Origin of the sequence: Maribacter sp. Hel_I_7, assembly GCF_000688315.1 — a bacterium.
In the GTDB taxonomy this organism is placed as follows: domain Bacteria; phylum Bacteroidota; class Bacteroidia; order Flavobacteriales; family Flavobacteriaceae; genus Maribacter; species Maribacter stanieri.
This window is the reverse complement of sequence record NZ_JHZW01000002.1, coordinates 54,482-112,152: the sequence shown is the minus strand read 5'-3', so window position 1 is coordinate 112,152 and position 57,671 is coordinate 54,482. Positions and strand designations below refer to the sequence as shown.

Genomic DNA, 57,671 nt, shown 5'->3' with positions numbered 1-57,671 from the left:
TATTTAGGTTATAATCACATATAGTTTCATGCGCATATCATTTTTATTCTTACTAATTATTTCATCACTATTATTTTCTTGTCAATCTAAATTTAATGAAACTATAGTTTCTTTAGATTCTTATAAAATTGAAGACGGATTTAATTTAGAAGTGATAGCCGCAGAGCCTCTTTTAAAAGCGCCGGTAGCTATAGATTTTGATGCAAAAGGTCGAGTTTGGGTGGCACAGATGCCGGGTTACATGAATGATTTACAAGGGTCTGGTGAAGAAAATCCTTCTGGTAGTATTGTTATTCTTGAAGATTTGGATAATGACGGTATTGCTGATCATTCAAAAGTTTTTATGGATAGCCTAGTGATGCCCCGTGCATTGGCACATGTCTATGGCGGATTGTTGTATGCAGAACCGCCCTATTTATGGTTTGTTGATATTAAAGATGATAAGCCTGTAAATAAGGTGATGGTAGATTCTATATATGCTGTTGAGGGAAATCCAGAGCATCAACCAAACGGACTAGAATTAAATATTGATAATTGGATTTATAATGCGAAATCTAATTTTAGATATAGAAGAAAAGCTGGGAAATGGGAAAAAGAACCTACGACTTTTAGGGGACAATGGGGTATTACCCATGATAATTTTGGGAGGTTATATTACAATGATAATTCTAGAATATTACTAGGGGATTATGCTCTGCCAAATACATTTATCAATAATAAATTTTTTACTCCAAAATCTAGTTTTGATAAGCTTCTGACTAATGATCAAAGGGTATATCCTGTATTTGCCGGTTCGGTTAATAGGGGGTATGCAAAAGGTGTTTTAAATGCTGATAGCATTTTAGTGAATGCAACCGCTGCATGCAGTCCTTTAGTGTATAGGGGAGGTGAGTTTACAGAATCTTATGACGAAAATGTTTTTATCTGTATACCAGAAGGTAATTTAGTCAAGCGAGCACTATTGACTTTTACGGGAGATTCTGTTTTTGCAAAACAAGCTTGGCAAGAAAAGGAATTTATAACTTCTACCGATGAAGGTTTTAGACCTGTAAGTTTAAAAAATGGTCCAGAAGGTAAAATGTATATAGTGGATATGCATAGAGGGATGATAGGTCATCATGCGTACATGAGTCCGTATCTAAGAGATAAGGCAAAGGCTAAGGAATTGGACACTATTATAAACTTTGGAAGGATACTAAAAGTTGCTCACGAGAATTCTACAGCTGATAAAATACCTGACTTTAATGCCTTGAACGGAAGTGAATTGGTGAAATTACTATCTAACGATAATGGTTGGATTCGAGACCGTGCACAGCATTTTCTAATTTTTAAAGAAGTTAAAGATGTAATTGATGAAGTAAAAGAAGTAGCACTTAATTCTGAAAATCAGTGGAGTCAAATTCATGCATTGTATGTGCTGGAGGGCTTGAATGCCTTATCGTTTGATTTCTTGATAACCATAATAGATAAGAGTAATAGTCAAGTAGCTTCTCATGGCATGGTCCTATTAAAGGAATTTGCATCCACAGCGCATATAGAAAAGGCGCTAGTTTTATTTAATAATGTGATAAAACGTAACGAAATAGAATTAGATCTGTACTTAGGGAATGGGTTAGGAACTTGGATGAATTTAGATGAAAGTAAATTCACGCCTATTATGATGAAAATCTTAGCAAGAAAACCGGACAATAACACTTTAGCAGATGCTGTTATTGGTGGTTTGTCTACTGTAGATACAGAGGTCTATAACAATACCGTTATCATGGATAGTTTAAAGCATACGCCGTTTGTAAATAAGTTAGCAAGAACTATTTCAGATAAGAATGCAGGTAAAATGAATGCTATTTTTACCAAAGAGAAAACTACGGAAGATACCCGAACTAGTGGTGCAAGAATGTTTTTTCAAATTTGTGCATCTTGTCATGGAGCCGGAGGAAAAGGCATAGAAGGTTTGGCACCTCCTTTAATGAATTCTGAACATGTGAAAAACACAGAGAGATTGGCCCTTATAATATTACATGGTCTTGAAGGACCTGTACACGTTAATGGTGAACTTTATAATATAAATTTGGCAATGCCTGGTCTTATTAGAAATGACAATATCACCGATAAAGACATTGCCAATATTATATCATATGTAACCAATGCTTTTTCTGATAAACCAAAAAGATTGAGCACTACACGTATACAGGAACTAAGAAATGTAAAGTCTTCTACAGGTATGGAATTTACAGAGAAAGAACTTCAAGCACTTGATAAATAATTACCAAGCTATTTCATACTTTTTCTAATGCCCATTTCTAGACCTCGTAGCTCAGCTAAACCTCTTAGTCTACCTATGCCAGAGTAACCTGGGTTTGTTTTTTTTCTTAAATCATCTAACATTTTATGGCCATGATCTGGGCGTAATGGCATTCTGGTATCTGTTCTGCCAGAGGCTTTTCTCTTTTCTTGTTCTTTTATCAATGCCTGCATTACCGAAAACATATCTACATCTCCTTCTAAATGATTTGCTTCATGAAAATTACCATCGGCATCACGCTGTGTACTACGTAAATGAATAAAATGAATACGATCACCTAAGCGCTCTATCATTCTTGGTAAGTTATTATCTGGTCTAACACCAAATGAACCTGTGCAAAATGTAAGTCCGTTGTTTGGGCTATCAACAGCATTGTAAAGGTCAATGATATCTTGCTCTGTACTTACAACTCTTGGAAGTCCTAAAATTGGAAATGGAGGATCATCAGGATGTATACACATACGCACACCAGCCTTTTCAGCTACCGGAATAATATTAGATAAAAATTCGAATAAATTATCCTTAAGTTCTTTTGGTCCAATAGCGTCATAGGTAGCTAAAATTGTATTGAACTCTTCTAGTGAATATCCTTCTTCTGCACCAGGTAAACCTGCTATAATATTGCTTATTAATTTGGTTTTATCTTCTTCAGAAAGCGTCTTTAAGTATTCTTTGGCGGCAGTTTTTTGGGCTTCAGAATAGGTATCTTCAGATCCTGGTCTTTTTAATAGATACAATTCAAAAGCAGCGAAGGCAGCAGCTTCAAAACGTAATGCGGTAGAACCATCTTCTATTTCATAATCTAGATTGGTCCGTGTCCAATCTAATACAGGCATGAAGTTGTAACAGACCGTATCTATACCACATTGACCTAGGTTAGCAATGGTTTGTTTATAGTTCTCGTAATAGACTTTATAATCCCCTTTTTGGGTTTTTATTTGCTCATGAATGGGAACGCTCTCTACAACAGACCATGTTAAGCCAGCGGCTTCTATTATATTTTTACGCTCAATAATTTCCTCTACCGGCCATACCACGCCATTAGGAATATGATGCAAAGCACTAACTACACCTGTTGCACCTGCTTGTCTAATATCTGATAATGATACGGGGTCATTTGGACCGTACCAACGCCATGTTTGTTCCATTTTTCTAAATTATATTTTATTAAACTCCACTAAAAGCACTAAAACCTCCGTCAATTGGGACTACTACGCCAGTTACAAATTTTGATGCCTCTGCGCATAGGTAATGAATAGTACCATTTAATTCGTCCGTCTCACCAAATCTTTTCATGGGTGTATTTCTAATAATGGTATCACCTCTGTCAGTAAAATTACCGGTTTCTTGGTCAATTAAAAGATTTCTATTTTGATTTCCGATAAAAAAACCGGGAGCAATAGCATTAACACGTAAACCTTCTCCAAATTTTGTAGCTAATTCTACAGACAACCATTTCGTGAAATTATCTATAGCTGCTTTTGATGCAGAATAGCCTACCACTCGAGTGATTGCACTTTGTGCAGTCATTGATGATATATTAATAATAACACCTTGTTTATTCTTCACCATTTCTTTGCCGAAAACCATTGCGGGTAGAATGCTGCCAAATAAATTAAGGTCTACCACTTTTTTAAAGTGATCAATATTTACATCAAAAATAGTTTGGTCAACACCTATAGTTGCACCAGGCATATTACCACCTGCAGCATTTATTAGAATATCTATTTTACCATGTTGCGCTATAATTTCATCTGAAACTTTAATTAGACTTTCTTCTTCTAAGGCATTACACACAAAACCGGATACATTATCGCCAATGGTTTTAAGTTTTTCAACGGCTGCGTTTACAATGTCATCTTTGTAATCTAAAATAACGATTGTAGCGCCATTTGAAAGTAAATAATTAGCCATTTCACCGCCAAGTACTCCGCCACCTCCGGTAATTAATATTACTTTGTTTTCTATACTAAATAAGTTCATTTTGTACTATTTATTGTTTCAATTCAATGGTATGAACCCCACTTTTTAAATGAACAGGATTATGGGTTGATTTTAACTTTTTACCATTATGTTTAATTTTTGAAAAAATTGGAGGAACTGTAAATTCTGCGGTCATTTCCTTAGGAATTTCAATGGTATAATGGTCTGTATTCTTGTCTTTTTTAAAGCTAGCGGTTATGATGCCGTTTTTGGTAGGTACTTTAATATTAGAAAAAGTTAAGTCTGCCAGTTGAGGTTTAATTTCAGCTACTTTAAAACCGGCTGTTTTTGGTTTTATACCCCAAATGTAACGAGTTGTAATGTTCAAAGGTGCTGTACCCCAAGCATGATTCCAATCAGAATTTGGTTTGTGCTTTACATCCCAAGCTTCTAAAGTCATGGTTGCACCTATTTCAATCATATTCCACCAACTTCTATCGCTTTCTGTTTCTGTGATTAGGTCTAATGCGTACTGTGCCTCGCCACTTTTATATAATCCTTCTAATAAGTATTGAGACCCATAAACACTACAAGCCATTCCTCTGGTTTTTATAAAATCTGTAACGGATTTAATATGTTCTTTAGGTACTAGACCAAAAGCTAGTGGCATCATATTGGCATGTAAAGAAGAATGAGTAGAATTTTCTCCATCTAAGTAATACCCTTTTTTAGTATCCAATAATTTAGTGTTAATAACGCTCTTGATGGTTGCTGCCTTATTTTGAAAAAACTTTACATCTTCGTCTTTATCAAGAAATTCAGCAATTTCTGTCATTAAGACAAGGTTGTAGTAGTAAAAAGAATTGACGACTGTATTTACTGGTACTATTTCATAACCATCTCTTTCGCCTTCTGCGGTAGCCAATTCCCAACCAGTATCTTTTTGTGCCGGTGGCCAATCTATAATGTCTTTAATTTTTGTATCAGGTTTCTTAAAACCTAATTTTGAAATTAACTCCTCGTTCATTTGCGGAGAAGAAGAGCTAATGAGTCCATCTTCACGTTCTAAATCCATTAAAGTCTTTAACTTTAGATTCTCATAATGCTCCTTCAGTGGTTCCAAATCGCCCGTATACATGTAATCTGCATAAAACATGGGTACGGTATGTAGCAACCATTCTGTAGGCCAAGTTGGGTTTTTTATAAAGTAGGCATTGGTTCTTCTTCCCATAGCATAAAGACTATCTACGCTATAGTGACTTAGTTGATTTATATAGGCATCTGCTTCATACGGTATTCTTTCACGGTCACCATCTATATAATAACCCGTAAAACTGGTAGCTTTAATAGTATGCTTACAAAGTTTCCATATAGAGTCTAATATTGCATTTGATGAGGAGAAACTACTTGCTTCTTCATTGAAATTATTATGTGTGGCTTTTTGAAGTACTTCTATATTTTCAATAGGTATTTTTAGATTCTCAATTTCACAATACCTAAAAGGCATAATTATGCCTATACTATCAGGTAATAATATGGCTGCACCAGATGTATTTCTTTTGTTAGGGACAAGTTCAATATTGGTAATCGTATTTGCTTGTAGATTACGCAATACAATTCTTTGATATCTAATAGACCCACCTGGATTTCTGTCTATTCTATTTTGTGCGTCTAATTTTTCACCAAGGTGAATGACTAACGAATCGTTTTGAGTTGTCGTACTTTTCAATTCAACTGTACCAAAATAGGCTTTACCAAAATCTAATAAATACGTGTCTGTTGATACTTCACTTATTTCAGCAGGACTGTTGAAAGTAGTTCTCAAATCGATATCACTAGTACTATTTTGAGCTTGACAATAAAAAATAGAAAGGGTGATAAGACATATGCAAATATGCTTTTTCATAGGTTTTACGGTAAGTTAATTTATGATAAGTAGTACTAGATACTATGTTGTTTAAAACATAGTATCTAGTTTATTTACTTTTAGATTGTACTACACCTTTATCATTCTAGATACTTTCCAAACTCTATAGAAAAGTAGATGCAGTAGTGTTTTTAATCTTATTAATATGAAGAGATTATACAGGTTTAATTTCCCAACCTGGCTCATAGGATCTAGACCATAATTTCATAGCCTCTCTATTAAATATACGACCAGTTGTTTCATCTATTTCAAAAGAGTCATCTATTCTTGAAGCTATATTTGCGTAATGCGTAAGCATTTGGCTAATAGCACCTTCATCTATTGGTGAAGTTAATTCAGCTTTACCTCTTATTGCATCAAAAAAGTTAACCGTGTGCAATGTTGACATATCGCCACCACCACCAAGTGCTGTACCTGCTTCTTCGTTCGCTGTAATATTTTCTTTGATAAGACCTCCTTTTTGGTCGAATAATTTATATCCGCCACGATCAATGTAAGCTGTACCTTCAGAACCAGCTACTATTGTACCTCTACCATATTTGTTGCCGTATTTATGATATCCGGTTCTACTGTTACCGTCCCATTTTATGGTTTTATTGCCAGCAAACTTAAATGTAGCTTCCATAGTATCATACATTTCCCAGCCATCATCTTTGTAGTGATATTTACCTGCATCAACAGATACCTTTTCAGGATATTTTACACCTAATGCCCATCGTGCAATATCTAATTCATGGGTAGCATTGTTACCCATTTCTGCGGTACCATAATCCCAACCATACCAGTGCCAGTTATAATCCCAAGTGTTATCTGTATATGCTCTTCTTGGAGCAGGACCTTGAAATAAATCCCAATCTAAACCTTCTGGCGGATTTGCTTTTGTTTGGTGTGGTACACGACCTCTGGCACTAACATAAAAAGCAGTTGCTTTATATACATCACCAATAATACCATTATGAATTTCTTTTATTATTTCTTGAGACTCGGGTGCCGAACGTTGTTGGTTACCCATTTGCACCACTTTGTTGAATTTCTTTTGATAAGCAACAACCAATTCTCCCTCACGAGGATTATGGCTACACGGCTTTTCTAAAAAAACATGTTTACCGGCTTGCATAGCCATACATGCACCAGGAGCATGCCAGTGATCTGGAGTTGACATAAATATAGCGTCAACCTCTTTATCATCTAGAATTTTACGAATGTCATTTTCTAATTGTGGCTTATAATTAATTTTAGAAGCCAATTCGGTAGCAGCTTTATCTCGCTGACTTTTCATGACATCACATAAATATTTAAGCTCTACGTTATTTTTTTCATGGGCTATTGCTGGTATATATGCACCATATCTTCTTCCCAAACCTTGTATTGCAACATTAATTCTGTCGTTTGCACCTATTATTTTAGAGTAACTCTTAGCTGTTATAGCATTTGCGCTAGATCCAACTAAAGTAGCCCCAACGGCTCCAATTGCAGTTTTCTTTATAAAATCTCTTCTATTTGAACTCATGTTGTTTATTCTTTAGTATTACTAATTGAGCGAATCTTTACATTTTTGAAAGAAACCAAATCACCGTGGTCTTGAAGTAAAATTTGACCTTTGTCCAATTCTCCAAAATTGGGCCACTTAGCATATTTACTTTCAGAAACTAACTTTCTGTATGCATCGCTCTTTCGTTCGTATTCTAAAACCTTTGTACCATTTAACCAATGTTCTACGTGATTATCTTTTGATATAATGTAAGCTGTATTCCATTCACCAATTGGGTTAATAGGTTTATTTACATCAGCCTGAATTAAATCGTATAATGAACTTACCGTTCTACTACCTTCATGATTTCCTAGTTTAGCATCTGGATGTAGGTTGTCATCTAATATTTGATATTCTAGTCCTATAGAAGAACCCTCACCTTTATTAATATTGGTATCTACATAATATTTGATACCACTATTAGCACCAGGTGTCAGTTTAAAATCTACCTTTAATTCAAAATCTCCATAAAGTTCTTTGGTAACAATATCACCACCGGCAGAAGATTCTGCGCCTCCTGAAGAAAGAACACTTAAAATTCCATCTTCAATTTTCCAACCCTGTTCTGGGAACTCTTCTAGCTTGGCACCTCTCCACCCATTGGTAGTTTCTCCATCCCAAAGTAATTTCCATCCATCTTTTTTCTCATCAATAGTTAATTGATTTTTGGTGATGATAGGAGTAAGTGGCGATTTTCTAGAATATTTAGAAACGCTATCGGTAACTATTTTTACATTTTTCCAAATAATATCCGTTCCAGCTTTTTGGTCATCATGTATACTGTGTACTTGCAAACAGATAAATCCTTTTGCAGTTTTATCATCAATTAAGTAAGCTGCAGGAACATCATTTACCCAGGTTTTAATAGTGTCGCCAATTGCTTCTATACGATAATGGTTCCAGTCGTTTTGCTTAAACGCTTTTTGTGCAGCCGGGTTGTCTGTCATTGGGTTTAACCATCCACGTCTAGACTCATCATATATACCACCGCTCCATGCTCTTTCAGATGGATCAATTTCAACTTGGTATCCATGTACTCTACCATCTCTATAGGTAGGTATGCTATTACTTCTAATCTGTATACCAGAATTCATAGTCGAATCAACTTTATAGTCTAATTCTAAAATGAAATCATCATACATTTTATCTGTGGTCAAAAATGTATTCGGTGTATCATGGGTGGTAGTGCCTACAATTGCACCGTCTTTTACATTATAGGTAGCATCGCCGCCTAGTTTATGCCAACCGTTTAAAGTTGTGCCGTCAAATAAATCTACCCAAGGGGTTTCATCTTTAGTGTTTTCGGTACAGCTAACTATTAATGCTAGTGCTGTTACCATCAGTAATTTACTGGTTGAAAGGTAATTTTTCATTATTAATTTATTGGTTTTGGAGTGGCTCTACAAAGTACAGCGATTGTGGTTTTAAGGGATGGACATTTTAATACAAAGCATGGATTTAGCATTCTAAACGTTAAATGGTGTTATGTATTGAAAAATGAAAATATGTAATTTTTTGTCTAATAGCTATATGAAATATTTAAAAATTAAGGAGATTATTTGATGATTTAGCAAGATAAAAATAATCCATTTTTTTATGGCTGTCCATATTTCCGATGAATATGTCCATTCGTTAACATGGTCTTAACAATACATTAGTAGTCAATTAACTTAACAATAACAAAAATGAAAAAACTAAAACTATTAATGGTATTCCTTTTATTGGGCATGTCATCAGTACTATGGGCGCAGAGTAGCGTAACGGGTACGGTGGCAGATGACCAGGGTATGCCTATTCCAGGAGCATCTATTGTAGTAAAAGGAACATCAAATGGTACAGTAACGGATTTTGATGGAAATTTTAGCATTTCAGTAGAAGAAGGAAATGTATTAAGTGTATCCTATTTAGGTTATAAACCTGTAGAGGTAGCTTATTCCGGTCAATCTAACATATCGGTAACTATGACAGAAGATACCGCACAGTTAGATGAGGTTGTAGTAATAGGATATGGGTCTGTAAAGAAAAGTGACTTGACCGGTGCTGTTGCTTCAGTTGACAGTGAAACACTAACGGAACAGAGAAAGACCGATATTGGTCAAGCAATTCAAGGTCGTATTGCGGGTGTTGATGTTAGAACATTAAACTCTAAGCCTGGTGCGCCTTTATCTATTAAAATACGTGGTAATACGGTTATTACTGCAAATCAAGGTGGTGAGCGTGATGGTGTAAGTGATGATTTAGCAGATGATCCTTCTAAACCGCTATTTGTGGTTGATGGAATATTTTTTGATGATATCAGTGTTTTAAATCCTTCTGATATTGAGCAGATGGATATTTTAAAAGATGCTTCAGCAACCGCTATTTATGGTTCTAGAGGTGCAAACGGTGTTGTTATCATTACAACTAAAAGTGGAATTGAAGGCAAAACTGTTTTTACTTATGATTCTTCTTTTGGTTTGCGTTCGGCAACTAACATACCAGAACTTTACTCGGGTCCTGAATATGTTCAGTTTGTTGATGATGTTTTAAGAGCAAGAGCATGGCAAGGTACAGATAGAACTGTTGCATCTTATAATAGTGTAGTAGTAGATAGGTCTACAGAAATTCAATCTTCTAACGAAGAAGCATCAAATGTTGCAAATGGTAGATATACCGATTGGATGGATACATTTAGAAAATCTGGCTTACAAACAAGCCATACCGTTGGTATGTCTGGTGGTAGTAATGGTTTGGTCTACAATGGATCTATAGGTTATTTACATGACGAAGGTGTTATGGGAATAGAAGAGTATGAAAGGTATAACTTAAGTGCTTCGCTATCTAAAAAGGTATCTGATAAGGTAACTGTAGGTATTAAATCATATTTAGCCCTTTCTGAAAGAGAGCAGGGTAGTAGAGAATTGTTTAGAAGTACGTTACGTTTAGCGCCAACGGTTAATCCTTATGATGAAAACGGAGAGCCTATTCTATTTCCAGATGATCAAGATTTAAGATTTGTTAACCCTATATATGATGCGGAAGGTGCATGGAGGTTAAACAATAGATCTTTAGACGTTATTGCAAATGTGTTTTTCAACTATAAGCCAAATGATTGGATCAACTTTAAAACACAATTTTCACCAAATATTTCTGCACAACGTTTTGGAGAATATCGTGGCTTGTTGACGAAGTCTTCTAGAAATGATCCTTCAAGAATACAGTCTCATTATCAATCAGATTTTAAAACATCTTATACTTGGGATAATATTCTTGATTTCGATTTTGATATTGCTGAAGGTCATAATCTTAAAACAACTTTAATCAATTCTATATATTATTCTAACCCTGAAGGGAGTGATATTCAAGTACGTAATTTTGATACTGATGCTTACTTATTCTTTAATACACAAGGTGGCTCTGATGTACCTAGAGACTATGGTAGTTTTTATGAAAAGGAGACATTAGCTTCTTTTGCAGGTCGTTTAAACTATAATATAAAAGATAGATACCTATTTACTTTTACAGGTAGATACGATGGTTCATCTAAATTAGCAGTAGGTAATAAATGGGCATTCTTTCCATCGGCAGCTTTTGCATGGAGAGCAAGTGAAGAACCATTTTTAAAGGATGTAGACTGGCTTAGTAATTTAAAACTACGTTTAAGCTATGGTGAGTCTGGTAACGATAAAACAGTTAATCCATATAGTTCACTTGCCTTCTTATCTCAAGACAGTTATTTGTTTGGTGATGATTTCAGCATTGGTAAATCTGTTGCAGGTCTTTCTAATGCAGATTTAACTTGGGAAATTTCTAAAGAATATAACTTTGGGTTAGACTTATCGATTCTTAACAGTAGAGTTAATTTTGGTTTTGAATACTACAGTAAAGAAACAGAAGGAAGTATTCTTGCCCGTCAATTATCTTTTGTAACCGGTTTCGGTGATTCTGGTACCATAGGTAATTTTGGTTCTGTAAGAAACAGAGGTGTTGAACTTACTTTAAACACTGTTAACGTACGTACAGATAATTTTACATGGCGTACGAATATTAACTACACTAAAAATGATAATGAAATACTTGCCCTTTATGATGATATAGACCAGATTTTGGTTGGGTCAGATTCTAGATTAAACGGTGTTTTACAAGTAGGCGCACCAATTGATGCTACATTTGATTATGAAGTTGACGGTATTTGGCAAATAGACGAAGCTGCAGAAGCAGAATCTTTTGGACTATTACCTGGGCAATATAAATATGTTGATCAAAATGGTGATGGTGTAATTAATCAAGAAGATAAAAGGGTTATTGGTTCTCAATCTCCAGATTGGATTGCAGGTATGACAAACACGTTCAATTATAAGAATCTTGAAATGAACGTGCAAGTGAATACAAGACAAGGTGTTTTCGGTCATTCAGAATTTCATCAAAATTTTGCGAGTTTCAATGGTGACGGTGCTGTATTCAACAGCTTAAAACAAGATTATTGGACACCTAATAATCCTGATGCTAAATATCCTTCACCAGAATATGGAGAGTCTTCTTATCCTTGGTTTTATGAAGATATGTCCTTTGTAAGAATTGGTAATATTGGTCTTGCCTATTCATTTCCTCAAGACCTTTTAGACAAGTTGAAAATGTCCACGTTACGTTTATCACTTGATGTTCAAAATCCATTCACTTTTACCGATTTTGCTGGTCCAGATCCAGAAACAGGTTTACAGAATTCCTATAACATGGGGTATTCGGTTAAAACAGTTTTATTCGGATTAAAATTATCGTACTAATTTTTAAACTATAAAAAGATGAAACTATTTAAATTTATAAAGATTATAACGGTCTTCTTGGTTATGCTGTCGCTGTCTTATGCATGCGAGGATTATTTAGAAGAAGAAATATACTCAGACATTACTTCTGAGAATTTTATTACTCAAGACAATGCAGATCAATTAGTGATCGGTGTATATAGTAGTCTGCGAAATGTATACAATGAGTATACGTACCAATTTTTGGGCACAGATATTTTTACAAGTAAAAGTGAAATATTCTCTTTTAGCGCAACTAATGACTATTTCAATTTGAATTCTGGCACAGGCTTAGCGGTTTGGTCAAATAACTATAGTGTAATTGGTAAAGCGAATACCGTTATTAATAGGTTTGAAAATCAAATAAGCTGGAGCGATGCTAATTTAGGCGATAGAGATTATGGTATTGCACAAGCAAAAGCACTTAGAGGTTTGGCATATTTTAATTTAGTGCAGCAATATGGTGGTGTAGTTATAGAACTGGAAGAAGCCCAAACTATTCGTACAGATTATGCTAGGTCTTCTGAGGCTGAAACATATGCTCAAATAATTTTAGATTTAGAAGAGGCTATTCCTACATTGATAGATAACCCTAGTACAGGTAGAATGTCTAAAAGAGCGGCACAACATTTATTGGCAGAGGTATATCTTGCAAGAGCGTACACATCTGCAGGTAGTTCTGCCGATTTTGATACTGCTGCAGCATTGGCTGAGCAGGCAATTGGTAATTATGATATTCGTAGTCAATCATATGCTGAGGTTTTTGATTATGAAAATCAAGAAAATGATGAAATATTGTTTGCCGTACAATATGGAAATAGCGGTTTAGCGGCAGATAAGAGTAACAACAAGCATTCGCTTTTTATGAATCAGGTTTTTAATTATCCTGGTGTAAATAGAACTACAACACCATATGGTGTAAGTAGTTTTGGAGCAATGCCTACTCCTTTCTTTTATTCTTTATTTGCTGATAATGATACAAGAGAAGATGCCACAATTCACCGTGCAATTATTGCAGATAGCGATGAGCCAGATGGTCCAGATAATATTGTTGCTGGTGATACGATCGTGTATTATCCAAAGAATGCTTTAGATGCGGAAGAATTGGCAGAGCGTTTAGATCGTTATTGGGTATACCAACCAGATCAATATCTTTTTGGATTACCTGAAGATGTACCGGGAGTTAATTATTTATACTCTTTGAATATTGAACGTACAAATTTCCCAATATTCAAGAAATTTGATGATCAAGATTTTAATGAAGATACCGACGGTGCTAGAGATACATTTGTATACAGAGTAGCAGGTACACATTTAATTGCTGCAGAGGCTTATTTAGGAGCAGGTAATACTGCAGCTGCATTAAATCATTTAAATATAGTTCGTGAGCGCGCTACTGGCGTGGCAAATGAATATACCTCGGTTACTATTGACGATATCTTAAATGAAAGAGCATTAGAGCTTGCAGGTGAAGATAATAGATGGGCCGTGCTTAAAAGAACAGGTAAGTTAGAAGAGCGAATAGATCTTTACAATCCCCATGTTATTGATCATGGTGCTTTTGACGCTAGTATTCATTTATTAAGACCTATACCTGCAAATGAATTGCAGTTGTCTGATGGTTCTTTGGTGCAAAACCCTGGTTATTAATATTTAGTAGTTGTATAAAATAAATAAGAAGTTAGTTTTTATTGAGTGAGTTAATATGGGCAGGTGTAAAACCTGCCTGTATTTTACACTATATCCGATAAAGACTAGATTCTTCTTTCTTAACCAAATAATGTTCATTAATTAATATTCAATTTAAACGGAATTTTGAGATTCGCTTTTCTTTATCAGTTAATTTGAAATTTAGAAATTCGATTTCATTGAATAACTTATCATATTTATTCTATCGCAATATTAAAATCTAAAGTAGTAGTTGCAACTGTATTTTATCTCATATCTAATATGAGCAAATATGTATGTGACTTAAAAGATTCATTGTCCCAAAACCTAAGTAAATAGAAAGACCTAAACGAATGATTAAAAAATATAGATTAACACAATTCTTATTACTTGCCATGTGCATGGTATTTTGCCTGGCATGTAATACTGGTGTTGAACAACCATCAACTGTTTATTTAATAACAGGTGAAAATTCTAATGCTGTAGAAATTTCTACCATAAATGATTTAAAGAACGACTTAGAAAAAGTTTTAAAAGAGGAGGTGCACATTGTAAAAGAAGGTGTGGAAATTCCGAATAAATCTTTGGTTTTTATAGTAGGTACAGCAAATTCCAATTCCATTATTACGGATATGGTGACAAATGGGGAATTGGTTTTAACAGATGAACAACCAGGTCCAAGAGGTGGTATTTGGTCTAAGAATACATACGCCGATTCTGATGTCATTGTAATAGCGGGATTAGATGTACAGGGATTACAATATGCAATTTATGATTATTCAAATGAGGTCTTAGGCGTAGATCCATTAGAATATTGGACAGGTAAAACACCGGTAGCATTAAAAGTTAATGATATTTACAATTTTGAACCAAAAACAATTGAACCACCTAGAGTTCCCAACTTAACATATTTTGAGAATGATGTAGATGAATTGGCAAACTACAGAGGTGAGTTATTAAAATACGATTGGGAGAGTTATACTGAAATGATCAATTCTCTGGTACGCCTTCGATACAATTCAATTCAACTTTTTGATATGTTGGGTAGACCCGAGTTTTTTATTAGACCCGAGTATAAAGCCTTAAAACCAGATTATCAAATAGATATTGATTATGTGGAGAAAATGATAGATTATGCCCATGAGAAAGGAATGAAGATAGCTGTAGATTTTGCTTTAGGTTATCAAATCCATCCTATGGATGCCGAGAAAGCAGATTGCTGGAAAACATATAAAGCAGATTGGTTACAGGCTTGGCGCTATTATTTTGAACATACACCATTGTCAAAAACAGATATTTTTATTTTACGACCACGGCATCAAGTTTGGGATTGGGAATATGAAAGTACTTGTGGAGAAAGCAAAATTGAAGTATTCAATGAGGTTTATGCTGCTTTTGGAGAATTAGTGGATGAATATAAACCAGATTCTCAAAAAGTATTGGTGTGCTATTCTGATGGTATGGAAATGTGGAACGAAGGTTTTAGACCTCCTACAGATTGGACAGTACTTTGGTCTGATCACGGATTTGGTGAATTTGAACATTTACCAAATACTATAGATGGTTATGATTTTGGTACCTATATGCATGCCGGTTATTGGTTGAACCATACCGTTCACAATCCTTATCCAGAGAAGGTGGAATTGGTAATGAAAGAAATGTTTCAGAAATATGAAGCGGACAAGTATTGCTTGGTTAACGGTCAAAATTTCAGGCCATTTTTGTTGAATTTGGTCGCTTATAGTGAAGTATGTAACAATCCAGATACGTTTAATGCAGATGCTTTTTACAAAGAATGGACAGAACAATATTTTACACCTAAAGCAGCTGAACACGCCGTACAATCAATGAAATGGTTAAGTGAAGCTCAAGAAGGTAGAAAAGGGTATGTAGAACATTTATGGGAAATTAGAGAAGCTGTTTCATACCTTTCTAATGCACCGATTGTAAGACCAGGTAAATCCCCTGTACCATTTGATTATAATCGTGTAATTGGAGATGTGGAGAATGTAAAACGAGTGAAAGAAGTTTTAGAGAAATCACTTTCAGAGGCAGAATTAGGATATGAACTATTGAAGAGAAACGATAATTTTTACCATTCTTATATTCTTCTACCTGCTCAACTTTATTCTGATTTAATAGCTTTTGAAACAGAATTACATAACATGGCATTGCTTAAAAAGCAGTTTGAAACTACTAAGGATATAAAGTATTTAAACGAAGCAATTTCTTTGCTGCCAACGGCAAAGAATAAACTTAAAATCGTTTTTGATCATAGAAGTTCTGGCGATATCGATGACAAATGGAAGAATTGGTATTCGATAGCAAATAGAAGACAAAACAATGGTTTTCCGACCTATGAAATGCTAGATGCGATTGAGGCTAATCTTAATAAAATGACACTTTAAATTGAAACTAATGACATTTGCTCACACATTAAAAAATAGCGTTGTCTTACTAAGTATTTCAATCTTGTTTTTAGGCTCTTGTAAACAACAGGTCAATGAAACCAAACCGGTAAGTGCTCCAGAAATTGACTATGCGGCAAAGGTATATCCGCTTTTAGATACAGAAAATTCTAGGTGGTTTTACTTCTCATCGGCAAGTAGGCCTTTTGGTATGGTCAACCTGAGTCCAGATACCCAAATTGGTGGCGCTTGGGGAAGTGGTTACCGATATAAGACAGATACTATAAAAGGTTTTAGCCATATTCATGCATGGCAAATGTCTGGTATTTCAGTGATGCCCGTAACTACCAATGAGAAAACCAAAGATGATATTTTTAAAGATTTTTATTCAAAATTCAATCATGATAATGAGGTTGTTATACCAGGTTATCATAAAGTTGATTTAGACAGATATGCAATAGAGGCTCAACTATCGAGTACTAAAAGAGTTGGTTTTCATCAATACACTTACCCGGATAACGAAGAGGAAAAGGCCATACTTTTTAATTTAAATACGATATTAGGACCAAGTAGTAACATAGATGGAGTTTTGGATCAAAATTCTGAAAATGAACTTTCAGGAAAAGTTACGATGGAGCCTACACATAGGCGTCCAAAACCTATGACCGTTTATTTTAAAGTACAGCTAAATACTCAAATATCTTCTATTGAAAAAGATGAAAGTACAGGAAATTATCTCATCATATTAAATAAAAATAAAAATGATGTTTTAATGAAAGTGGGTATTTCTTACACCTCGGTTGCCAATGCGGAGCTTAATATAACTACAGAATTACCTAACTGGCAATTTGAAAACGTAAGAAGTGAAGCAAAACAAGAATGGAATTGTTTATTAGGCAGAATTGACGTTAAAGGCGGTTCTGACCAAGATCAAAGAAGATTTTATACAGATTTATGGCATGCTTTACAGGGACGCAGAATTATAAATGACGTAAATGGTGCTTATCCTGATAATACTGGCGAAATTTTTAGAATAGGACAATTGCCATTAGATGCTAATGGTACACCTAAATTCAATCATTTTAATTCAGATTCTTTTTGGGGAGCACAATGGACTATAAACACGTTGTGGGGCTTGGTGTATCCAGAAATAATGTATGACTTTTCAAATTCTTTAACGCAGTATTATAAGGATGGCGGACTCATACCACGTGGTCCTTCGGGAGGTAATTATACCTACGTGATGACAGGGGCAAGTGCTACACCTTTTATGGTTACTGCAATACAAAAAGGAATTATTGTAGATGAATTGGAAGACGTTTACCAAGCTTTAAAGAAAAATCATTTAGCTGGCGGAATTATGGAGAAAGCCGGCTATGAGCACACTACTAATGTTGGTGGTGGTTTAAAATATTATATGAATCAAGGTTATGTGCCTTACCCTATTCCAGAAGGTAAATTTGGTAGCCATCAAGATGGTGCTAGTTTAACCATGGAATATGCATACCAAGACTGGACGTTGGCACAATTAGCGAAAAAGATGGGTCACAAAGAAGATTATGATTATTTCTTGGCGAGATCTTCTAATTATAAAAATGTTTTTGATTCAGAAATAGGATGGATGCGTCCCAAAAATGTTGATGGACAATGGAAAGCAGATTATGATCCGTACCAAGCAGAAAATGGCTTTATAGAATCTAATGGAGCACAATCTACATGGTTTGTCCCTCATGATATTAAAGGATTGGCAAGCTTAATGGGAGGCGAAAATGCTGCGATTAAAAAGCTAAATGAACAGTTTGAAACTGCAGAAGATTTAGGTTTTACTGCAGGTACATCACATTCGGCAGAATTACATCCGGAGTATAGTAGAATTCCAATCAATTTTGGTAATCAGCCCTCAATACAAACAGCTTTTATTTTTAGTCAATTAGGTAGACCGGATCTTACGCAACTTTGGTCAAGAAAAGTGGCGAAAACTGTTTTTGGCGGCTTATCACCATCCACCGGATATAATGGAGATGAAGACCAAGGATTAATGGGCAGTTTGGCTGTACTTATTAAAATTGGAATTTTTCAAATGAACGGAGGTACAGAAGCTAATCCTGAATACCAAATAGGCAGCCCTATTTTTGAAGAGGTTACTATTAAATTGAATAAAGATTTTTATAGTGGCGACCTATTTACCATAAAAGCGAACAACAATAGTGATGCTAATTTTTATGTATCAGAGGCCGAGTTTAATGGAATATTAATAAAAGCTAATAGCTTAAGACATGACGATATTGTAAAAGGGGGCGAGCTAATTTTGGAAATGACCAATACAGTAAAATAAAAATATGAGAATCAAGGTATCAGTTCTATTGGCTCTTTTTTACTCTACAATTTATTCACAAATAAATAATAGGGTAGATTTAGAACAGGATTTTATGGATATGGGATTTGGGATATTTGTGCATTGGAGCGTTGATTCCCAATTAGGTAGTGTAATAAGTCACTCATTGGTAGGGGCATCAGATGATTATGTTAATCGGTATTTTAATGAACTTCCTAAAACATTTTATCCAGATAAGTTTAATGCAGACGAATGGGCAAGGTTATTTAAAATAACTGGTGCTGAATACGTTGTGTTTACTACCAAACACCATAACGGATTTTGCATGTGGGATACGGAAACCACTGATTTTAACATCATGAATACTCCTTACAGTAAGGACATTACTGGTGAGCTTTTTACAGCATTACGTAAGCAAGGGCTAAAGGTAGGTGTGTATTTTTCTCCTGAGGATTTTAACTTTTTAAACAAGCAAGGAGAACTCATTTCAAGAAATAGTAGAATGAGTCAGATTACAGAAAATGAAGAACTGCTGGAGTACGATAAAAAACAGGTCAAGGAATTGGTGAGCAATTACGGACCTATTGATGTAATATTTTTTGATGCTTTTAAAACAACACCTATAGTGCAGTATGTACATTCTTTAGACCCAAATATTGTAGTTACAAGAGGAGAAATGGAAACTCCAGAACAGAGTATACCCAATACGGCAATGCAAGGACCATGGGAAACCTGTATGACCATGGGAACCCAGTGGCAGTATAAACCTACTAATGAGTCTTATAAAACTGGAACTGAATTAATTGAAAAACTAATAGAAATAAGAGCAAAAGGAGGTAATTTTTTAATGAATGTTGGTCCTAAGCCTAATGGCGAAATTCCATTGGAACAAGAAGAACGGTTAAGAGAAATTGCCCTTTGGATGTATGTAAATAGTGAAGGGATCAAAAATGTAAGGCCTGTGCCAACTATTATTAAAGATGGCGATATGTGGTTTACTAAAGGTAAAGATGAAAATACGGCATATATTTTTATAACTGGTCAAAAAGATTGGTTTAAAGGTTTTAGAAGAAATTTTCTGCTTAAAAATATGAAGGCAACTAAAAATACGGCTGTTTCTGTTTTAGGGCAGAATGATTTAGTGGTTGAATATTGGCCGGAAAATACACCTACATCTCAATTTGTTCAACATAAAGATTTACTGGAAATCTCAATAAGTAGAGCACAACGGCTCTACAATGATAAGGTTTGGCCTAACCCTATTGTGGTTAAGGTGACTAATGTGGAATTTATTAAATAGTAAGGCCGTCTGAGTAAGTTTATCAAAATACGATTTATGTCGATTAAGAAAATTGTACCATTATTCGCAATATTTATATTGATTCCCTTAACTGGTTTCTCACAAAATCAATGGGAATTTCAAAATCAAGATTTACCGTTAGAAACAAGGGTAGATGATTTAATGACTAGACTATCTATTGAAGAAAAGGTTTCTTTGTTGATATCTACTTCAGAGGCTATTCCAAGATTAGAAATAGAAAATTATTATCATGGTAACGAAGCGTTGCACGGTGTAGTAAAAGGTGGTCGATTTACTGTTTTTCCGCAAGCAGTGGCATTGGCTTCAACATGGAATCCAAATTTAATACAACAAGTTTCAAAGGCAATATCAGATGAGGCTAGGGGTAAATGGAATTTCTATAACCAAGGGAAAGATCAAAAGAATGTGTATAGTGATCTATTGACATTCTGGTCTCCGACCATTAATATGGCTAGAGACCCACGCTGGGGTAGAACTCCTGAAACTTATGGTGAAGACCCATATTTAACGAGTAGAATTGGTGTTTCCTTTGTCAAGGGATTACAAGGTGATGATGATAAATATCTAAAAGTAGTTTCTACACCGAAGCATTTTGTAGCCAATAACCAAGAGGAAAACAGGTTTGCTTATAACGCCAATATTTCAGAAAAATCCTTACGTGAATATTATTTCCCTGCATATAAAGTGGCTGTTCAAGAAGGTAATGCCCAATCTATTATGAGTGCATACAACGCTTTAAATGGGGTGCCTAGTACTGCAAATGGTTGGCTATTGAATACTGTTCTAAGAGATGAATGGGGTTTTGAGGGTTACATAGTAAGTGATTGTGGTGCACCCACCTATATTCAGAAATCGCACAAATATGTGAATACAAAAGAAGAGGCTGCCAAGGTAGCTCTAGAAAGTGGACTTGATTTGGAGTGTGGAGACGATATTTATGCTGAACACCTAATAAAAGCATATGAAAATGGGCTGGTGTCCCAAGAAAATTTAGATAATGCGGTAAAAAGAGTTTTAACCGCTCGTTTTAAATTAGGGATTTTTGATAAAGTTGACGACAACCCATATAGCAAAATCTCCCCAGATGTAATTGGATCTAAAAAGCATCAAGAACTGGCATTGGAAACATCAAGACAATCTATTGTTTTGTTGAAGAATCAATATGATATTTTGCCTTTAAATGTAAAGGATATTAAAAAAATTGCGGTTGTTGGTTTTAATGCTAATCAGGTTGTTTTTGGTGATTATAGTGGTCTTCCCGTAATTAAACCTATATCACCTTTAGAAGGTATTAGAAATAAAGTCGGAGATAAGGCAGAGGTCACTTATGTGAAATGGAAAACGGCTGCTAGAAACTTAAATTTAATTGAAGCTGAAAATTTAGTGAATGACCAAACTGGTGAATCTGGTTTGTACGGAGAATATTATGATGACAAGTTTTTAGAGGGTACGCCACAAACGCGCGTTGATAAAGTGGTGAATTTTGATCCGGTAAATAATCCGCCAGCTCCGTATACTAACTTTCGTCATAAATCTATGCGTTGGTCTGGTTACATAAGCCCAAACTTTTCAGGAGTGTATAAGATTGGGGTCAATTCTGATGATGGTGTTCGTATGTGGTTAAATGGTGAATTGGTAGTGGATGAATGGCACAACCGTGGTATGACCACAGATCAAGTAGAATTAGATATGAATGCGGGTGAAAAATACGCTATTAAATTAGAGTATTTTGATAATGGAGGCGATGCCATTTGTCAGTTGCTTTGGGAAGTACCAGCAACTACAGAAGATTTATATAAGGAGGACAAACAGGTTGCCAAAGAGAGCGATTATGTGATAGCTGTAATGGGTATTAATAAATCTATTGAAAAGGAAGGTCGCGATAGAACTTCGTTAGCGTTGCCAGAAGACCAGATCAATTACTTAAAAGAGATATATGCCGAGAACAAAAATCTAATTGTTGTTTTGGTTGCTGGTAGCTCTTTGGCTATTAATTGGATGGATGTTAATGTACCAGCAATAGTGGATGCATGGTATCCGGGTGAAGCCGGCGGTACTGCCATTGCAGATGTATTGTTTGGAGATTACAATCCTGCAGGTAGATTGCCATTTACCTTTTACAAATCGGTTTCAGATTTACCTGATATGGATGATTACGAGGTGTCTAATGGTAGAACATATATGTATTTTAAGGGAGACGTACTGTATCCTTTCGGATATGGATTAAGTTATACCCAATTTAAATATGATTCTTTAAAAGTAAAGTCTGAATCTGATGCTGTTTTAATATCTGCAACAATTAAAAATACCGGGACATTTAGTGGCGATGAGGTAGTGCAGTTGTATTATACGGTTAATAATTCAGCTGTAAAAAGACCTATTAAAAAATTGATAGGGTTCGAAAGAATCAGCTTAAATGTTGGAGAATCAAAAACTATTGAATTTAAAGTGACTAAAAATGACCTGCAGTATTGGGATGAAAAAGCTAATCAATGGTCGTTCGAAAAAGGCGAATATCAATTTATGATAGGGTCATCTTCTAAAGATATACGACTTCAAAAATCAAAAAAAATAAAATAATGAAACAGACCATTGCTTTGTGTATGTTGTTATTTGCTTTTGCATTCGTAGGCTGTAAGAGCAAACATGTGTCACTAAACGATATTCAAGTAATAGGTAGTCATAATTCATATAAAATTGCGATTGAAAGACCGTTGTACGACTACTTACATACGGTGGAACCAAAGAAAATAGAAAGTTTGCAATACACCCATATTTCTTTAGAGGAACAATTGAATTTAGGTTTACGGAATTTAGAATTGGATGTTTTTTATGATCCAAAAGGAAATCATTTTTCTAACCCTAAAGGATTAGAAATAGTAAGATCTCTTGGTCAAGAACCTTTGGCTTTTGATGTGGAAGAAAAGCTGAAACAACCCGGACTTAAAATGTTTCATGTTCAGGATATTGATTTTAGAAGCCACTATTTATTGTTTTCTGATGGATTAAAAACCTTGAAAAAATGGTCGGATAACAACCCAAATCATACTCCTGTAATTATTCTCATCAATACGAAAGATCAAAAAGTATTACAAACCAGAGAACCTTTGTCATTTGATAAAAGCGCCTTAAATGCGCTTGATGATGAAATAAAAAGTGTGCTTCCTGCAAGTCAATTAATAACTCCTGATAATGTTAGGGGTGATTTTGAATCCCTTGAAAAAGCTGTTTTAACAAAGGGGTGGCCAAGCTTGAATAGTGTAAAAGGGAAGTTCTTATTTGTGTTAGACGAAAAGGAGAAACGAATTAATGAATATCTATTAGGTCATGAATCCTTAAAAGGGAGAGTCTTATTTGTTAATAGTAAAGAGGGCAATGCAGAAGCTGGTTTTAGAATAGTAAACAACCCAGTTAAAGAGTTGGCGTATATAAAAGAACTGGTTTCAAAAGGGTATATGGTTCGCACTAGGGCAGATGCCGGTACCAAAGAAGCAAGAACTAATGATTATGAAAAGTTTGAGAAGGCAAAGGCATCGGGAGCGCAAGTAATCTCTACAGATTATTATGTGCCCTCCACATTATTTGATTCTGATTATAAAGTGATTTTTGAAGATGGAACGTATGAGAAAATTAATAAAAAGTAACTTAATAAAGAAGATAGTTGTAACGCTCATTTGCATTCAAGTGGTAGTATTAGCGGCACAAGAGCAAGCTACTTCTGATTTTACACTTGTAGGGGACAATGTGATTACCTCTATTTTAATAGATAAGAAAGATGCAAAGGTTGAAACTATAGCATCAAACATGTTTGCAACTGACGTTTATAACATCACAGGGAAAAAGCCTATTGTCTCCACTAAAGATAGTAGGTCTGAAACTACAATAATTACTGGTACAATAGGTAAGAATAAATGGATTGATAGCATGATCGCTGCTGGTAAAATTGATGTTTCTGAAATTGAAAATCAATGGGAACGATATAGTATTCAAATAGTTGAAAACCCAACATCCACCATTAAGAAAGCTTTAGTTGTTGTAGGTAGTGATAGAAGAGGAACAGCCTATGGTATTTTAGAACTCTCTAGAAAAATAGGTGTTTCTCCATGGGAATGGTGGGCAGATGTTACTCCGACTAAAAAAGAGTCACTTTCTCTTACTATAGAAAAAGAAGTTTCAAAATCTCCTTCCGTAAAGTACAGAGGAGTTTTTTTAAATGATGAAGATTGGGGATTACAACGTTGGGCAGCTTTAAATTATGAGCCAGAAACTGGTGATATAGGTCCAAAAACTTATGCCAAAGTATTTGAATTGTTATTACGATTAAGGGCAAATACTATTTGGCCTGCCATGCATTCTAGTACTAAACCTTTTTATTCGTATCCAGAAAATAAGTTTGTGGCAGATGATTATGCCATTGTTATTGGTACATCGCATGCGGAACCCATGCTTAGTAATATAAATACCGAATGGAAACATGACGAAATGGGGGAGTATAGATATGATACCAATTCAGAAACCATAAAAAGTTTATTCACCAAAAGAGTAAAAGAAACATCCAAATTAGAAGGTATTTATACTACAGGTATGCGTGGTGAGCATGATTCGCCCATGATCGTTGGTGAGGATGATACTGATGCGCAGGTTAACTTATTGGAACGTGTAATTACCGACCAACGAGCCATTTTAAAAAAGGAGACCAAGAAAGAACCATCAAGTATTCCACAAGCTTTTGTGCCCTATAAAGAGGTGTTGAATTATTACCAAAGCGGACTAAAGTTACCTGAGGATATCACTTTGGTTTGGACCGATGATAACTACGGATACATACGTCAATTAAGTAATCCGCAGGAGCAAAAAAGAGCTGGTGGTGCTGGGGTTTATTATCATACCTCATATTGGGGTAGGCCGCATGATTATTTGTGGTTAAATTCTACCAATCCGGTTTTAATGTGGGAAGAAATGTCGAAAGCATTTGAGCTTCAATCTCGTGATATTTGGATTCTAAACTGCGGTGATATTAAACCACATGAGTATAACATTGAACTGTTTTTAGATATGGCTTGGAATATGGATGACTTTAAAGAAAGTTCGTCTGTAAAACAGCATACTAAAAATTGGGCTTCGCGTGAATTTGGTGAAGCATCTGCAACTAAAATAACAGATGTATTATTTGAAAATAACCGCTTGGCATATATAAGAAGACCGGAGTTTATGGCGTGGAGCCAGGTAGAACCGGTAACTAAAGAAGGAGAAACAGAATTAACACAGTTTCATTATGGTGATGAGGTTTCAGCACGCATAGAAAGCTATCAAGGTTTAATTGATGCTACTGAAAATTTATATACTGAAATACCAGGCTATAGAAAAGATGCTTTTTATCAATTGGTGTATTATCCGGTTATTGGCGCTTCAAAATTAAATCAGAAATGGTTGTATAGTTTTAAGAACAAGTTTACCGCAAAGCAAGGCAGACAAAGTGCTAATGCTTTTGGGGCTTTATCTGAAGAAGCTTATAATAGAATCAGTAAAGAAACCGATTACTACAATACAGTGCTTAAAAATGGTAAATGGAATCATATTATGACGATGGCTCCACGTTTTCTTCCCGTTTTTACACAGCCCGCATCATCAACTATTACTAGCAACGAGAAAACTAGCTTGGGTTTAGCCTTGGAAGGGTATCAGATGGAGGTTAATGATAAGGTAATTAATAGCTTTGCAGATGTACTTCCTGTTTTTAATAGCTATACTAAAAGTACTTATTTTATTGATGTTTTTGCAAATGGTAAGGGTACGGTTAATTGGGAAGCAAAACCCAAGGCAGATTGGATTCGTTTATCACAAAGTAAAGGGACCTTAACTTCCGATAATTTAGAAAAACGTATTTGGGTCAGTATCGATTGGAGTAAAGTTCCCCAAGGCGAGAATAAAAAAGAAGCTCCACTAGGGCACGACTTTCAATTGATTCCGCCGAGTTATAAGGTGAATAGTGCTATTGAATTTATTTCAGAAGGTAAAATTACTACCATTGGTGTATCTGTCTATAATCCTAAATTTGAGGCATTAAATAACTACAATGGTTTTGTTGAGGATAAGGGTTATGTATCTATTCATGCCGAAAACTTCACCAGAATGAAAGATGGTAAAGAGGCAAATTGGACGTTGTTTGAAGGTATGGGGTATACGAATAAAGTTATTACGGCGCTACCTAGAACTGCGACGCCTTTAGTGGACATGGAAGAAATTAAAGCGAATAGTCCGGTTTTAGAATATGATTTTTATACTTTTAATTTTGGTGAAGTGGACGTGAATATACAAGCGGTGCCCACTCATGCCCCATATGCTGGAATAGGTGTTCGTTGTGCAATTTCTATTGATGATGCTACACCGGTATTTGTAGATTTTGAAACTACAGGTCGTAGTGAGGAATGGAAAGAAAATGTACTTAAAAATGCATCGGTACAAATGGCAAAACAAATTGTAAATAAGGCAGGAAAACATACATTGAAAATATGGATGGTAGATCCTGGAGTACTAATAGATCAAGTGTTGATAGATTTAGGTGGATGGAAAAAGAGCTATGCGTTTCCGAAAGAAACGGTCAAAAAATAAATCAAAATAGCATAAGACGACACTATAGATTTTTATGTGTTGCTGTGTTATTTTTGATATTTTCTTGTGATAATAAAAGAGAAGAGGAATTTAAAGAAACGAAAATTGCATTCATTGCAGATGCACATTTTCAAGATATCTATGCACATTTCGCAGATGCCGATTACAAAGGAATAGAAAACCCACAAACGGGCGACTTTGTGAACATTCGTACCATGAATGCGCAATTACAGTCTACCAGAATATTCAACGAAAATTATTTTGCATTTATTGAAGCACTAGATGATATTGTAACCAAGGGAATTAAATTAGTAGCATTGCCAGGAGATTTTAGTGATGATGGGCAACCTATTCACGTTAAGGGTTTACGAAAGATTTTGGACAAGTATTCTAAAGACCATGGAATACTCTTTTTTGCAACTACGGGAAATCATGATCCTGTAAAACCTTTTATACAAGAAGCGGGTAAAACAGATTTTTTAGGTGTAGGAGGTAAAGAGCAAATAATTACTAGTACTATTAAAAATATTAAGGATACTGTAGCTGGGCAACTTACTCCGATCATTACTTCTGAAATAAAGAAATGGGGATACCAGGATATATTAAATGAAATGTCTGCCTTTGGTTTTTATCCACAAAAAGAATACGTGTATTGGGAAACCCCATTTTCAGACTATTCTTATCAAGGTTATACATTCAACAAGGCAGAGCAAGCGTCTTTATTAGAAAATAGAACCTATGCTATTGATGAATTTAATAAGCACCCAGATGCTAGTTATCTGGTAGAACCAACTGAAGGCGTTTGGTTATTGGCAATAGATGCCAATGTGTACGTTCCCAAAAAAGAATTATTAGAAGTTTCTGAAAATGCCAATGATTTTGAAGGCGCAAGTATTGGGTACAACAATGTGCTTTTACAAAAAAGACATTTAATTGATTGGGTGAAAAAAGTATCAGAGAAGGCTAAAAAAATGAACAAGGTTTTAATTGCTTTTAGTCATTACCCCATGGTTGATTTTAATGATGATGCATCAGAAGAAATGATACATTTTTTTGGTGAATCGAATATGCAACTACACCGTGTGCCAAAAGAAGAAGTAGCAGAGCTATTTGCAGATGCAGGTATTGAAATTCACTTTGGTGGTCATATGCATATAAATGATACTGGTGTAAGAATAACTACAAAAGGAAACACTTTATACAATATTCAAACTCCGTCATTGGCAGCTTATGCACCTGGTTATAAAATTTTAACTATACATTCTACGAATGATTTTGAAGTAGAGACCGTGGTGATTGAAAAAGCTAAAAACTTCAATAGTTTGTTTTCTTTATATGAGCAAGAACATGATCATTTAAAAGAAACGCAAGCACCTGAAATTTGGAATAAAGACATTTTAGCTTCTGATGATTATAGGGATTTTACACAGTGGCATTTAAAAGAATTAGTACGACTCCGTTTTTTGCCAGATGATTGGTCTCAAGAATTTGTAACCGATTTTATAAATAAAACAGGAGAGGAACTTTTAATAGCACAATCTGAAGATTTTGATAGTGTATTAAAAAGCTCAAATTTATCAACTAACGAATTTAAAACCTGGACGGGTTTTGATATGATTTATGATTTTTATCGCTTAAGAAGTGCAGATGAATTGGCTTTTACAGATATTGGTGAAGCTCGTTTAAAACAATATGAAATAGTTTGTAAGCAGTTGAAAGAATCTGAAAATAGCGCTTACAGACTATGGGCAAATATTTTCGAGAAGAGTATAAATGGCAAACCTTCCGATCATTTTAAAATAGATTTAAAACAAGGGACTATTGAAAGTATAACACCTTAATTAGATAATAAAAAACTATTGCCTGAAGCTTTTGTACATTTATAATAAACCTAACTCAAACATTTAAAACAGTACATGCGAAATGTTTTCTGCATATTTATAAGTATTATTTTATTTGCTGCAAGCCTAACGGCTCAGGATATAAAATTTGAACATTACAATGACGACAGTGGGTTGTCTCATAATGCTGTTAGGCATATTGTACAAGATAAGCATGGGTTTTTATGGTTAGGTACATTCGCTGGTTTAAATAGATTTGATGGCTATGAGTTTAAATCTTACTTAAGCTCTTCTACAGATAAGACCAAACTGCATAATGATGATATAACAGCTTTAGAGTTAGATGAGGATTCTAACAGCTTATGGATCGGTACTAGAAATGGTCTGTCCCTTTTTAAAACCGATACCCACACATTTAGCACCTATTTGCCAGAAAAGGATAATGAAAACAGTCTTCCAGAAGGAGAGATAAGATCTGTTTATGTAGATAAATTTAAAAGGATTTGGGTTGGTACCAAGAACAGTGGACTCTATATTTTAAACAGTAAAACGGATACATTCAAGAAAGTAGAAATTAAAAATTTCAACTATATAAAGGCAATTGTTGAAGATAAGAACGGAGATATATGGATAGGTAGTTATGAATCTGGTGGTGTAGCTAAATTGACTTTAGGCGCAGAAGGAGAAATTATTCAAAAAAATATATACAACCTTTCGGTACCAAATTCTGTTGAAAAAAATCCGTATCTAAACTTTATATATGAAGATGCAAAATCTGATATTTTTATAGGTACTAGAGTAGGACTCTATAAACTAAACAAAACCACTAACGAGTTTGTAAACCTTGAAATTGAAGATCCTGAGATTAAAGATGGTTTAGGGCCTTATTTTCTTTCAGTAATTCAAGCAACAGATGGTAAATATTGGGTAGGTACATTAGGAGGTTTACTAGTTTGCGATCAGTTAGAAGATATAGGTAAAGGTGAATTTAAATGGCATTATTCCGTATTGCCAGATGATACCTCTTTGGTAGATAATTTGGTGTCAGCACTATTTTTTGATGATTCTGGAGTATTATGGATTGGTACTGAAGATGGTTTGGATAAATATGATCCATTTGAAAATCAGTTTAATAGCAATAAGGACATTTCCTTACATATAAATAATCAGGTTCCAAGAATTAGAGGGTTTAGCAAAACCTTTGATAATAAAGTGGTAGTTGCAACCAGGCACAACGGACTTTTTATATCAAATGAAGAAGATTTTTTGCCGCTTTATAACAACCAAAAAGATATTGCAAGTATTTATTCTATTGATGGTACTATATTTTACTGTGGTTTATGGAATGGGAATTTATTGGTATATGATTATAAAGCAAACTCGGCTAAAGAAATTTCGGTTGGTTTTGAGCAATCACCAATATTTGCTTTTGAGGCACTAGATGAAAATCATTTACTATTGGGCTCATTTGGGGAGGGAGCTGTGTTATTGAATACCAAAAGCCTTAAGAAAGCTGATAGTACAACTATAATTTTAAAAGGATATCAAATAAATGAAATAGTTAAGCAAGATGATTCCAATATTTGGTTTGCTACCGAGACTGGGGTTGTTCATTTTTTAAGGGATATAAGCACTTTTAAATATTATAAATCTACTGACACACCAAACATAGGATTGCTACATGATAATGTGAGTGATATCATGTTTGATAATGAAGGGCGACTGTGGGCGGCAACAAGAAAAGGTATTAGTCTTTTTGATTTTGAGACCAAAGAATTTAATCCTTTAGAGGAACCTGTAGAGTTAAGGGATAAGTGGATAACCGATATGCTTACCTATACCAATGGTGATATCTGGTTTAACATGAACAGTAACAGTGTAGCTAGGTTAAAATCAAATTTAAAAAATTACAATATTTATGATGTTAAAAGTGGTAATAGGTTAGATGTTTTTAGCTCAAGTGGTTTTTACAATTTTGAAAATTCCAATATATATTTAGGAGGAAAGAATGGTATTATCTATTTCTCACCATATGCCATAAGTGAGAACAAAGTTGCCAAAAAGCCAATGATTACTGAGTTTAAGATTCAGAATGAGGTGATACATCCAGGTACTGAAATTAATGGCGAAATTCCGTTAAAGAAAAATTTAAACGAAACTAAAAGCGTAACCTTAGATTATAAGAATAGAAATTTTTCACTTCAATTCTCTGCACCTTCATACGTAAATGAAAAGCTTAACAAGTTTGAATATATGCTAGAAGGTTTTGATGAAAACTGGATTTCTACAACCAGTAATTCAAGAACCGTACAATACACCAACTTGTTTCCTGGTGACTATACTTTTAAAATTAAATCTAGTAATAGTGATGGTTTTTGGAGTGATGTAAATTCATATAAAATTACAGTAACTCCTCCTTTTTGGTTAACCTATCAAGCATTGATATTATTTCTAGCCTTATTCGCTTTAATCATATATTTCATAAGGAAAGAAATGAAAAACAGGTTGCGTTTAAAGCAAGAACTTGTTACCGAAAAAGTAAATAGGGAACGCGATATTAAGTTGAATAATGAAAAACTTCGTTTTTTTACAAATATATCTCACGAGTTAAGAACTCCTTTGACTTTAATATTAGGTCCTGCAAAACAGTTGTTAGAAGAAAGCAACGAAAACAGTAGCGAGTATCAAAAAAGCAGATTTAATCTAATTCATCAAAATGCAAGTAGACTTTTAAATTTAGTGAATCAGGTGCTAGATTTTAGAAAGGCACAAACGGGTGAATTAAAACTTAAGGTTTCTAAAACAGATGTGCTGTTATTTACCACCAACACGTTTGAATCTTTTAAGGAGTTTGCTTACAATAAGCAAATAGAACTGAATATTAACAGCGAAGTAGAGACATTATTTGGTTGGATAGATAGAGATAAGTTCGATAAAATCTTATATAACCTTTTGTCTAATGCCATTAAGTTTACCAATAAATACGGCCATGTAGATTTATTTTTAAAGCTAAAGGAAAACAATACTGAAATATTGGTAATTGAAGTAAGTGATGATGGTATTGGTATACCCTTAAAAAGTCAAGAAAAGATTTTTACTAGATTTTACCAAGCCACCAATAGTAAAGAGAACAATACAGGTTCAGGTATTGGTCTGTCACTTGTAAAATCTCTTGTAGAATTACATAAAGGAACTATAGTTGTAGAAAGTAAACCTAATGAAGGAAGTACGTTTACGGTAGAAATACCTATTAGTCGAGATAGTTATACTAAAAAAGAGGTCTTTGAATTTATTTCTAATACTGAGCTAGAAGAGCCAGAAACATTTATTCCTATTAAAAGAAAAACAACAAATACAGAAATCAAGGATAAGATTTTAGTGATTGAAGATAATATTGAATTAAGAAAATATCTTATTGACTATTTATCTGCGTACTACAAGGTGTATGAGGCTGAAAACGGTAAAGAAGGATTGCAGCTTTGTAGAAAAATTAAACCAATGTTGTGCGTTGCCGATGTTATGATGCCGGTAATGGACGGTCTAGAATTTTGTAACGAATTAAAGAACGACGAATTTATTAGTCATATCCCAGTGATTCTTTTAACCGCATTATCTGAAAATGAAGATAAGGTTAAAGGTTATGATGTGGGGGCAGATTCTTACCTAGTAAAACCCTTTGACCCCTCATTATTGAAATCGGTAATTGTAAATACCATTAAAACTCGTTTAGAGCTCAAAGCTAAATTTTCTGACGAGGTAGAGAGCGAAATAGGGTTGCTCACTCACTCACCCATTGATAAAGAATTAATGGAGCAAATCACTACTATTATTGAAAAGAATATAGATGATGTGGATTTAACTACTAATTATTTATGTCAAGAATTGGGGATGAGCTCTTCAAAACTATACCGAAAAATAAAAGAGCTTACAGATTTAGCGCCAAACGAATTCATACGTACTATTAGATTAAAAAAATCTGCACAGTTATTAAAAACAAAAAAGTATAATGTGTCTGAAGTCACCGATTTAATTGGCTTCAATGATCCCCTATATTTTAGTAGGTGTTTTAAGAAGCAATTTGGTTTCCCACCCAGTAAATTATTGAAGTAGAGATTTTTAGGTTTCTATGGTTTGTTAAGTAATCCATATTTATGATGGTATTATCCATTAATTTATGACATAAATACTATAAATTGCAAGTAGATATATCGTACATATCAAAACAACAAATCAACTTACTCAAAAACATTAATAACAACTTTTATGGAAAAAGCGTTGAACAACAATCAGAACCATCCCATGGATAATATTGATGATTGGGAAGATAACTTACTAGAGAGATACCCTGATCCGGAAGAAATTACAAAAGAAAAAGAAGAGTTTAGAAACTATGTCGACTCTGATAGGATGGACACCGTTAAAGAGTTTTATAAAATAAATCATGAATTTCAAACATATGATTTTGTAGTTGAAAAGGAGAAAGAGTTTCTACAGTTCAATAAAAAGGATATGTCAATTTGGGAGGCTGTAGACTTTCTAAATACATTGGTAGATGATAGTGACCCAGATATAGATTTAGATCAGTTACAGCATTTATTACAGACTTCTGAGGCAATTAGAGCAGATGGTCACCCAGATTGGTTTGTACTTACTGGATTCATTCATGATTTAGGTAAAATACTTTGTTTGTTCGGTGAGCCACAGTGGGCTGTAGTAGGAGATACTTTCCCCGTAGGATGTGCTTATTCAGATAAAATTGTCTATCCAGAGTTCTTTAGTGCAAATCCAGATGCTACAAATAGTAAGTACAATACAAAGTACGGCGTATATGAGCCAAACTGTGGTTTGGATAATGTAAAAATGAGCTGGGGACATGATGAGTACTTGTATCAGATAATGAAAGATTATTTGCCGGAACCTGCACTTTACATGATCCGTTACCACTCATTTTACTCTCAACATAGAGAAAATGATTACACGCATTTAATGACAGCAAAAGATATTGAGATGTTTGAGTGGGTGAAGAAGTTCAATCCATACGATTTATATTCCAAGGCACCAGTACCACCAGATGCAAAAGCATTACTTCCTTATTACAAAGAGTTAGTATCGAAGTATTTACCCGAAAAATTGAATTTTTAGAATTCTAATTATTTGAGTTTAGCAATGCTCTAGCCCTTCCAACTAGAGCATTTTTTTTACACCATAGTACCAAACCAACCAATCTACACATGTATACAGCTATTACTTTCATTGCATTTACTGCTTTTGTTGCATTCTATTCATGGTTTAAACTTAGAAAAGAAAAACTGGACTCTAAAGACGGTTATTTTCTTGGAGGAAGAAGTTTAACAGGCGTTGTCATTGCCGGCTCCATGTTGTTGACGAATATTTCTACAGAGCATTTAATTGGTATGAATGGGTCATCTTACAAGAACGGATTTATTATAATTGCTTGGGAAGTAACTTCTGCATTGGCTTTAGTTGTAGCGGCAATATATTTTGTTCCAAAGTATTTGAAAATGGGTTTGACGACCATACCAGAATATTTGGAAAAAAGGTTTGATAGTACAACAAGAACGCTAGTTGCTTTGTTTTTAATGGTGTCTTTTATTGTAACATTATTACCTATTGTACTATATACTGGTGCCATAAACATTGAGAGTATTTTCAATATATCAGAGGTTTTAGAGGTATCCAAAGAAGAAGGACTTTGGATTACCGTAATTTGTATAGGTGTACTAGGTTCTATTTATGCCATTTTCGGCGGATTAAAAGCTGTTGCCATTTCAGATACAATAAATGGATATGGGTTGTTGATTGGTGGACTTGCAATTCCAATTATTGCACTATTCAGTATTGGTGATGGTAATTTGTTTGATGGTTTGTCTAAAGTATATAACCATAGTCCAGAAAAATTTAATGTAATAGGGGCAAAGGATTCTGTATTACCGTTTGAAGTACTTTTTACGGGTTTGATTATTAATCAGTTGTATTTCTGGAGTATGAACCAAACTATTATTCAGCGTGCGTTAGGTGCCAAGAATTTGGTAGAAGCTCAAAAAGGTTTATTGTTTACCGGTGTTTTAAAGATTTTGGTACCGATTATAATTATTTTACCAGGCGTTATTGCGTTTTATTACTTCGGTGATTCTTTATATGAGAATCAAGATATGATTTACCCCGAGTTGGTTAAAAAGGTGCTACCAATTGGTTTTGTTGGTGTATTTGCAGCAATTATCATGGGTGCCGTTTTAAGTACTTTTAATAGTGTTTTAAATAGTGCGGCTACAATTTTTAGTATAGATGTATTTAAAAGACATTTTGGTAAAAATGCTAGCGATAAAAAGTTGGTTAGAATTGGTAAGATTACCTCTACTGTACTAGCAATATTTGCCATATTGGTAGCTCCTATGGTGGCAAATGCCCCAGATGGGTTGTATCAATTGCTACAGCAATTAAATGGTATTTTCTTTATACCAATAGCTTCAATAATGTTGGCAGGGTTCTTTCTTAAGAATATTTCTGCAATAGCTGCTAAAGTTGCGTTACTTGTTGGTTTAATGTTTTACATACTAACAACCTTTATTTTTAAGGTCGATATTCATTTCGTTCACATTTGGGGAATAGAATTTGTATTGAACGTAGTGGTAATGTTTTTGGTTTCTTACTTCTATCCAAACCATAAAGCTACCATTGAAGAGGGTGAAGATTATGTAGAAATGAAACAATGGAAATACACAAAGCCAATGGCTATTATGTTATGTGTTGTTACAGTTGTTATTTATGTAATTTTAGGGACTAATTAATGAGTGAAATTATTCTCGTATTAATAAGTTGAAAATCTGAATTTTAGTATTGCAATAGGATCATATTTAGGGAATGCTAAATTTGACTGTTTATTAATTATTTCTATTTTTTTGAAAGGGGAGAAAAGATGCTGTTGTATATCCTTTATTTAAGATAATTAAATTTTGAAATCAAATCCCTCTTCAGATTTACGCTTATATTTCTCTTCATTAAATCGATATAAAAATGAACCTTTTCTAGAACTCGTCATATCCTTTTCATCGAGTTTGTCTAAAATATCAAGAAGGTTTACTTTGTTAATGAAGTTTCGTTTATCTAATTTTTTATCTAATATAGATTCATATAAACTCTGGAGTTCGCGCATGGTAAATTTTTCCGGAAGTAATTCAAATCCGATCGGTTTTACAAGCGCTTTACGTCTTAGACGTAAAATAGCCTTTTCAATCATTTCATTATGATCAAAAATTAACTGTGGTACTTTGTTAATTTCAAACCATTTCGCAGAATCAATCTTAATCTTATCGAAGTTTTTCGCATTCAAATCAATCAATGCATAATAGGCAACAGAAATAGTTCTCTGCCCAGGATCTCTATCTATTCGGCTATAACTATATAGCTGTTCCATATAGATATCTTTAAGTCCGGTTAAGGCATTCAATACGCGTATTGCTACTTCGTCTAGATTTTCACTTTTCTTTAAAAATCCACCTATTAAAGACCACTTACCCATTTCTGGTTCAAAATTTCTTTTTACAAGAAGAACCTTCAATTCTTTTTCGTCGAACCCGAATATTATACAATCCACAGACAATAGAACCTGGTCTTCCTTTTGGTAGTACTGTAGTTTTGTGTTAGCATCTTCGTTTTGCGAGGCGGTACCTAATTTCATTATCTATAAATAAATTTTCTTCAAGTTTGATTGTCAATCGTTTGCTAAAATAACATTTATTAACAATTTAGTTGGTTAGTTTTTTGTCTTATCAGTAGTATTCTGTTCTTATCGTAGGTAAATAAGGCAAATGTTGTGGTAATGGTATTTTATGCTTCTAGCCTTGTTTTGATTTCAAAGAGAATCATTAATTAACGCGGCCAAAATAGAGTTAGGCTTACGTAAATTTTTGGAAGAAGGCGGTTTTAAAGCTTTTACAGATACTTTTGAAAATTTGGGCGAGCTAAAGCAACTACCGGGTCTTGCCGTACAAAGATTAATGGCAGATGGATATGGATTTGGAGGAGAAGGCGATTGGAAAACTGCCGCTATGGTTAGGGCCTTAAAAGTTATGAATACAGATTTAGTAGGTGGTGTTTCGTTTATGGAAGACTACTCATATCACTTGACGCCACAAGGATCATACTTTTTAGCTTCGAATATGTTAGAAATTTGTCCATCTATAGCAGATGAGCATAAACCTTCGTGTCAAGTACAATCCTTGGGATAGGAGGTAAAGAGGATCCTGCTAGATTAGTATTTAATACAGCAACTGGTAGTGCTATGAATGTCTCATTGGTAGATATAGGTAATAGATTTAGAATGGTAGTAAATAAAGTAGAGGCTGTAAAACCTGCCAAAGATTTACCTAATTTACCTGTTGCAAGAGTTTTGTGGGATGCCAAACCAAATTTGGAAATTGCGGCAACCGCGTGTATTTTAGCAGGTGGAGCACATCATACAGTGTATTGTCAAAATCTTAATGCAGAGTATATGGAAGACTTTGCGGACATAGCAGGTATAGAATTACTTGTTATTGATGAGCGAACTACTGTGCGAGATTTTAAAGATAGAATTAATGCTGATGAAGCATACTATCATATATTTCAATTTAGGGTTTAATTAATATCAAATTCACTAAGAACAAATAAACTATGGGGATTATTTCATTTATAGGGTTTACATTACTAGTAGCTACAATAGCGTATGTATCAACGCGTAAAACGGATGAAAAATCCTCTGATGGTTATTTCTTAGGTGGAAGAAGTTTAACAGGACCGATCATTGCTGGTTCGTTATTATTGACAAACCTTTCTACGGAACAAATTGTAGGAGTAAATGGTGTGTCTTTTAGAGACGGATTACCAATTGTTGCGTATGAGGTTTTAGCGGCCGTAGCCATGGTGTTTACCGCTTTTGTTTTACTACCCAAATATTTAAAAAGTGGGATAGCCACAATACCTCAATTTTTAGAAAATAGATATAGTAAATCTACCAAAACTATTGTTTCATTATTGTTTCTGTTAGGTTACGCAATATCAATGCTGCCAACGGTTTTATACTCTGGTGCATTAGCGATTAACACGATGTTTGATATTCCCGAGGCTTTAGGTATAGGACCGGAACAAGCACTTTGGATAACGGTTTGGTCTATTGGTTTAATAGGTAGTGTTTATGCTATTTTTGGAGGTTTACGAGCGGTAGCGGTGTCAGATTCAATTAATGCTGTTGGTTTGATAATTGGTGGTACACTTATTCCTGTTTTTGGTTTAATGTATATTGGTGATGGTAATGTGTTTACTGGTTTAACTACTTTGACTACAGCCCTTCCCGAAAAATTTGATATTATTGGAGGTCCTGATTCCGATGTGCCTTTTTGGACCATATTTACAGGTATGATTATTGTAAATTTTTATTATTGGGGTACCAACCAAGCAATTATACAAAGAGCGCTTGGAGCTAAAAATTTAAAAGAAGGTCAAAAAGGTCTATTATTAGCTGCTTTTCTAAAAATATTGGGACCAATTATAGTGGTATTGCCAGGTATTATTGCCTTTTATATTTTTAAAGGTGATTTGGCAAATGCAGATGAAGCCTACCCTATGTTGGTAAAAAAAATACTTCCTACAGCATTTGTCGGCTTTTTTGCAGCTGTTCTTTTCGGGGCTATTTTAAGTTCGTTCAATAGTGCCTTAAATAGTTCTGTAACGCTATTTGGGTTAGATTTCTACAAACAATATATTGATAAGACCGCTTCTGATGTAAAGATTGTAAAAGCTGGAAAAATATTTGGAGCCTTTTTAGCTATATTCTCTATGGCTATAGCGCCACTTTTATATGGTGTGCAAGGGGGAATTTTCACTTATTTGCAAGAGTTGAACGGTACGCATAGTGTGCCAATTTTAGCCATTGTAATTGTTGGTATTTTCTCTAAACGTGTTACGGCTAAGGGAGCCAATATGGCAATTTTGTTTAGTGTAATAACGTACTTGGTTGCTTTATATGTGGTTAGACCAATTAGTATAGAGAATGGTACCTATTTCCCGCATTTTTTACATCTTATGGGAATAATATTTGCTTTGGCATTAATAATCATGTTTACGGTAAGTTACTTTAAACCAAGGGAAACTGATTATGTTCAAGAATATACGAAACAAGTTGATATTCAAAATTGGAAGTACCTAAAATTTGTAGGATTTAGTATTTGTGGAATTGTATTGTTAATTTACATCTACTTTGCTAATTAATTCTATGTCATTAGTAATCAATATACTTTGGTAATTGAAGTATTTATGGCTGACGTAATTGTGCAAGCGATTACTAGTCTAGAATAGATTTATAAAAAGGCAGTTTGTAATGATAGTAGATACTATTGCAAATGCTAAGCATGTACTTTATAAAACAAACCAACACTTTATATCATGTATAGAATCTGCATTACTACAATTGTCACTCTAGTTCTTTTTGTAGCTTTTGGTTGCAAGAATACATCTGCAAAACGGTCCGGTTCAGAGATGATTTCTATAGATTCATTATTGCAAAATCGTTACGAAAAATTGTTGGAGTATCCTGTAGACTCCTTATCCATCCCAAGGAGTTATAATCCTCTAACTAAAGAAATTAAAGTAGTTGAATCTAAAGATTGGACAAGTGGTTTCTATCCTGGTAATTTATGGCAATTAAACAAGTTAACAGGTAAAGAAGCTTTCAAAAATAAGGCTGTTGAATGGACTGCATTTATAGAGAAAGAAAAATATAATGGTGGAACCCATGACATGGGTTTTAAAATCTATTCTAGTTTTGGAGAAGGTTTTGAAATTACTAAAAATGAACATTATAAAGATATAATAGTTGAGAGTGCCAATACATTGATTACTAGATTTAATGAAAATGTAGGTAGTCTTCGTTCATGGGATTTTAATGCTGATATCTGGGAGTTTCCTGTAATTATTGATAATATGATGAATCTTGAGCTATTGTTTGAAGCTACAAGAATTTCAGGAGATAGTATTTACCATAATATTGCTGTTAAACATGCTAATACTACACTTAAGAATCATTTTAGAGAAGATAACAGTAGCTATCATGTGGTGGTTTATGATACTGTTTCAGGAGGAGTGAAAAGTAAAGTTACGCACCAAGGTTTTAATGATAATTCTGCATGGGCTAGGGGGCAAGCTTGGGGTATTTATGGTTTTACTATGTGTTATCGTTATACTCAAAATCCTAAGTATTTAGAGCAAGCGGAACAATCAGCTGCATTTTATTTACAGCATGCTAAGCTTCCTGAAGATGGAATTCCGTATTGGGATTTTGATGACCCTAAAATTCCCAATGCAGTAAAGGATGTTTCGGCAGCAACTATAGTTGCATCTGCGTTGGTAGAGTTATCCATGTATACCAACAATGACGCTTATCTAGACTACTCAAATAAAGTTTTAAATTCTTTAAAAAGTGAAGAATATATAATACCAATAGACATAGAGGCTCCGTTTATTTTAAAGCACAGTACTGGTAATTGGCCTAAAAATGATGAAATGGATGGACCTATAGTTTATGGTGATTTTTATTTTTTAGAATTAATGCTGAGGATAAAGGAGTAAAACCTAGGCAATCATTTTATTATTTAATGGAATAGATGAATTATTGACTGAAGTAAGATTTCTAGAAATCATTAACACACTTAGCGTAAATAATTATAAAAGAATAATAAGACTAAGCTTTAATTATTAGCTGTTTTTTTCTTTTTTAGAAAAAAAATTAACGATCTTATGCATCTAATTGCTCATTGCAAAGCTCTTTATTAACAAATTAGAATACACATATTTGTTATTTCTTACTGATTAATTTAAACACACTTTCTAAAATTATTTTAATTTTTATATGAAATATTTAGTAGCCTTTTCCTTGCTTATACTATTTACAATATCTTCTTGCAATACCCATGAGTCAAAAACACTTTTTAGGCAGTTGCCATCACAAACAACAGGTATTACATTTAATAATACAATTGTTGAAACAGATAGTTTCAATATAATCACAGAAGAATATATTTTTAACGGTGGTGGTGTAGCTGTAGGGGATTTTGATAATAATGGCTTATCGGATCTATTCTTTACAGGCAATCAAGTTTCAAATAAGCTTTATTTAAATTCCGGTAATTTTAAATTTACCGATGTGTCCGCTAGTGCAAATATAGAAGCGGAAAATAAATGGAATACCGCTGTAGCAGTTGTAGATATTAATGCTGATGGTTGGTTAGACATTTATGTGTGTTCTGCAATGCAAAGCCCTTTAGAAAAAAAAGCAAATCTACTTTTCATTAATAAAGGGATTAATGATAAGGGCGAATTAAAATTTGAAGAGCGTGCTAAAGAATATGGTATTGCGGATACTGGTAATGCAATGGGGGTAACATTTTTTGATTATGATAAAGATGGGTATTTAGACCTATATATAGTAAATAATGAAGAGGCTCACAATCAGCCAAATACCTATAGAAAAAAAATTGAAGATGGAACAGCTATAAGCAACGATAGATTATATCATAACAATGGCGACGGTAGTTTTACAGACCAAACTTTAGCAGCTGGTATACGTTATGAAGGTTATGGATTAAGTGTTGCAATTTCTGATTTAAATTATGATGGATGGCCAGATATTTATGTGACGAATGATTATTTAACCAACGATTTATTATATATAAACAATCAAGACGGTACGTTTACGAATGACATAAAAAATCATATAAAGCATCAAAGTAAGTTTAGTATGGGTTCGGATATTTCGGACTTCAATAATGATGGGTATTTGGATATCGTAACATTAGATATGCTTGGCGAAACTAATGAGCGTATGAAGACCAATATCGCGGGTAATAATTATATGAATTACCTTTTTAACGAACGGTTTGGTTTTGAATATCAGTATAGCAGAAATATGTTGCAATTAAGTAATGGTCCTGAAATTCCTTTTAGTGAAATAGGAATGCTTGCAGGTATGTCGAAAACAGATTGGAGCTGGTCTCCTTTGTTTGCAGATATTGATAATGATGGTAATAGAGATTTACTAATAACAAATGGTTTTCCAAGAGATATAACTGATATGGATTTTGGGGAATTTAGATTAGAAATGTCGCAGTTTCTCAATGAGGCAAAAATGCTAGACTCCATTCCCATAGTTAAGGTTGCAAATTATGCATATAAAAATAATGCAGATTTAACCTTTGTTAACGTAAGTGAAGATTGGGGATTGAAAATTCCCTCATTTTCTAATGGTGCGGCTTTTGTGGATTTAGATAATGATGGTGATTTGGACTATGTTGTAAATAATATAAATGATGAAGCATTTGTTTTTGAAAACACAATTCAAAACTCGAACAGTATTCAGTTAAAACTAAAAGGACCTAAAAATAATTCTTTAGGGGTAGGAGCAAAAATTAAAGTTTCACTTACCAATGGCGATTTTCAGTTTTACGAGCATCAATTAACACGTGGTTATATGTCTTCCGTAGATCCTAAAATTCATTTTGGTTTAGGTGCAAGCGCCAAAGTTAAGGCAATAACTGTATTATGGCCCGATGGTAATTTGCAGGAGGTTGTAGACCTGAATGAAGATGCCCTAGTTGAGATTGATTATGCAAATGCAAAAGCAAGTCAAGATGTAGCTTTAGGATTTCCGTTTATGAAAGAGAGTTCTAAAAAGCTATTCAATGAAATTGGTGATAGCCTTGGCATTAAATATGTGCATCAAGAATATGATATTATAGACTATAGTATTCAACGGACTTTACCCCATAAACTATCTCAAAATGGACCAAGTATAGTTGCAGGAGATATTAATTGGGATGGACTTCAAGATTTCATCGTTGGCAGTTCATCTCGTTACTCACCTATGATTTTTGAACAACAAGGTAATGGCATTTTTACGAATAGACCTCTTTTTGAAGAGATTGCTGATAAAATGAGAGAAGAAGAGGATTTGGTGTTGTTTGATTTAGATAATGATGGAGATTTAGACTTGTATCTAGTTTGTGGCAGTTATGAGTTTTCAGGTGATTTGAGTAGATATAATGATCAATTATATATAAATGACGGAAATGGTAATTTTAACTTATCGACTAACAAATCTCCGCTAGTTACCAGTAATGGTTCTGTGGCAGTAGCTGCCGATTTTAATAATGATGGATATCAAGATTTATTTGTTGGAGGAAGAACTCCTGCAGGTAAATTTCCACTTTCTGATAATAGCTATCTTTTGCAAAACCAAAACGGAACCTTAGTTAATGTTACGCAAAGCCTACTTCCCGAAATTGAAAATTTAGGTATGATAACCGATGCAGTGTGGACCGATGTGGATAAAGATGGGTTACTAGATTTAATTGTTGTTGGAGAATTAACTGAAATAACGCTATTTAGGAATACAAACGACGGATTTGTAAAACAGGAAATCCCTGATTTCAAAGGTTTGTATGGTTGGTGGGAGAGTATAGTGGTCGCTGATTTTGACAACGATGGAGATGATGACTTGGTAGTTGGTAATGTGGGTAGAAATAATTTCTTTCAGCCTACAAAAGAAAAGCCGGTACATTTAATAGCCAAAGACTTTGATGCAAATGGCAGTATTGACCCTGTTTTATTTACATATTTATTAAATAAAGAGGGAGATTATAAATCATACCCAGCAAACTTTTGGGGAGATTTATCAAAGCAAAGTCCGTTGTTTAGATCAAAATTTAATTTTTATAAAGATTTTGCAAAAGTCAGTAGAGAAAATTTATTTACTGCTAAAGAAGTAGAAGGAGCCATAAAGTTAACTGGTAATTATGATAGAAGTGTTTATATTGAAAACCTAGGTGATTTCAAATTTAAAATCAATGAACTCCCTATCGAAGCTCAATTTGCACCAATAAATGATATGTTAACCGGAGACTTTGATTCTGATGGTTTTAAAGATATTTTAATGGTAGGCAATGATTATGGAAATGAAATCTTTATTGGTCGTTTAGACGCTTTAAATGGACTGTTCTTAAAAGGTGATGGAAAAGGTAATTTTAAGACTGTTTCTGCCGAGATGAGCGGGTTTTTAGCTAGTGGTGATGCCAAAAATATTACTACAATAAAAACATCTAATAACGAAGATATTATCTTGGTGACTCAAAATAAGGGTAGGCTCTTAATTTTTAAATGAACCTTTGAAAAGGGTCTATAATTCTTCTGAATTAGAATAAAATTTTATATTAAGTATAATGTGCAGTAAAGCATGTTAATATGAATATTAAAGTTTTAGACCACCCCAATATGTAAACGTTCCATATTGTACAAAATAATACAATTAGCATATCTGTATTATTGAAATTAATGCTTAGGCAAAAGTAACTTTAATAACAATGAGAATATTGAGCATAAAAAAAAACCCATAATATATGGGGTTTTCTTGTGACCTCGACAGGGTTTATTTTCAGAATGTAACGAGTTAGTAATCAATGGCGTTATAAAATTTGTGTGTCAAATTTGTGTCAAATATTTCTTTAATTCTTCTAGTTTTTCTTCTACTCCGGTAATGTACTGCATGGCTTTAGACGCATTGTAATCGGCAGGTTGCTCTGCGACACGATCATTTATTTTGCGATGCTCGTGTGGCAATAGCAACCAATTCAAATCTATTTCAGGAAAACGTTTTACCACTTTTAATATGAACTCCATATTCGGTGTACGACCTGTAAAGAACTTGTTCGTATGAGCATAGTTCATATTGATCTCATGGGCAAACTCCTTTTGTGTAAGTCCCTTTTTATCAATTAGTTCTCGCATTTTTTCCCCAAATTCCATATTTAGAACAATTATAAATTAGACAAATAAGAATATATTATTTGTAAATAATAGACAGATTAGAATATATTTGTTGACATAAATAGACAAACCTTGACAAATATAATTAAAAATACACCTGCAGAGAATGTGCATTCGCATAAAGAGGTTCTTGATTTTCTAAAAGAGCACCTTAAATATGGGTATGTAAAAGAAGCGAAAAGCCGTCTGGCTAAAAAGCAGCTTACTTATTCTTCTGGTAGTATACGCAATATCAAAAGCGGTATTGTCGAAGATTGGATAGTGTTAAACGTCTTGGCAGAGATCGCACTTGAAAATAAAACGGCAAAAAGAACCGTGAGCAATTTAATCAGTAACCACTAAATAAAACTGTTATGACAAACCAGAACAAATTATTACCCGGACTCACCAGCGATGCTGTTGAATTTTTTATCGATAACGATAATATTAAAGCGATTACCAATGGTAGCGTGATGGATTTAACTCAACTTCCTTTCTCTTATATGCAAATGTTGCAAGATGAAATCGATAAAGATCATGAGGTTAAAATTCACCTGTTCGATATGCACCCAGCGAGTAGCTACAAACGATTAGAGCAATTTGTAAAATGCCGTTTTGGTGGGTTGGACTATAAAGCCGATATGTCTACCGATGGGGTTCAAGATGGTGAATGGTGGCCGTGCCCTTTGCGTGGTACATGTGCATCAGAAGGGGTATTGTGTAAAGCGGTTCAGTATAACGGTGCGCGGTTAGATCATCAAGATATTACGCTAGTACAAATGTTGTCTACCAATAACACCAATGATGTTATCGCAAGTGAAATGAACCTGCCTTTAGGCTCTTTTCACCTTGCTAAAAAGAAACTATATCAAAAGCTTGGTGTACAGACCAAGCAAGAATCAACAATAATAGGCCAACGCCTTAATCTTATCTAGGAGAATCCTAGGTGCAGCTGGAGCACACGCCGGCTATTATATATTAGTTAGTTACCCTGCTGTTGGGGCAGCAGGGTTTTTAAACCAAACCTTATGAATCTAATTATCTATATCACAATGTTCTTATCGGCTGGCTTCCTGTTCGGTATGGCAGTGTTCACCATCATAGATGCCAAGGCAACGAAAAGAATGTTTTTTCAATTAAATAAAGCGAAGTAATGGCTACTAAACCAGAATTCAATATACAATCATGGTTCGACCACTATTTGAAATTATCAAATGTGGATAAGAGCAAAATTAATCCTGTTCAATTATCCGAAATGAAAAAGGCTTTTGTGGCAGGTATATCTTCATTTCATGTGGATTTAATTGCTGAATCGAAGTTACCTGAAGACGAAATAGTAATGTGGCCCTCGATAATAGACGAACAATTGAGGAATTTTTGGAACGCGGAAGTGGAAGGTTATAACGAAAAAAACAAGTAAACAATGCCATTTATATCAAAAGATTCAATCGAAAAGGTTTGGGAAATTTCCGATATGGTTGAAGTCATTAAGGATTTTGTTGAACTTAAAAAAGCAGGGGCGCAATTTAAAGGACTAAGCCCATGGATAAATGAATCTTCAGGAAGTTTTATGGTTTCACCTGCAAAGGGAATTTGGAAAGATTTTAGCAATGGAAATAGTGGCAACTCTGCAGTTAGTTTTCTAATGAAAAAAGAGGGTATCACATACCCTGAAGCGATTGAGTGGTTGGCGAAAAAATATAATGTAGAGTTACAATATGAAGATAATAAGGCCACCAGGGCTTATCATGAAAAGCAAGAAAAAAAGGAAGCCCTTCGCCCTTTATTAGAAAGTAGTTTAAGAAAATTTGAACAAGCATTTCAAGAACTACCTGAAGACCACCCTGCTAAATTGGAGGTATTCGGTAAACGAGAGTATTCTAATGATATTGTCGAAGACTATAGGATTGGATATGCACCTGGTGGCAAGTTTCTTTATGATTTATGTGTAGCCAACGGTAGAAAGGCAGATGCCATTACATTGGGCTTAATATCGGATACGGGTGATAAATGGCATAACAGAGTTATTTATCCTTTGGTTGAGCGTAAAGGCACTTCATTACTACCGGTAGGTATCGCAGGTAGGGCATTGGTAGACAATAAAAAGTACGCTAAATGGATAAATTCTGCAGATAGTGAGCTATACAAAAAAGGAATTTTTTGGTACGGACTGGACAAAGCTCGTGAAGCGATAGTTAAAAAGGGCGAAGCCTGGTTGGTCGAAGGGTATAATGATGTAATTGCCTGGCAAACCAACGGTATACCCAATACCATTGCTGGGTGTGGCACAGCTATTGCAATCGGTCAAATCCGTTTGCTAAAAAAATTATGCGATCGTATCATTTTTAATTTTGACCCAGACGGACCTGGTAAAAAAGCAATGCTCAGGTATATACCTGAATTTATTAAGGAAGGGTTTCGAGTACAACTTGTAGTGAACCAACCACAGTTGGACCCAGACGATTTTATTCGCTATCATAAAGTTGCTGCACGTAAATACGATTTAAGCAATCTAAGTGACAATATAAACTATCGTCAAGATGGATTTAAATTCTTGATGGCACATCGCTTTAAGGCAAAAGATGCCGTTGCAATTGCGCAGTCAACTAAAGAATTAGTTCAACTGGTAAGTGATATTTCAGACGAAGGCATCCGCAGTATTTATAAGGACTGGTTAACTAAAGAAAGCTCAGTAAAACCAACCGAAATAAATAAGTGGTTTAAAGAACTATCACTTATAAAAGATATCAAGGGAAATCAGAACAAACGAATACAAGAGTTTTCTTCAGAAGATTTCTACCGCCTTCCTGAAAGTGTAAAAGAGCCATTGGAAAATATAAGGCCGATCATTGAAAAGTATCAAATGTTCATGGCCAATCATCAGATTTATGTACAGCAAGGCGCTGAACCCCCTTTTACTTTTAAAAGTTACAGCAATTTCGACATTGAGATTATTCAACATATGCAAGATGAAAAGTACCCAATGAAGCTGGTACGTATTAAGAACGTGCATAAACTTGAACGCATTTTTGATATGCAGAGCGCTGAAATGAACACCCCCATGTCATTTGAAAACGCTGTAACGGCGCACGGCAACTTTAGATGGAAAGGTGGTCGTAAAGAACACGAACTTCTTAAAACGTTTCTGTTCGATTCAATGGGTACCGGTCGTAAGATTGAAGTGCTTGGTTGGCAACCTGAAGGGTTCTGGGTATGGAACAACAAAGTAACAGTGCCTAGCGAAAATGATATCACTATAGATGATAACGGAGTATTTGAACATAAAAACGTTATGTATTATGTGCCTAGTGCCAATAAAATATACAGTACGAACATCTATAAGTTCGAGGCTCAAAAAAGAGTGGTCTCCCTGCCACCCACTATAAACTTTCAAAACTTTACCAATCAGCTCATTAAAGTTCATCGAAGTCATGGTATGATGGGTATCCTGTTCTCCATAGCTTCTATATTTCAAGATATTGTTGTTTCTGAGCTAAATTCTTTCCCTATGCTGTTCTTATTTGGACCTGCTTCTTCAGGTAAAGATCAATTAGCGGATGTATGTCAGAGTTTCTCAGGAAGACCACAGACCGCTATTAACTTAGAGGGTGGCGTAAGTACTATTAAAGCGCAGGTTCGAGAATTTGCCCAGTTCTGTAATTTAATTTCTCAATTAAGTGAATATAAGAACGGTGATCCAAAATTAGATGGAGTTCTTAAAGGATTATGGGATAGACGTGGCTATAAAAGAGGAAATATAGATAGTCATGTGGGTACAGAGAGCATTCCCATTCTTTCAAGTGTAATTATGACCGGTAATTATGCTCCCGATCAAGAAGCTTTGATTTCAAGATTTATTTGGGAGTTTATGGATAAGACCGTTTTTGATGACGAGGACACAAAAGAGTACGAGAAGCTTAGTGATATTGTAAAAAAAGGTATCAGTGGCTATACGGATATGTTCTTGCACCATAGGGCATCCGTAAAAAATAATTTCAAGGGTAGGTATAGAGAATTTAAGAGCACTCTAGCACAACGTAGACCAGAGGCACAGAGTAGAATGGTTCAAAATCTTTCGGTACTGGGAACATTTTACCAGATGTTTCAGAATATACCCGAGGTAAGCTTTCCTTTTAGCCATGAAGATATGATGTCCCATTTCGATAAGACTATCGATAGTCAAATGAGCAAAATGAACAGCGCTAGTGTAATCAATCGTTGGTGGGATTGTTTCTTGGCGAGTATGCGAGGTACGGTGGCAGACCAAATTAGAGACGGCCGTGATTTAAAACTTGACGGTGATAGACTGTATTTCAATTTTACCAGCTGTTACAATCGGGTACAACGGCAATGGTATACGCAGTACAGAGATAGCGCCCCGGCTAAGGGAGTAATGATGGATGCATTGAAAAAAGATAAATCATTTATAGACACTATCGCAGGGGTCCGTTTTGCGCCTGGTAAAGAATCTAAGGCTACATCTGCCTATTTGGTGCAGATACAAGAGATACCTATTAAAGATGAGATAAAGTTTGCGGTTGATTTTCAGCGGAATGAGAACTCTTTGTTTCCATCCCCTGCAACCCCTGAAGAAAAAATAAATAATACGGAGCAGAAAGATTTACCCTTTTGAACTTCAAACGTTTCAACACCTAAATAAATAATACTTAATAAACTAAAAATCAAATGATTAACTATAAAAGTAAGGTGTTGAAAAGGTGTTGAAGTTGTTTGAAAGTGTTTGAAGCTGTTTTGTGTTTCAAACACTTTCAACACCTTTTTAAGCGTAAGTATCTGATTATCAATGATGTTGAAGTGTTGAAACGTGAAAGGTTATTTAAGTATAACGCGAGAGCATTAAAAAGTTTTTTTATGAGCGATACATTAGAATGTAGTGTAGTAATGAAAGTTAGAAAAGCTACGGCCAGTGACTTGAAATTAGACGATAAAACGTTGAATTATGGTCAACCATTTTGGTTAAAGAGTATGGTTACAGGTGAGTTTATGAACCAACCTTTAAAAATTCATGAGAATACAGATGTAGATGAGCTGGCTTCTTGGTTAAAAAATAATATGATATATGTTCCAGTTCAATGGAATGAAAAATTTAAAGAAATATGAAAAAATATACGCGATTAGAAGTGGCAGCCATTTTCGCAAAGTGCGAGAATATTAATGAGATATTCAAGGCGTGCAGGGTGTTTAAATATTTTGCCGATGAATTTGGCGATCCGTTGCCCATGTATATCAACCTGTGGGCGAATGCATGTATTCGTCATCTATCCTTAAAAAGAAGACCACGATGAGCAAACGTCAAGAATACACGTACATGCACCGGTGCAACAAAAACGGGATTGGTATTTATCCGGTATTAAAATATGGCTACTATTTTCTAGAGATAGAGTTCAATAAAACACACGAATTTTTTCCGCATGAAATAATCAAGATTAAACCAGGTGAAATTCGGTACGATCCATCGAAAAAAGTATGGTGTAAAAAAATGTTTGAATTATACGAACACTTGTACAAAACAAAGATTGCGCCCAAAAGTGATGCCGCTTAATTTAAATAACGGAGTTATGAAATATCTAAAATTAATAGGGATACCGTTTATCGTAGTTAGCTTTTTTCTTGCTTTTTTCTTGGGTACCATCATCTATTTTCTACTACAAATCGTGAAATTATTTTGTAACGATGACAAAATTTTTGTTGTACGCAGGTATTAATAACCATTAAAATCAATTATATGAAAATTTGGAAACTGCTTAGGTGGCTTAATCAATTAGGGTGCCGGCATACAGACTGGTATTATGAAATGTTACCATCATCGGTAACCTGTGAAGCTATGCAGATACGCTGTAGACATTGCGATAAAATATTGTCTAACAAAAAATTGGATTGTTGATATGGCTAGAGCATCAGATATAGAACGATCGGCCAAGTACATTCACGCGCAATTAAAAGGATATTATCAAGCCTGGGAAGAGCTTGAAGTGTTGGCTAACGAGATGGGTCAAACATTGGATACCAAAACAGCAAAATTAAAACCAATGAACAATAATTTATAATCAATAAACAGTAAATAATTATGGCAAAAAAAGAGGAAGATTACGGTTTTTACACGGGTACAAGGGTAGATGTAACCAAAAGAATTGAAGAAGGATTAACCAAATTTTTTAGAAAGCAACTACCTGCAGAGGCTTATGCCGCTCAAGCAAGAAGTTATCCTTATCCGATTTTTAATTTTAAGGGAAAGCAAAAAGGGTACGGGGTTCCGAAATAAGTAGGCGGTTGGCAGTAACAGTTGGCAGTAATAAATTAACAATAATCAATAATCAATTATGGCGAAAAGAAAATATACTAGAAGCGGAGATACCGCCGTGGCGTACGAGTGTACCAGAAGAGTTTGTAAATGGCAAGGTTTGCCAGATGAGCGTAAATGGCGTAGAACCGAAGGTGTGATCAATAGTAAAGAACAGGTATGTCCCAAATGCGGCAACAATACTTTCTACGGATTAATAGAAACCCCTAAAAAAGAAACGGTATGATATTAGATCAAGAATATACAGAGAATAGTATTAGAACTTATACGGGAAAATGCTTTGATATTAGAAAACTGGATCCAGATTCTATCTGTATCGAAGATATTGCTCATGCACTAGCATATACACCTAGGTTTGGTGGACATTTAGAAGGTTTTTATAGCGTAGCGCAACATTCATTCTATGTTTCTGATTGTTTAGCCGGAACGAATGATGAATTAGCAGGTCTACTTCATGATGCAAGCGAGGCTTACTTAGGTGATATGCCTAGTCCTTTTAAAAAATTAATGCCTTGCTATAAGGAGCTGGAACATAATCTATCTGTAGTAATTGCTAAAAAATTTGGTATTAAATATCCGTATAGTATGTACATTAAAGATGCCGATGCACTATTATTAAGTTCGGAATGGAATGCTTTTGTTATGAAAAAAGATTTAATGTGTTATTGGTCTCCAGAAAAAGCGAAGGCTATGTTTTTGAAAAGGTTTAACAAATTAACTAATTATGATCTTAGGTATTAGCACAAAGTGGCCCAAGAAAATGGGAGCGTTGGCAGGTGAGCCAACGTATTTTGTAGAGAAATTATGGAAAGGTCTAGGTGATGAGCCTATAGATACCGGATTTCAACAGGCTTTATTTTGTAATAGGTTTGATATGCCTATGTATAAAAAATTAGAGTTCGGTAAACCGCATACCATTCGCGAAGACAAAGCTCACCGTTGGAAAGTGGGATTGGATATTCACTTTTATATAGATGTTCGCAAAATAAGTATGATGCGTTTTGCACCGGTTAAAAAAGTGACCGCGATCCAGGAGCTGGAGATACAATGGATAGACCAGGACAAATGTAAATTGGAAAGACCATTGGTGTTTATAGATGGCGCATGGATCACAGACGTTACAGAACTAGCGCTCAACGATGGCTTCCCCACCGTAGAGGCATTCTTTACTTGGTTCAATACAGATTTTAAAGGAAGGATTATTCATTGGTCAGATGTTCGTTATTAGTTGTTGGTTGACCGTAAAAAAAATAAATTAGAAAATGAAAATTAAAACATATAAGTACGAATATAACTGGGGAGATGCTTCTGCCCATTTAGAAATTGATATTGAGAAATTATCTGAAGGTGATGCGAAAATGTTATTAGAATTCTTCTCTTGGGATTGGGACTTGGAAAAAAACATTTATGATGAACTGGGTAGGTTGTATTGTAGAACAGCAATGTGTTTTGCGACCACTAATGTTCATAATTTAAGAGGTGTGTTGTCTGATTTTGAAGATGCGGAAGGATTTCCTGAGTTAGATGGAAGTTATGGAATTAAACTAATCAGTGTTGAAGGGATTGATTTTAGTGAGATTGAAATGGATGAAATGAAATGAATCTCTTCAGTAATATAAAAACGTGCAGCTATTGCGGTACAGCATCCAAACCAAAGAACGATGTATTGTTCAATGGTTTTAGAGATGCCGTCACCGGTGCCCTCGTCTGCTGGAACTGCAAGGCGCTGCATGATAAAAGTAAATGCAATGATCAATTAATAGTAAACAATCAGCAATGGAAAAAATAATGGTGAATGCGGAGTTTCTTTTTGAACTCAGTAGCAAATTACAATGGATTAGCAGAGTGCCTGGTATACTACCAGATAAAATTAGAGGTGGCGAACAATGGATTTGGCTAGACAAAAACGGAGATGTTTTTGAATGTGGTACTGATTTCTCCGCTGCTGAGAAAAAAGCTACGTACCCATGTAAAGTATATAGAGTTCAGAATGTAGCAAGCTCAAATGATGGATAACGTAAAATGTAAGATTAGTTTCAATAGCAATAACAAGCCTTAGTAAATATTAACTTAAAATTAAACAATAATGAAAGCACAAGAGTTTTATCAAAAATCAGATTTAGATATTGACACACGCAAAGAAATATTTGCCTTTGCAGAAGCGTACCATGCCAAGAAATTAATTTTACATAGTAATGTAAAATCGTCTTGCGACAAAGTAGACTTATCCTTAGTCTTATCTGAACACCACAAATACATACTTGAAAATAATTACACACAAAATTATATTGATACTGACTTAGTTGCTTTTGAATTTATGGGGATGGATTACGACGAACAAGAAATATCAAAGAACTAAGCAATATGTTTTACAACACCAAGCTATGACCAGTAGCGAGGCACGAGCTTTTGGTTATAGCAACTGTTATCGCATCGTTTCTTTTCAAATAGAACCTCTAATACTGGAGGTTTTTTTATGCCCGGTAGCGAACGCCTGGTGCAGTAGACTAAGATACTTCCGTATAATTGTTACAACATTAAACAAATGCGACAAAACGGCACACACGCCATTGTGTCAGTATCTCCCCCAAACCCCCTCTTAGCTCTAGTAGAAAATAATTGTAACTTTGTAACCACTTACGAAAAAGCTTGTAGTCATTGGGCTGAACGGATACAAAAGGTTTATTAAAATTGTAACTTGGTTACAAAAAAACTGTAACCTTTACTAAAGGTTACAGTTTCTACAAACTTGAATATGCCTCGGTTACAAAAACCACTCTTCAAAAATCTCCATTTAAATAGTTGTTAATCAACAACTTATACAAAAAGGTTACAAAGTTACAGAGTTACAAAAAAAAAGCACTTTAACAGAGACTACAGAAATCTACTAGAAAAACTGTTCGACCAGAGCGAGATGATTTTCATTTTGTTTAACGTTTGGTAAATTTTAAGTCTAATTTTGGGCGATTGCCGGATAATGGTTCAACAATATTCGAAAAAGTCTACTTTTTCGCTTCATGTTACACCATATTATATGCTTATTTGTCTATTTTGCAATATCTTAGTAGACAGATATGCTGATTACAGAACGTGTTTTATCGAATCCTCATATATGCGGAATCCAACTGGATGTTTCGGGTAATGAATTTGCGTCCGGCACGCTAGACAATCAGCCGTTCTATAATACCAACATCAGTCAGGGTAACTTTAAATCCGTCTACTATAGTAACGGCAGCGCCCGATTTCAAGAAACGACTTCAGAAACAAAAAACGGAATTCTATATGCCCAGCGAGTTACTATAAAGTTCCCCAGTAACGATGAGCAGCGTAGTCTTCGGTTAGAAGAGCTTCGTAAAGTGAAGTTTTTGAGTATGAAGTTCAGTAATGATCAAACGGTCATCATCGGTAGAAACGACTTTTTTCAGAATGCGAGTCCGAAAGTAACGGTCTCCAGCAACGAGAAAACGACAGAGGTTGAATTCAGGTCCACCAGTATTTTTCCCATCGGTTTTTTTGAGAATACGAATGCCTATGGTTTCGTGTATGAGTTTCCCGTATCATTTTTAGAACCCTATTAGCATGAGTGTATTTCCATTGACCATAATCGAGAAAGAAGATTCGCCGGCACGTTTGCTGGAGCTTGCCAATGTACCGTTGAAAAGCAAATGGTTGGCGACGGACTTCAATGAAATGCGGTTGGCGCTTATAGAGCTGCACGGGCGTAGTATGTATTTAGCCGATAGCAACGGTAAGGTATGGCATATACGTAAAGGTAACGGCAATACGGATATTGCTGCATTTCAGCAGAACGATAAAATTGAGGCCTGGGTAGATGATGCTACTAAAGAAGAATGGATAGAGGGTATACTCATGAACAATGCTTTTACGGGCGTTGCGGATCTAGAAGATAAAGATGTCTTCTTTAAAACGAACGGTAAAATACGATTAACATGATAGCAATAGGGGTACTAATAGCATTTATGATCGTGGCGCTTATATGGCTTGGCAATTTGATTTTGAAGCTTCAAAAAAAGTATAAGGCAGAGATACCGGTTCTGGCAGATGACGAGCATGTGCCCGTGATCAAAAAAGGGGAGAGCAATGTTACTATTATCAATAAAGAGAACGAGACCGTCTTCAGCGATGAGGAAGGCAATTTAATACCATTTAAAAAAACGTTGTAATGAAAAAGTTAAGTATAGTAATAGCCCTATTGGTATCGGCATTCGGTATTGCCCAGGTAGATGTCATTGGTCCTGCAGATGGACTGCTACTCGATACAAAAACATCGACGGTGTTGAACGGTATCGGTAATCCGCGTGAGGGGTTGTTGGTAGGTAATAGTACAACTAAATCGCTTTGGTATTATAACGGTACCGAGTTTGTGGATTTGATGGATGTTGTTGGCGGTGGAGTTACCGACCATGGTGCATTATCTGGTTTAACCGATGATGACCATACACAATATCATACCGATGCCAGGGCGGCCTCTTGGTTGTCTGCTTTGTACTCCGATTTGGATATTGATAATAACGACGACTTATTAAAAGATGGCAGCCGCAGGCTTACAGGTGATCTTTTACCTCAAAGTAGTGGCTCAATAGACTTAGGTAGTTCAGGAGCTTCATTTTCTCAAATTTTCTCTAGCTATATCTATACAGGAAACTTGCATGCATTATCAACAGAGATAGATGTTGATGATCCTTTGGATATGCAGAACAATGCTATTAAAAACTTAGCTGCACCTGTAAACGATACGGACGCAGCTACTAAGGGTTATGTAGATGCATTAGGTTCAGGCGGTGGCACAGACGATCAAACATTACCGGAAGTATTAACAGAAGGTAATGATGCCGGTGGGGAAGATGTATTGAATGTCGGAATATTAAATTTGTCAGATAAAAATTCTGATACTGGAACATGGGATATTACAGAGCAAACAGCTAGTACTTATTCAGGTGATTTAGCATTTAGGAATAGTTCTGCTGGTTCATCTATTAACAGAGCTTTTATTGCTCATGATGGAATTATAGAGCATGACTTGCATTTAGCGACTAAACTCTATGTTGATACAGCTATTAGTAATAATGACGCATCCGAAGTAACCTACGACCCAACAACAAGCGGATTAACAGCAACGGACGTACAAGATGCTATTGATGAAATAGCAGGTTCAGCAAGTTCAATACAATCAGTAAGAAACAACCTTACAACAGGTGATATAACAATAAATAATTCAAACTTTATATCTAGTGGAAAAAAGGTAAATAATTACAAAGCGGATGTAGGTGAGTTGACTTTTGGTTCTGCTGTCACACAATTAAATACATGGGCAGATTTTAACAATAGCGGTAACGGTGCTGTTACTTTAAAACCAGAAAGTGGTTATGACTTTTCAGGTTATGCCCTTAATGAAGATGGGTTTAAAACAGCTTTAGATGTTGATTCACAAATAGAACTAAGTCCTTATGAAACTGCAAACGTTATTAAATTAGATGCTACTACCTTTTGGATCGAAACAAGTGGTTTAGCTTCAAATGGTTCAAATTTCCCTTATACAAATCAAAACAACAGTAATCCAGAATTATGGAATATAGGTGCAGCAGCTTTTCCACCTAATGAAACCAATGCAGCTACCTCACCAAGTGAAATAACTACAATTAACGCAACTACATCTAGTGTGGTGGTTACTGGTTTTGATGATTGGAGCTACGTATATCAAATAGAAAGTAATGCTAGTGGTGGTCGTGCAAGACCAAGTGTAACTATTTTGAACAGTACAGATTACAGGGTTGATGTTTATTACAGAATGATTCAAGGTAATGATGGAAGAATCAAATTAAATGTTGGAGCTGATGGTTTTCAATGGTTAAATCTTAATTCTAGCGAATGGGTTCTGTTATCTCATGTATTTGAAAGTACAGCTACAGGTTTTCAACTTGACGCATACCCTAATAATACCACTGGTAGTATAGGTGATATAATGCAGATTAAAATTAGTTTAAAAGCGTTGTAAATGAAATACATATTATTCTTATTATTTCCTTTTTTAATAGCTGCACAAGGCTCTATTATACTAGATAGTCCGTTTGATAGCTCTAGTGAATTAGGTAGTAACGGTTCTACCGATTGGCGTAATGATATAGGTACTTTTGATAGTGGTATTATTACAGATGGAACAGCAAGACAGGGCATAGGTTATGTTAGGTTGACAAATGATTTAGGGGGTATTAGATCAGAGATTACAAGACAGTATAATGACGCCCCAAATGCTGCAAATGGTTTTTATGATTGGTACACAGAATATTGGATAGGTTACTCTATTAGAGTTGTAGAACCTGTTAGTGGTTATGCTATACTTACTCAATTCAGACCACACACTCATAATTACACGAACACAAGCGGTACTAATCCATATACATTAAGAAATTTATCTGGAAACAAATTTGGTTTTTTGTGGAATACAAATGCAAGCGCAAAAAATACAACGTTTCCTAGTGGAGCAATAAGCGGAAGTATAGTTTATGAATACCCTTATGAGCTTGGTGAGTGGTATGATATTGTTATCAACTTTAAATTAGATCCTGATAACGGTTTTGTAAGAATATGGTGTAATGGTGATGTAGTTTTAAATCATGTAGGTACTACTACTTATAACAAGGCTCATGACGGAAGCCAAAAAGACCCTGCGGGATATGTAAAGTTAGGGTTATACTACGGCCCTAGTAATTCAACAGGCGAAGCGCACTATGATACATTTAAAGTATGGAAAGGTAGTGGTGGGGAATATGAAGATGTGAGTCCTTTGGGGCTATCAATTGACGGTGATATTACCGTTCCAACACCTGCAC

The 57,671-nt window shown here is 34.8% G+C and carries 42 protein-coding genes and 1 pseudogene (1 of these 43 cut by a window edge); 36 read left to right on the top strand and 7 right to left on the bottom strand.

What is annotated here, in order from left to right:
• Positions 1-28 precede the first annotated feature (28 nt).
• Positions 29-2,263: a c-type cytochrome gene (locus P178_RS0101970; protein ID WP_027064624.1), complete on the top strand. Its 2,235-nt coding sequence runs from the start codon at positions 29-31 to the stop codon at positions 2,261-2,263.
• 8 nt (positions 2,264-2,271) lie between these two features.
• On the opposite strand, the gene uxuA is transcribed toward P178_RS0101970, so the two are convergent.
• The 5 genes from uxuA to P178_RS0101945 all read right to left on the bottom strand — a co-directional run bounded on the left by uxuA (position 2,272) and on the right by P178_RS0101945 (position 9,056).
• Complete coding sequence (gene uxuA / locus P178_RS0101965; protein WP_027064623.1) at positions 2,272-3,450, bottom strand: mannonate dehydratase; 1,179 nt, start codon at positions 3,448-3,450, stop codon at positions 2,272-2,274.
• 19 nt (positions 3,451-3,469) lie between these two features.
• Positions 3,470-4,285, bottom strand: a complete 816-nt coding sequence (locus tag P178_RS0101960) for an SDR family oxidoreductase (protein WP_027064622.1) — start codon at positions 4,283-4,285, stop codon at positions 3,470-3,472.
• 10 nt (positions 4,286-4,295) lie between these two features.
• The gene (locus tag P178_RS21325; protein WP_081819377.1) at positions 4,296-6,131 is read right to left on the bottom strand and encodes an alpha-L-rhamnosidase C-terminal domain-containing protein; all 1,836 of its coding nucleotides are present in this window, start codon (positions 6,129-6,131) and stop codon (positions 4,296-4,298) included.
• Positions 6,132-6,306: 175 nt separating this feature from the next.
• Positions 6,307-7,662 carry a Gfo/Idh/MocA family protein gene (locus tag P178_RS0101950; RefSeq protein ID WP_036145567.1) on the bottom strand — a complete coding sequence of 452 codons (1,356 nt, stop codon included), beginning with the start codon at positions 7,660-7,662 and terminating at the stop codon, positions 6,307-6,309.
• Between the two features lie 5 nt (positions 7,663-7,667).
• On the bottom strand, positions 7,668-9,056 hold the full coding sequence (locus tag P178_RS0101945) for a DUF1080 domain-containing protein (RefSeq protein WP_027064620.1): 1,389 nt from the start codon (positions 9,054-9,056) through the stop codon (positions 7,668-7,670).
• A gap of 312 nt (positions 9,057-9,368) precedes the next feature.
• Between P178_RS0101945 and P178_RS0101940 the strand changes: the two genes are divergently transcribed.
• The 12 genes from P178_RS0101940 to P178_RS0101885 all read left to right on the top strand — a co-directional run bounded on the left by P178_RS0101940 (position 9,369) and on the right by P178_RS0101885 (position 35,458).
• Positions 9,369-12,446, top strand: a complete 3,078-nt coding sequence (locus P178_RS0101940; RefSeq protein WP_036145564.1) for a SusC/RagA family TonB-linked outer membrane protein — start codon at positions 9,369-9,371, stop codon at positions 12,444-12,446.
• An 18-nt stretch (positions 12,447-12,464) separates the two neighbouring features.
• Positions 12,465-14,114: a RagB/SusD family nutrient uptake outer membrane protein gene (locus P178_RS0101935; protein ID WP_027064618.1), complete on the top strand. Its 1,650-nt coding sequence runs from the start codon at positions 12,465-12,467 to the stop codon at positions 14,112-14,114.
• Between the two features lie 371 nt (positions 14,115-14,485).
• Complete coding sequence (locus P178_RS0101930; protein ID WP_027064617.1) at positions 14,486-16,540, top strand: glycosyl hydrolase 115 family protein; 2,055 nt, start codon at positions 14,486-14,488, stop codon at positions 16,538-16,540.
• Positions 16,541-16,550: 10 nt separating this feature from the next.
• Complete coding sequence (locus tag P178_RS0101925; protein ID WP_027064616.1) at positions 16,551-18,875, top strand: GH92 family glycosyl hydrolase; 2,325 nt, start codon at positions 16,551-16,553, stop codon at positions 18,873-18,875.
• A gap of 4 nt (positions 18,876-18,879) precedes the next feature.
• Complete coding sequence (locus P178_RS0101920; protein WP_027064615.1) at positions 18,880-20,175, top strand: alpha-L-fucosidase; 1,296 nt, start codon at positions 18,880-18,882, stop codon at positions 20,173-20,175.
• A 36-nt stretch (positions 20,176-20,211) separates the two neighbouring features.
• On the top strand, positions 20,212-22,776 hold the full coding sequence (locus P178_RS0101915; protein ID WP_051638145.1) for a glycoside hydrolase family 3 C-terminal domain-containing protein: 2,565 nt from the start codon (positions 20,212-20,214) through the stop codon (positions 22,774-22,776).
• On the top strand, positions 22,776-23,840 hold the full coding sequence (locus P178_RS0101910) for a phosphatidylinositol-specific phospholipase C1-like protein (RefSeq protein WP_027064613.1): 1,065 nt from the start codon (positions 22,776-22,778) through the stop codon (positions 23,838-23,840). Before P178_RS0101915 ends, P178_RS0101910 begins: the two co-directional genes overlap by 1 nt.
• Positions 23,818-26,808 (top strand): glycosyl hydrolase 115 family protein, encoded by a 2,991-nt coding sequence (locus tag P178_RS0101905; protein ID WP_027064612.1) that lies wholly within the window; start codon positions 23,818-23,820, stop codon positions 26,806-26,808. Before P178_RS0101910 ends, P178_RS0101905 begins: the two co-directional genes overlap by 23 nt.
• Positions 26,763-28,649, top strand: a complete 1,887-nt coding sequence (locus P178_RS0101900; protein WP_081819375.1) for a metallophosphoesterase family protein — start codon at positions 26,763-26,765, stop codon at positions 28,647-28,649. Before P178_RS0101905 ends, P178_RS0101900 begins: the two co-directional genes overlap by 46 nt.
• A 75-nt stretch (positions 28,650-28,724) precedes the next feature.
• Positions 28,725-32,759, top strand: coding sequence for a hybrid sensor histidine kinase/response regulator transcription factor (locus P178_RS0101895; protein WP_027064610.1), 4,035 nt, complete (start codon positions 28,725-28,727; stop codon positions 32,757-32,759).
• A gap of 153 nt (positions 32,760-32,912) precedes the next feature.
• Complete coding sequence (locus P178_RS0101890) at positions 32,913-33,791, top strand: inositol oxygenase family protein (RefSeq protein WP_027064609.1); 879 nt, start codon at positions 32,913-32,915, stop codon at positions 33,789-33,791.
• Between the two features lie 89 nt (positions 33,792-33,880).
• Entirely contained in the window at positions 33,881-35,458 is a 1,578-nt protein-coding gene (locus P178_RS0101885) for a solute:sodium symporter family transporter (protein ID WP_027064608.1), read from the top strand.
• A 158-nt stretch (positions 35,459-35,616) separates the two neighbouring features.
• Here P178_RS0101885 and P178_RS0101880 read toward each other — a convergent pair whose 3' ends face one another.
• The gene (locus P178_RS0101880; protein WP_027064607.1) at positions 35,617-36,348 is read right to left on the bottom strand and encodes an NUDIX hydrolase; all 732 of its coding nucleotides are present in this window, start codon (positions 36,346-36,348) and stop codon (positions 35,617-35,619) included.
• A 175-nt stretch (positions 36,349-36,523) separates the two neighbouring features.
• Here P178_RS0101880 and P178_RS21320 point away from each other — a divergent pair.
• The 4 genes and pseudogenes from P178_RS21320 to P178_RS0101855 all read left to right on the top strand — a co-directional run.
• Positions 36,524-37,290 (top strand): annotated as a pseudogene (locus P178_RS21320) (L-arabinose isomerase); the annotation flags it as partial.
• A 32-nt stretch (positions 37,291-37,322) separates the two neighbouring features.
• The gene (locus P178_RS0101865) at positions 37,323-38,915 is read left to right on the top strand and encodes a solute:sodium symporter family transporter (protein ID WP_027064604.1); all 1,593 of its coding nucleotides are present in this window, start codon (positions 37,323-37,325) and stop codon (positions 38,913-38,915) included.
• 174 nt (positions 38,916-39,089) lie between these two features.
• Positions 39,090-40,271: a glycoside hydrolase family 88 protein gene (locus tag P178_RS0101860; protein WP_027064603.1), complete on the top strand. Its 1,182-nt coding sequence runs from the start codon at positions 39,090-39,092 to the stop codon at positions 40,269-40,271.
• A 280-nt stretch (positions 40,272-40,551) separates the two neighbouring features.
• Positions 40,552-43,857: a VCBS repeat-containing protein gene (locus P178_RS0101855; protein ID WP_027064602.1), complete on the top strand. Its 3,306-nt coding sequence runs from the start codon at positions 40,552-40,554 to the stop codon at positions 43,855-43,857.
• 317 nt (positions 43,858-44,174) lie between these two features.
• Here the strand turns inward: P178_RS0101855 and P178_RS22520 are convergent, their stop codons facing one another.
• Positions 44,175-44,498 carry a helix-turn-helix domain-containing protein gene (locus tag P178_RS22520; RefSeq protein ID WP_051638137.1) on the bottom strand — a complete coding sequence of 108 codons (324 nt, stop codon included), beginning with the start codon at positions 44,496-44,498 and terminating at the stop codon, positions 44,175-44,177.
• A 93-nt stretch (positions 44,499-44,591) separates the two neighbouring features.
• On the opposite strand from P178_RS22520, the gene P178_RS0101845 reads away from it, so the two are divergent.
• From P178_RS0101845 to P178_RS0101740, 19 genes are all read left to right on the top strand, one after another.
• Positions 44,592-44,861, top strand: a complete 270-nt coding sequence (locus P178_RS0101845; RefSeq protein ID WP_027064549.1) for a hypothetical protein — start codon at positions 44,592-44,594, stop codon at positions 44,859-44,861.
• Positions 44,862-44,872: 11 nt separating this feature from the next.
• Positions 44,873-45,433, top strand: a complete 561-nt coding sequence (locus P178_RS0101840) for a hypothetical protein (RefSeq protein WP_027064548.1) — start codon at positions 44,873-44,875, stop codon at positions 45,431-45,433.
• Positions 45,434-45,526: 93 nt separating this feature from the next.
• The gene (locus P178_RS23620; RefSeq protein ID WP_262493273.1) at positions 45,527-45,652 is read left to right on the top strand and encodes a hypothetical protein; all 126 of its coding nucleotides are present in this window, start codon (positions 45,527-45,529) and stop codon (positions 45,650-45,652) included.
• On the top strand, positions 45,652-45,918 hold the full coding sequence (locus P178_RS0101830; RefSeq protein WP_027064547.1) for a hypothetical protein: 267 nt from the start codon (positions 45,652-45,654) through the stop codon (positions 45,916-45,918). Before P178_RS23620 ends, P178_RS0101830 begins: the two co-directional genes overlap by 1 nt.
• 3 nt (positions 45,919-45,921) lie before the next feature.
• Positions 45,922-49,131, top strand: coding sequence for a DNA primase (locus tag P178_RS0101825; RefSeq protein ID WP_027064601.1), 3,210 nt, complete (start codon positions 45,922-45,924; stop codon positions 49,129-49,131).
• Positions 49,132-49,370: 239 nt separating this feature from the next.
• Positions 49,371-49,619, top strand: coding sequence for a hypothetical protein (locus tag P178_RS0101820; protein WP_027064544.1), 249 nt, complete (start codon positions 49,371-49,373; stop codon positions 49,617-49,619).
• Positions 49,620-50,404: 785 nt separating this feature from the next.
• Positions 50,405-50,566: a hypothetical protein gene (locus P178_RS23135; RefSeq protein ID WP_155941556.1), complete on the top strand. Its 162-nt coding sequence runs from the start codon at positions 50,405-50,407 to the stop codon at positions 50,564-50,566.
• A 20-nt stretch (positions 50,567-50,586) separates the two neighbouring features.
• Positions 50,587-50,781, top strand: coding sequence for a hypothetical protein (locus P178_RS0101800; RefSeq protein ID WP_027064542.1), 195 nt, complete (start codon positions 50,587-50,589; stop codon positions 50,779-50,781).
• Between the two features lie 58 nt (positions 50,782-50,839).
• Complete coding sequence (locus P178_RS0101795; RefSeq protein ID WP_027064541.1) at positions 50,840-51,046, top strand: hypothetical protein; 207 nt, start codon at positions 50,840-50,842, stop codon at positions 51,044-51,046.
• Positions 51,043-51,561, top strand: a complete 519-nt coding sequence (locus P178_RS0101790) for a hypothetical protein (protein WP_027064599.1) — start codon at positions 51,043-51,045, stop codon at positions 51,559-51,561. The genes P178_RS0101795 and P178_RS0101790 overlap by 4 nt, the downstream gene beginning before the upstream one ends.
• Complete coding sequence (locus P178_RS0101785) at positions 51,545-52,048, top strand: hypothetical protein (protein WP_027064598.1); 504 nt, start codon at positions 51,545-51,547, stop codon at positions 52,046-52,048. The genes P178_RS0101790 and P178_RS0101785 overlap by 17 nt, the downstream gene beginning before the upstream one ends.
• 34 nt (positions 52,049-52,082) lie before the next feature.
• Complete coding sequence (locus P178_RS0101780) at positions 52,083-52,421, top strand: DUF2528 family protein (RefSeq protein ID WP_027064597.1); 339 nt, start codon at positions 52,083-52,085, stop codon at positions 52,419-52,421.
• Positions 52,422-52,596: 175 nt separating this feature from the next.
• A complete protein-coding gene (locus tag P178_RS0101770; protein ID WP_027064538.1) occupies positions 52,597-52,836 on the top strand; it encodes a hypothetical protein in 240 nt (79 codons plus the stop codon).
• A 70-nt stretch (positions 52,837-52,906) separates the two neighbouring features.
• Complete coding sequence (locus P178_RS0101765) at positions 52,907-53,179, top strand: hypothetical protein (RefSeq protein WP_027064537.1); 273 nt, start codon at positions 52,907-52,909, stop codon at positions 53,177-53,179.
• A 1,012-nt stretch (positions 53,180-54,191) separates the two neighbouring features.
• Positions 54,192-54,398 (top strand): hypothetical protein, encoded by a 207-nt coding sequence (locus P178_RS23130; protein ID WP_155941567.1) that lies wholly within the window; start codon positions 54,192-54,194, stop codon positions 54,396-54,398.
• A gap of 1 nt (position 54,399) precedes the next feature.
• Positions 54,400-54,774 (top strand): hypothetical protein, encoded by a 375-nt coding sequence (locus P178_RS0101755; protein WP_027064595.1) that lies wholly within the window; start codon positions 54,400-54,402, stop codon positions 54,772-54,774.
• Positions 54,771-55,004 carry a hypothetical protein gene (locus P178_RS0101750; protein WP_027064594.1) on the top strand — a complete coding sequence of 78 codons (234 nt, stop codon included), beginning with the start codon at positions 54,771-54,773 and terminating at the stop codon, positions 55,002-55,004. The genes P178_RS0101755 and P178_RS0101750 overlap by 4 nt, the downstream gene beginning before the upstream one ends.
• Positions 55,004-56,836, top strand: a complete 1,833-nt coding sequence (locus tag P178_RS0101745) for a hypothetical protein (RefSeq protein ID WP_027064593.1) — start codon at positions 55,004-55,006, stop codon at positions 56,834-56,836. Before P178_RS0101750 ends, P178_RS0101745 begins: the two co-directional genes overlap by 1 nt.
• On the top strand, positions 56,837-57,671 hold the 5' portion of the coding sequence (locus P178_RS0101740) for a heparin lyase I family protein (RefSeq protein ID WP_027064592.1). The gene runs 59 nt beyond the window's last position; the window shows 835 of its 894 coding nt (coding positions 1-835); the start codon lies at positions 56,837-56,839; its stop codon lies off the right edge, out of view. It abuts the gene before it with no gap.

Bases quoted from the DNA above. Each gene is read 5' to 3' on its own strand.
- P178_RS0101865 (WP_027064604.1), top strand. From the start codon at position 37,323: ATGGGGATTATTTCATTTATAGGGTTTACATTACTAGTAGCTACAATA.
- P178_RS23130 (WP_155941567.1), top strand. From the start codon at position 54,192: ATGAAGTTCAGTAATGATCAAACGGTCATCATCGGTAGAAACGACTTT.
- P178_RS0101790 (WP_027064599.1), top strand. From the start codon at position 51,043: ATGATATTAGATCAAGAATATACAGAGAATAGTATTAGAACTTATACG.
- P178_RS0101840 (WP_027064548.1), top strand. From the start codon at position 44,873: ATGACAAACCAGAACAAATTATTACCCGGACTCACCAGCGATGCTGTT.
- P178_RS0101960 (WP_027064622.1), bottom strand. From the start codon at position 4,285: ATGAACTTATTTAGTATAGAAAACAAAGTAATATTAATTACCGGAGGT.
- P178_RS0101910 (WP_027064613.1), top strand. From the start codon at position 22,776: ATGAAACAGACCATTGCTTTGTGTATGTTGTTATTTGCTTTTGCATTC.
- P178_RS0101880 (WP_027064607.1), bottom strand. From the start codon at position 36,348: ATGAAATTAGGTACCGCCTCGCAAAACGAAGATGCTAACACAAAACTA.
- P178_RS0101820 (WP_027064544.1), top strand. From the start codon at position 49,371: ATGAGCGATACATTAGAATGTAGTGTAGTAATGAAAGTTAGAAAAGCT.
- P178_RS0101825 (WP_027064601.1), top strand. From the start codon at position 45,922: ATGCCATTTATATCAAAAGATTCAATCGAAAAGGTTTGGGAAATTTCC.
- P178_RS0101800 (WP_027064542.1), top strand. From the start codon at position 50,587: ATGGCAAAAAAAGAGGAAGATTACGGTTTTTACACGGGTACAAGGGTA.
- P178_RS0101860 (WP_027064603.1), top strand. From the start codon at position 39,090: ATGTATAGAATCTGCATTACTACAATTGTCACTCTAGTTCTTTTTGTA.
- P178_RS0101765 (WP_027064537.1), top strand. From the start codon at position 52,907: ATGAAAGCACAAGAGTTTTATCAAAAATCAGATTTAGATATTGACACA.
- P178_RS0101905 (WP_027064612.1), top strand. From the start codon at position 23,818: ATGAGAAAATTAATAAAAAGTAACTTAATAAAGAAGATAGTTGTAACG.
- P178_RS0101755 (WP_027064595.1), top strand. From the start codon at position 54,400: ATGAGTGTATTTCCATTGACCATAATCGAGAAAGAAGATTCGCCGGCA.
- uxuA (WP_027064623.1), bottom strand. From the start codon at position 3,450: ATGGAACAAACATGGCGTTGGTACGGTCCAAATGACCCCGTATCATTA.
- P178_RS0101885 (WP_027064608.1), top strand. From the start codon at position 33,881: ATGTATACAGCTATTACTTTCATTGCATTTACTGCTTTTGTTGCATTC.
- P178_RS23135 (WP_155941556.1), top strand. From the start codon at position 50,405: ATGGCTAGAGCATCAGATATAGAACGATCGGCCAAGTACATTCACGCG.
- P178_RS0101770 (WP_027064538.1), top strand. From the start codon at position 52,597: ATGGAAAAAATAATGGTGAATGCGGAGTTTCTTTTTGAACTCAGTAGC.
- P178_RS0101940 (WP_036145564.1), top strand. From the start codon at position 9,369: ATGAAAAAACTAAAACTATTAATGGTATTCCTTTTATTGGGCATGTCA.
- P178_RS22520 (WP_051638137.1), bottom strand. From the start codon at position 44,498: ATGGAATTTGGGGAAAAAATGCGAGAACTAATTGATAAAAAGGGACTT.
- P178_RS0101950 (WP_036145567.1), bottom strand. From the start codon at position 7,662: ATGAGTTCAAATAGAAGAGATTTTATAAAGAAAACTGCAATTGGAGCC.
- P178_RS0101945 (WP_027064620.1), bottom strand. From the start codon at position 9,056: ATGAAAAATTACCTTTCAACCAGTAAATTACTGATGGTAACAGCACTA.
- P178_RS0101935 (WP_027064618.1), top strand. From the start codon at position 12,465: ATGAAACTATTTAAATTTATAAAGATTATAACGGTCTTCTTGGTTATG.
- P178_RS0101970 (WP_027064624.1), top strand. From the start codon at position 29: ATGCGCATATCATTTTTATTCTTACTAATTATTTCATCACTATTATTT.
- P178_RS0101925 (WP_027064616.1), top strand. From the start codon at position 16,551: ATGACATTTGCTCACACATTAAAAAATAGCGTTGTCTTACTAAGTATT.
- P178_RS0101915 (WP_051638145.1), top strand. From the start codon at position 20,212: ATGTCGATTAAGAAAATTGTACCATTATTCGCAATATTTATATTGATT.
- P178_RS0101780 (WP_027064597.1), top strand. From the start codon at position 52,083: ATGAAAATTAAAACATATAAGTACGAATATAACTGGGGAGATGCTTCT.
- P178_RS0101830 (WP_027064547.1), top strand. From the start codon at position 45,652: ATGGCTACTAAACCAGAATTCAATATACAATCATGGTTCGACCACTAT.
- P178_RS0101895 (WP_027064610.1), top strand. From the start codon at position 28,725: ATGCGAAATGTTTTCTGCATATTTATAAGTATTATTTTATTTGCTGCA.
- P178_RS21325 (WP_081819377.1), bottom strand. From the start codon at position 6,131: ATGAAAAAGCATATTTGCATATGTCTTATCACCCTTTCTATTTTTTAT.
- P178_RS23620 (WP_262493273.1), top strand. From the start codon at position 45,527: ATGAATCTAATTATCTATATCACAATGTTCTTATCGGCTGGCTTCCTG.
- P178_RS0101750 (WP_027064594.1), top strand. From the start codon at position 54,771: ATGATAGCAATAGGGGTACTAATAGCATTTATGATCGTGGCGCTTATA.
- P178_RS0101930 (WP_027064617.1), top strand. From the start codon at position 14,486: ATGATTAAAAAATATAGATTAACACAATTCTTATTACTTGCCATGTGC.
- P178_RS0101900 (WP_081819375.1), top strand. From the start codon at position 26,763: ATGGAAAAAGAGCTATGCGTTTCCGAAAGAAACGGTCAAAAAATAAAT.
- P178_RS0101795 (WP_027064541.1), top strand. From the start codon at position 50,840: ATGGCGAAAAGAAAATATACTAGAAGCGGAGATACCGCCGTGGCGTAC.
- P178_RS0101920 (WP_027064615.1), top strand. From the start codon at position 18,880: ATGAGAATCAAGGTATCAGTTCTATTGGCTCTTTTTTACTCTACAATT.
- P178_RS0101745 (WP_027064593.1), top strand. From the start codon at position 55,004: ATGAAAAAGTTAAGTATAGTAATAGCCCTATTGGTATCGGCATTCGGT.
- P178_RS0101890 (WP_027064609.1), top strand. From the start codon at position 32,913: ATGGAAAAAGCGTTGAACAACAATCAGAACCATCCCATGGATAATATT.
- P178_RS0101785 (WP_027064598.1), top strand. From the start codon at position 51,545: ATGATCTTAGGTATTAGCACAAAGTGGCCCAAGAAAATGGGAGCGTTG.
- P178_RS0101855 (WP_027064602.1), top strand. From the start codon at position 40,552: ATGAAATATTTAGTAGCCTTTTCCTTGCTTATACTATTTACAATATCT.